62 protein-coding genes and 2 pseudogenes (1 of these 64 running past the window's edge) are annotated in these 57671 nt (G+C 29.9%); 12 read left to right on the forward strand and 52 right to left on the reverse strand.

All coding sequences use genetic code 11. The features are described 5' to 3' along the window. Nucleotides 1–223: 223 nt before the first annotated feature. Nucleotides 224–1882, reverse strand: a complete 1659-nt coding sequence (locus KPL55_RS14090; protein WP_216307375.1) for an oleate hydratase — start codon at nt 1880–1882, stop codon at nt 224–226. 333 nt (nt 1883–2215) lie between these two features. Beyond that, nucleotides 2216–3430: an ATP-dependent Clp protease ATP-binding subunit ClpX gene (gene clpX, locus KPL55_RS14095; protein ID WP_216307376.1), complete on the reverse strand. Its 1215-nt coding sequence runs from the start codon at nt 3428–3430 to the stop codon at nt 2216–2218. A gap of 265 nt (nt 3431–3695) precedes the next feature. Between clpX and KPL55_RS14100 the strand changes: the two genes are divergently transcribed. Beyond that, nucleotides 3696–4088 carry a BlaI/MecI/CopY family transcriptional regulator gene (locus KPL55_RS14100; protein ID WP_216307377.1) on the forward strand — a complete coding sequence of 131 codons (393 nt, stop codon included), beginning with the start codon at nt 3696–3698 and terminating at the stop codon, nt 4086–4088. Then, nucleotides 4072–5583, forward strand: coding sequence for a M56 family metallopeptidase (locus KPL55_RS14105; protein ID WP_216307378.1), 1512 nt, complete (start codon nt 4072–4074; stop codon nt 5581–5583). The genes KPL55_RS14100 and KPL55_RS14105 overlap by 17 nt, the downstream gene beginning before the upstream one ends. A gap of 235 nt (nt 5584–5818) precedes the next feature. Here KPL55_RS14105 and KPL55_RS14110 read toward each other — a convergent pair whose 3' ends face one another. Continuing rightward, nucleotides 5819–6085 (reverse strand): hypothetical protein, encoded by a 267-nt coding sequence (locus tag KPL55_RS14110; RefSeq protein WP_216307379.1) that lies wholly within the window; start codon nt 6083–6085, stop codon nt 5819–5821. 190 nt (nt 6086–6275) lie between these two features. Here KPL55_RS14110 and KPL55_RS14115 point away from each other — a divergent pair, with 190 nt between their 5' ends. Together KPL55_RS14115 and KPL55_RS26585 are read left to right on the forward strand one after the other, a co-directional pair. Then, a complete protein-coding gene (locus tag KPL55_RS14115; RefSeq protein ID WP_216307380.1) occupies nt 6276–7178 on the forward strand; it encodes a multicopper oxidase family protein in 903 nt (300 codons plus the stop codon). 177 nt (nt 7179–7355) lie between these two features. After that, complete coding sequence (locus KPL55_RS26585) at nt 7356–7574, forward strand: hypothetical protein (protein WP_312887296.1); 219 nt, start codon at nt 7356–7358, stop codon at nt 7572–7574. Nucleotides 7575–7689: 115 nt separating this feature from the next. Here KPL55_RS26585 and KPL55_RS14125 read toward each other — a convergent pair. Together KPL55_RS14125 and KPL55_RS14130 are read right to left on the reverse strand one after the other, a co-directional pair. Continuing rightward, a pseudogene (locus KPL55_RS14125) lies at nt 7690–8229 on the reverse strand (cupin domain-containing protein); the annotation flags it as partial. A 217-nt stretch (nt 8230–8446) separates the two neighbouring features. Then, complete coding sequence (locus tag KPL55_RS14130) at nt 8447–9802, reverse strand: MATE family efflux transporter (protein WP_216307382.1); 1356 nt, start codon at nt 9800–9802, stop codon at nt 8447–8449. 193 nt (nt 9803–9995) lie between these two features. Between KPL55_RS14130 and KPL55_RS14135 the strand changes: the two genes are divergently transcribed. Then, nucleotides 9996–10646 (forward strand): CPBP family intramembrane glutamic endopeptidase, encoded by a 651-nt coding sequence (locus KPL55_RS14135; protein WP_216307383.1) that lies wholly within the window; start codon nt 9996–9998, stop codon nt 10644–10646. Between the two features lie 79 nt (nt 10647–10725). Here KPL55_RS14135 and KPL55_RS14140 read toward each other — a convergent pair whose 3' ends face one another. The 6 genes from KPL55_RS14140 to KPL55_RS14165 form a co-directional block, all read right to left on the reverse strand. Then, on the reverse strand, nt 10726–10866 hold the full coding sequence (locus KPL55_RS14140; RefSeq protein WP_216307384.1) for a hypothetical protein: 141 nt from the start codon (nt 10864–10866) through the stop codon (nt 10726–10728). 179 nt (nt 10867–11045) lie between these two features. Next, complete coding sequence (locus KPL55_RS14145) at nt 11046–11255, reverse strand: hypothetical protein (protein ID WP_216307385.1); 210 nt, start codon at nt 11253–11255, stop codon at nt 11046–11048. A gap of 425 nt (nt 11256–11680) precedes the next feature. After that, the gene (locus tag KPL55_RS14150) at nt 11681–13633 is read right to left on the reverse strand and encodes an SEC-C metal-binding domain-containing protein (protein ID WP_216307386.1); all 1953 of its coding nucleotides are present in this window, start codon (nt 13631–13633) and stop codon (nt 11681–11683) included. A gap of 183 nt (nt 13634–13816) precedes the next feature. Beyond that, the gene (locus KPL55_RS14155; RefSeq protein ID WP_216307387.1) at nt 13817–14575 is read right to left on the reverse strand and encodes an ImmA/IrrE family metallo-endopeptidase; all 759 of its coding nucleotides are present in this window, start codon (nt 14573–14575) and stop codon (nt 13817–13819) included. After that, nucleotides 14565–14915 carry a helix-turn-helix domain-containing protein gene (locus KPL55_RS14160; RefSeq protein WP_216307388.1) on the reverse strand — a complete coding sequence of 117 codons (351 nt, stop codon included), beginning with the start codon at nt 14913–14915 and terminating at the stop codon, nt 14565–14567. The genes KPL55_RS14155 and KPL55_RS14160 overlap by 11 nt, the downstream gene beginning before the upstream one ends. Before the next feature lie 32 nt (nt 14916–14947). Then, nucleotides 14948–15136, reverse strand: a complete 189-nt coding sequence (locus KPL55_RS14165; protein WP_216307389.1) for a hypothetical protein — start codon at nt 15134–15136, stop codon at nt 14948–14950. 211 nt (nt 15137–15347) lie between these two features. Here KPL55_RS14165 and KPL55_RS14170 point away from each other — a divergent pair, with 211 nt between their 5' ends. Then, nucleotides 15348–17330, forward strand: coding sequence for an oxidoreductase (locus KPL55_RS14170; RefSeq protein WP_216307390.1), 1983 nt, complete (start codon nt 15348–15350; stop codon nt 17328–17330). A 145-nt stretch (nt 17331–17475) separates the two neighbouring features. On the opposite strand, the gene KPL55_RS14175 is transcribed toward KPL55_RS14170, so the two are convergent. From KPL55_RS14175 to KPL55_RS14195, 5 genes are all read right to left on the reverse strand, one after another. Continuing rightward, nucleotides 17476–17712 (reverse strand): DUF2922 domain-containing protein, encoded by a 237-nt coding sequence (locus tag KPL55_RS14175; protein WP_246599513.1) that lies wholly within the window; start codon nt 17710–17712, stop codon nt 17476–17478. A 58-nt stretch (nt 17713–17770) separates the two neighbouring features. Beyond that, a complete protein-coding gene (locus KPL55_RS14180) occupies nt 17771–17995 on the reverse strand; it encodes a DUF1659 domain-containing protein (RefSeq protein WP_216305758.1) in 225 nt (74 codons plus the stop codon). Between the two features lie 79 nt (nt 17996–18074). After that, nucleotides 18075–18608, reverse strand: coding sequence for a sigma-70 family RNA polymerase sigma factor (locus tag KPL55_RS14185; protein WP_216307391.1), 534 nt, complete (start codon nt 18606–18608; stop codon nt 18075–18077). A gap of 55 nt (nt 18609–18663) precedes the next feature. Continuing rightward, a complete protein-coding gene (locus KPL55_RS14190; protein ID WP_216307392.1) occupies nt 18664–19680 on the reverse strand; it encodes a DnaD domain-containing protein in 1017 nt (338 codons plus the stop codon). Between the two features lie 84 nt (nt 19681–19764). After that, a complete protein-coding gene (locus KPL55_RS14195) occupies nt 19765–20016 on the reverse strand; it encodes a hypothetical protein (protein WP_216307393.1) in 252 nt (83 codons plus the stop codon). Between the two features lie 175 nt (nt 20017–20191). Here KPL55_RS14195 and KPL55_RS14200 point away from each other — a divergent pair, with 175 nt between their 5' ends. Continuing rightward, nucleotides 20192–20848: a hypothetical protein gene (locus KPL55_RS14200; protein ID WP_216307394.1), complete on the forward strand. Its 657-nt coding sequence runs from the start codon at nt 20192–20194 to the stop codon at nt 20846–20848. Here KPL55_RS14200 and KPL55_RS14205 read toward each other — a convergent pair. From KPL55_RS14205 to KPL55_RS14240, 8 genes are all read right to left on the reverse strand, one after another. Beyond that, nucleotides 20834–22297, reverse strand: coding sequence for a hypothetical protein (locus KPL55_RS14205; RefSeq protein WP_216307395.1), 1464 nt, complete (start codon nt 22295–22297; stop codon nt 20834–20836). The genes KPL55_RS14200 and KPL55_RS14205 overlap by 15 nt on opposite strands. Nucleotides 22298–22598: 301 nt before the next feature. Continuing rightward, nucleotides 22599–22793: a hypothetical protein gene (locus KPL55_RS14210; protein ID WP_216307396.1), complete on the reverse strand. Its 195-nt coding sequence runs from the start codon at nt 22791–22793 to the stop codon at nt 22599–22601. Between the two features lie 53 nt (nt 22794–22846). Further along, nucleotides 22847–23653, reverse strand: a complete 807-nt coding sequence (locus tag KPL55_RS14215) for an AAA family ATPase (RefSeq protein ID WP_216307397.1) — start codon at nt 23651–23653, stop codon at nt 22847–22849. Between the two features lie 17 nt (nt 23654–23670). Continuing rightward, nucleotides 23671–23859, reverse strand: coding sequence for a hypothetical protein (locus KPL55_RS14220; protein WP_216307398.1), 189 nt, complete (start codon nt 23857–23859; stop codon nt 23671–23673). 192 nt (nt 23860–24051) lie between these two features. Then, a complete protein-coding gene (locus KPL55_RS26775) occupies nt 24052–24183 on the reverse strand; it encodes an NINE protein (RefSeq protein ID WP_216307399.1) in 132 nt (43 codons plus the stop codon). Next, entirely contained in the window at nt 24180–24383 is a 204-nt protein-coding gene (locus KPL55_RS14230) for a hypothetical protein (RefSeq protein ID WP_216307400.1), read from the reverse strand. Before KPL55_RS14230 ends, KPL55_RS26775 begins: the two co-directional genes overlap by 4 nt. Then, nucleotides 24377–24613: a hypothetical protein gene (locus tag KPL55_RS14235; protein ID WP_216307401.1), complete on the reverse strand. Its 237-nt coding sequence runs from the start codon at nt 24611–24613 to the stop codon at nt 24377–24379. The genes KPL55_RS14230 and KPL55_RS14235 overlap by 7 nt, the downstream gene beginning before the upstream one ends. 338 nt (nt 24614–24951) lie before the next feature. After that, the gene (locus KPL55_RS14240; RefSeq protein ID WP_216307402.1) at nt 24952–25233 is read right to left on the reverse strand and encodes a bacteriocin immunity protein; all 282 of its coding nucleotides are present in this window, start codon (nt 25231–25233) and stop codon (nt 24952–24954) included. Nucleotides 25234–25903: 670 nt separating this feature from the next. Here KPL55_RS14240 and KPL55_RS14245 point away from each other — a divergent pair. Beyond that, nucleotides 25904–26176: a hypothetical protein gene (locus KPL55_RS14245; protein ID WP_216307403.1), complete on the forward strand. Its 273-nt coding sequence runs from the start codon at nt 25904–25906 to the stop codon at nt 26174–26176. A gap of 118 nt (nt 26177–26294) precedes the next feature. After that, the gene (locus KPL55_RS14250; RefSeq protein ID WP_216307404.1) at nt 26295–27419 is read left to right on the forward strand and encodes a zinc-binding dehydrogenase; all 1125 of its coding nucleotides are present in this window, start codon (nt 26295–26297) and stop codon (nt 27417–27419) included. Nucleotides 27420–27759: 340 nt separating this feature from the next. Here KPL55_RS14250 and KPL55_RS26385 read toward each other — a convergent pair whose 3' ends face one another. From KPL55_RS26385 to KPL55_RS14275, 5 genes are all read right to left on the reverse strand, one after another. Next, the gene (locus KPL55_RS26385) at nt 27760–29130 is read right to left on the reverse strand and encodes a DnaJ domain-containing protein (RefSeq protein WP_216307405.1); all 1371 of its coding nucleotides are present in this window, start codon (nt 29128–29130) and stop codon (nt 27760–27762) included. 425 nt (nt 29131–29555) lie between these two features. Continuing rightward, entirely contained in the window at nt 29556–30344 is a 789-nt protein-coding gene (locus KPL55_RS14260; RefSeq protein WP_216307406.1) for a TspO/MBR family protein, read from the reverse strand. Between the two features lie 87 nt (nt 30345–30431). After that, nucleotides 30432–30656, reverse strand: coding sequence for a hypothetical protein (locus KPL55_RS14265; RefSeq protein ID WP_216307407.1), 225 nt, complete (start codon nt 30654–30656; stop codon nt 30432–30434). A 353-nt stretch (nt 30657–31009) separates the two neighbouring features. Continuing rightward, the gene (locus KPL55_RS14270; protein WP_216137362.1) at nt 31010–31249 is read right to left on the reverse strand and encodes a hypothetical protein; all 240 of its coding nucleotides are present in this window, start codon (nt 31247–31249) and stop codon (nt 31010–31012) included. 228 nt (nt 31250–31477) lie between these two features. After that, nucleotides 31478–31651: a hypothetical protein gene (locus KPL55_RS14275; protein ID WP_216307408.1), complete on the reverse strand. Its 174-nt coding sequence runs from the start codon at nt 31649–31651 to the stop codon at nt 31478–31480. 84 nt (nt 31652–31735) lie between these two features. On the opposite strand from KPL55_RS14275, the gene KPL55_RS14280 reads away from it, so the two are divergent. Further along, complete coding sequence (locus tag KPL55_RS14280) at nt 31736–31969, forward strand: DUF2642 domain-containing protein (protein WP_216307409.1); 234 nt, start codon at nt 31736–31738, stop codon at nt 31967–31969. A gap of 589 nt (nt 31970–32558) precedes the next feature. On the opposite strand, the gene KPL55_RS14285 is transcribed toward KPL55_RS14280, so the two are convergent. From KPL55_RS14285 to KPL55_RS14340, 13 genes are all read right to left on the reverse strand, one after another. Beyond that, nucleotides 32559–35318 carry a calcium-translocating P-type ATPase, PMCA-type gene (locus tag KPL55_RS14285; protein ID WP_216307410.1) on the reverse strand — a complete coding sequence of 920 codons (2760 nt, stop codon included), beginning with the start codon at nt 35316–35318 and terminating at the stop codon, nt 32559–32561. 414 nt (nt 35319–35732) lie between these two features. Next, the gene (locus KPL55_RS14290) at nt 35733–35999 is read right to left on the reverse strand and encodes a hypothetical protein (protein WP_216307411.1); all 267 of its coding nucleotides are present in this window, start codon (nt 35997–35999) and stop codon (nt 35733–35735) included. Nucleotides 36000–36070: 71 nt separating this feature from the next. Next, nucleotides 36071–37477, reverse strand: coding sequence for a PGN_0703 family putative restriction endonuclease (locus KPL55_RS14295; RefSeq protein WP_216307412.1), 1407 nt, complete (start codon nt 37475–37477; stop codon nt 36071–36073). 351 nt (nt 37478–37828) lie between these two features. After that, nucleotides 37829–38227 carry a hypothetical protein gene (locus KPL55_RS14300; protein ID WP_216307413.1) on the reverse strand — a complete coding sequence of 133 codons (399 nt, stop codon included), beginning with the start codon at nt 38225–38227 and terminating at the stop codon, nt 37829–37831. Between the two features lie 102 nt (nt 38228–38329). Further along, complete coding sequence (locus tag KPL55_RS14305; RefSeq protein ID WP_216307414.1) at nt 38330–38866, reverse strand: hypothetical protein; 537 nt, start codon at nt 38864–38866, stop codon at nt 38330–38332. A gap of 402 nt (nt 38867–39268) precedes the next feature. Further along, the gene (locus tag KPL55_RS14310) at nt 39269–39778 is read right to left on the reverse strand and encodes a hypothetical protein (protein WP_216307415.1); all 510 of its coding nucleotides are present in this window, start codon (nt 39776–39778) and stop codon (nt 39269–39271) included. A gap of 563 nt (nt 39779–40341) precedes the next feature. Next, nucleotides 40342–40863: an HAD hydrolase-like protein gene (locus KPL55_RS14315; RefSeq protein ID WP_216307416.1), complete on the reverse strand. Its 522-nt coding sequence runs from the start codon at nt 40861–40863 to the stop codon at nt 40342–40344. Beyond that, nucleotides 40860–41804 carry a DNA-processing protein DprA gene (locus KPL55_RS14320; RefSeq protein ID WP_216307417.1) on the reverse strand — a complete coding sequence of 315 codons (945 nt, stop codon included), beginning with the start codon at nt 41802–41804 and terminating at the stop codon, nt 40860–40862. The genes KPL55_RS14315 and KPL55_RS14320 overlap by 4 nt, the downstream gene beginning before the upstream one ends. Beyond that, the gene (locus KPL55_RS14325; RefSeq protein WP_216307418.1) at nt 41804–42421 is read right to left on the reverse strand and encodes a hypothetical protein; all 618 of its coding nucleotides are present in this window, start codon (nt 42419–42421) and stop codon (nt 41804–41806) included. The genes KPL55_RS14320 and KPL55_RS14325 overlap by 1 nt, the downstream gene beginning before the upstream one ends. A gap of 372 nt (nt 42422–42793) precedes the next feature. After that, nucleotides 42794–45925, reverse strand: coding sequence for a leucine-rich repeat domain-containing protein (locus tag KPL55_RS14330; RefSeq protein WP_216307419.1), 3132 nt, complete (start codon nt 45923–45925; stop codon nt 42794–42796). Nucleotides 45926–45981: 56 nt separating this feature from the next. After that, on the reverse strand, nt 45982–46392 hold the full coding sequence (locus tag KPL55_RS14335; RefSeq protein ID WP_216307420.1) for a hypothetical protein: 411 nt from the start codon (nt 46390–46392) through the stop codon (nt 45982–45984). Then, nucleotides 46374–46499 carry a hypothetical protein gene (locus KPL55_RS26390; protein ID WP_281418860.1) on the reverse strand — a complete coding sequence of 42 codons (126 nt, stop codon included), beginning with the start codon at nt 46497–46499 and terminating at the stop codon, nt 46374–46376. The genes KPL55_RS14335 and KPL55_RS26390 overlap by 19 nt, the downstream gene beginning before the upstream one ends. Nucleotides 46500–46831: 332 nt before the next feature. Beyond that, the gene (locus tag KPL55_RS14340; protein WP_216307421.1) at nt 46832–47077 is read right to left on the reverse strand and encodes a hypothetical protein; all 246 of its coding nucleotides are present in this window, start codon (nt 47075–47077) and stop codon (nt 46832–46834) included. A 297-nt stretch (nt 47078–47374) separates the two neighbouring features. Between KPL55_RS14340 and KPL55_RS14345 the strand changes: the two genes are divergently transcribed. Beyond that, nucleotides 47375–48352: an SHOCT domain-containing protein gene (locus KPL55_RS14345; protein WP_216307422.1), complete on the forward strand. Its 978-nt coding sequence runs from the start codon at nt 47375–47377 to the stop codon at nt 48350–48352. Nucleotides 48353–48605: 253 nt separating this feature from the next. Here KPL55_RS14345 and KPL55_RS14350 read toward each other — a convergent pair whose 3' ends face one another. From KPL55_RS14350 to KPL55_RS14390, 9 genes and pseudogenes are all read right to left on the reverse strand, one after another. Further along, nucleotides 48606–49097, reverse strand: a complete 492-nt coding sequence (locus KPL55_RS14350) for a hypothetical protein (protein WP_216307423.1) — start codon at nt 49095–49097, stop codon at nt 48606–48608. 168 nt (nt 49098–49265) lie between these two features. Further along, nucleotides 49266–49388 (reverse strand): annotated as a pseudogene (locus KPL55_RS26780) (hypothetical protein); the annotation flags it as partial. A gap of 1062 nt (nt 49389–50450) precedes the next feature. Then, on the reverse strand, nt 50451–50528 hold the full coding sequence (locus KPL55_RS26785; protein WP_216307443.1) for an ion channel: 78 nt from the start codon (nt 50526–50528) through the stop codon (nt 50451–50453). 500 nt (nt 50529–51028) lie between these two features. Then, on the reverse strand, nt 51029–51601 hold the full coding sequence (locus tag KPL55_RS14365; RefSeq protein WP_216307424.1) for a hypothetical protein: 573 nt from the start codon (nt 51599–51601) through the stop codon (nt 51029–51031). Then, complete coding sequence (locus tag KPL55_RS14370; protein WP_216307425.1) at nt 51601–52407, reverse strand: hypothetical protein; 807 nt, start codon at nt 52405–52407, stop codon at nt 51601–51603. The genes KPL55_RS14365 and KPL55_RS14370 overlap by 1 nt, the downstream gene beginning before the upstream one ends. Before the next feature lie 521 nt (nt 52408–52928). Next, nucleotides 52929–53504, reverse strand: a complete 576-nt coding sequence (locus KPL55_RS14375) for a GGDEF domain-containing protein (protein ID WP_216307426.1) — start codon at nt 53502–53504, stop codon at nt 52929–52931. 237 nt (nt 53505–53741) lie between these two features. Next, nucleotides 53742–53909, reverse strand: coding sequence for a WCX domain-containing protein (locus tag KPL55_RS14380; protein WP_312887298.1), 168 nt, complete (start codon nt 53907–53909; stop codon nt 53742–53744). Beyond that, entirely contained in the window at nt 53881–54183 is a 303-nt protein-coding gene (locus tag KPL55_RS14385; RefSeq protein WP_216307428.1) for a hypothetical protein, read from the reverse strand. The genes KPL55_RS14380 and KPL55_RS14385 overlap by 29 nt, the downstream gene beginning before the upstream one ends. Before the next feature lie 118 nt (nt 54184–54301). Then, the gene (locus KPL55_RS14390; protein WP_216307429.1) at nt 54302–54592 is read right to left on the reverse strand and encodes a hypothetical protein; all 291 of its coding nucleotides are present in this window, start codon (nt 54590–54592) and stop codon (nt 54302–54304) included. A 330-nt stretch (nt 54593–54922) separates the two neighbouring features. Between KPL55_RS14390 and KPL55_RS14395 the strand changes: the two genes are divergently transcribed. Next, nucleotides 54923–55234 (forward strand): nucleoside triphosphate pyrophosphohydrolase, encoded by a 312-nt coding sequence (locus tag KPL55_RS14395; RefSeq protein WP_216307430.1) that lies wholly within the window; start codon nt 54923–54925, stop codon nt 55232–55234. Nucleotides 55235–55278: 44 nt separating this feature from the next. Here KPL55_RS14395 and KPL55_RS14400 read toward each other — a convergent pair whose 3' ends face one another. Continuing rightward, on the reverse strand, nt 55279–57671 hold the 3' portion of the coding sequence (locus KPL55_RS14400) for a DEAD/DEAH box helicase family protein (protein ID WP_246599516.1). 103 nt of this gene lie beyond the right edge of the window; only the last 2393 of its 2496 coding nucleotides appear in the window; the start codon falls outside the window, past its right edge; the stop codon is at nt 55279–55281.

Genomic DNA, 57671 nt, shown 5'->3' on the forward strand with positions numbered 1-57671 from the left:
ATGATGTTTTCTTATTGATAAAGTGAATTTATAGTGGTAATCTGACGTAAATCAGTTACTAGTAATAGAAATAAAACGCCTTTTCAATTAGGTATAATTTGACGTTTAACAATGGAATTAGAAATATACTTGATGGTACTATGCCGCATGCTTTGAATATGTATGCAAAATAGGGACAATTTATAAGTCTTAATATTTAAGACTTATAAATTGCCCCTTAAAATTACTTTAACATCATTGACTTTAATAATCCGATTTCTTCACGTAAATTATCATCTTTTAGCATTTTCATTGCTGAGTTATATAATACACGAACATCATATTGTCCTTTATAAATAGGTGTAACTTTCTTATTTAGATTTAGAAATTTATAAACAGCCGTTTGTGCGCTTCTTACAGAATAATCCATAGTAAATACTATATCATCTTCCATTTCACAAAACTGGCCAAGTAATGCTAAGTTAGTTGAACCTTCAGGAATAACTTGTGGTCTATCGCCCTTTGCTCTAGTTAAAAATTGTGCTGTTGTAAATGGTAATATACAAGGTATACAAATAGATGTTTTAAGGATTTTCTTCATATCATCAACGAAGTTTAGGTGATATAATAGCTCAGTTAATATTTCCTCACCTGTACAATCTACCATTCTCTTCTTTATAAAATCACCTTTTTCATATGGGTACAAACCATATCCCCATAAAGTCTGTACATTTTCAGGTTGATTAAGAAAATGTGGTTGCTTATATAAAACTATTGACATAAACCATCCAGATTCTTTAAATGTCATCATAGCTCCAGTTCCTGGTTGATTCCCTGAATATTCTATTATTTTATTTACCATAGTTGGATCCTTAAGTGTAAGTACGAAAGATTCCCACATTGATTCTTCAACACGTTCATCAAAAACTTTTGGTTTACCAAGCTGTGGGCGACCTTGTGCGATTTTCTCCCAAAGATCCCATGCTCCACCTACATTTTTGTCATTAATCTTTGGGACTGTAGTCATTGAACCTTGGCTACTGCCAGCTGTTAATGAACCGATAGTAACAAAAGCAAGGTCTTCTTCCCCAATTTCTATTCTAGTTTCTTTTCCATTTTTAACACATTTAAATGCTGTAACTGTGGTCTGCGTATCTGATGGCTTAAATTCTAAATCAGTTACTCTGCAGTTAAGTTCAAAATTAACACCTTGTGATTCTAACCATTTAGTCATAGGTAACAACATCGAATCATACTGATTATATGGTGTACGACGTACTCCAGACATATCATTTAGATGTGGTAGTTCATGGATAAATCTATGAAGATATCTCTTGAACTCTATAGCACTATGCCAAGGCTCAAATGCAAAAGTTGTAGTCCAAATAAACCAAAAATTTGTTTTAAAAAATGATTCTGGGAAACAATCTGTAATAGTTTTTGTACCTAAATCATCTTCAGGTTTAATCATCATATCTGCTAAAGCCATTCTATCTTCGCGATTAAATCCTAAACATGATGACTCCAATATATTAGCTTCATTGTCTATTAATCTAGCTTTTGAATAGGTACGATTTATTTTGTTAAAAGCATTAAATTCATCAAGTATTGAAACTTTAGGATCAGTTAATGAGGGAATGCTTTCCATTACTCCAAAAGTACAAGCATATGCTTCCTCATCAAACATTCTTCCACCACGGTTTGCATAACCCTTCTGCGCATCTCCATACCCATCCATGCTGCCACCTGTTATATTTAATTCTTCATATATATGAATATTTTTTCCTGGAACATGTCCATCTCTAATTAAAAATACTGCAGCAGACAGTGATGCAAGTCCAGCACCAACCATATAGGCATTCGTTCTTTCAACATCTACTTTTTCTACACAATCAAATTTCATCTTTAATCAGCCTCTCTTTATATTAATATTTTGAGCAACTACTCTATACGTACTTGCTATGTTTATAATATAATTCTTATTTATAAAATGTTAAATATCCAATTTTGATACTTTGTCCCAAAAACTCACATTATCATAAAGATGTGCAATTTTGGGGTAAGTGAATTCCAACACTTTTTCATATCCTTTATGTGTTTTATTTTAATTCTATGGGCGTGAAAAAGGCAGTACCCGAAGTTACTGCCAACTCACCCACCATACCGCCATTTATCTAAGTATAGTAAAAAAAGATAGCAAAACCCATATTTCAAGGCTTTTGCTATCTTTTTTTATTTATTCTACTTTAAGTTCTATGTCAGTTACTATAGGCAACTCTTTATTTATCGTAGCATAAACTTTAAGGATATAATCTTTGTCTATATAGTAATCTTTAGTGTCTTCGGAAGGAGCATCAAATCTTAAATCTCTTAAAACTCTTGAAACAATACTAACAAGTCCTCTAGCACCCATCTTTTCTTCAATAGCAATATCTGCAATTGCTTCAAGGCAATCATTACTAAACTCAAGATTTTTACCCAAATAAGCAAATATCTTTTTGTACTGCTCAAATACACTCGTATCAAGCTTAAGCACCTCAATAAGATTATCTCTTGATAATGGATCTAAGTTTGATAATACTTGAAATCTACCAAGTAACTCTGGAATTAATCCAAACTCCTGCAAATCTTTTTTAATTATGTTTGATCTAAGATACTTTGTATATTCATAATCTTTTTCATAATTCTTTACAGTTGATTCTACTATATCAGATACATCAAACCCTAATGATCTAACAATTCCTGGCTTAGTAAACTGTTTTAATTTATTATTCGGACTAAATTTAAGACGATTTTCAACAATAGTTTCAATACCATCAAAAGAACCACCTGCAACAAATAAAATGTTAGTTGTATCTACCTCAATCATTTTACTTGTGGGATTTTTACGACCCCCACCTTCTGGTACTCTAACAATACTACCTTCAACCATCTTAAGTAAACCTTGCTGAACTCCTTCACCAGATACATCTCTTGTGATAGTCATTGTTTCACCCTTTTTCGCTATCTTATCTATTTCATCAATAAATATGATTCCTTTTTGTGCAAGTTCAATATTACCGTCTGCCCTCACTAAAAGTGAATAAATCATACTCTCAATATCATCACCAACATATCCAGCCTCTGTCAAACTTGTAGCATCCCCAATAACAAATGGTAGCTGAGCAATATCTGATAATATTTTGGCTAGTAAAGTTTTTCCAGTACCTGTTGGTCCAGTTAATAATATATTATGCTTTTCTAGTTCTATACCAGTTGCGATCCTTATAATATGGTTATGTAATTCTATGGATAACTCTATTTTAGCCCCTTCTTGGCCTATTATAGATTGATCTAATAATTCCTTTATCATTTTTGGTGTTATTGTTACCTTTGTTTCTTCTGGTGTTATATTTTCGTAAATTTCCTCTTCTTGCTTTGGTTTTATTTCTATATTACGTTTATTAAACATTTAATGCACCATCCTCTTAAATTTATACTGCCTTTTAAACTTGCTATTTTTTCTAAAGTTACTTTTCATTCATTACTTTAATTTTATTTTTATAGCTTACAATAACTTTAACATAAGCTAACAAGAAAAACTTAAATATATAGCTAATTTAATAAAATTATATGCTATCTTTGATAATAAAGATATAAATTACCTATTGACATGTGTAGGTTACAGTTGTAAACTTTAACCAAGGTTACAAGCGTAACTCGAGAGGGGCATATATATGAGCACATTAGTTTCGAAAATTACAGATTCCGAAGTTGAAGTTATTCGTGTATTATGGGAAGCCGGCCGAGAACTTCCTATTGCAGATATTAGAAAAACACTTGAGCAGACTAGTAAATGGGAATCCTCCACAATAAAAACATTACTTCGCAGGCTTTGTGAAAAAGGTGTAGTAATAGCTACTAAAAAAGAGGTGTTTTATTATAAGCCTTTGGTTACTGAAAAAGAATATAATGAATATACTACTCAAAGCTTAATTAACCGGTTATACTCTGGCAGTGCAAAAAAACTTGTAGCATCTCTTTTGGGAAGCAAAAAACTTGGTGATACCGACATTCAGGAGCTGCGTGATCTATTTAAGGTAGGTGATATTGATGAGTCAAATAGTTAAGCTATTACTATCGCTTTCATTGTCAGGTAGTATTCTTGCAGTGTTAATATTTGCTGTGAAACCATTTATAAAACACAAACTTTCAAAATCTTTACAATACTATATTTGGATTGTAGTACTCCTAAGATTGACACTCCCATTTTCTTTTGAAACAAGCATAATTAATAGAATCTTTTATGGTAATCAAATACCAGTGGTAGCAACTTCTCAGGAAGGAGTTCAACCAATAGTTGGGACATCTAAAAATATACCCAATTCAAATCCACTACTAAGTGTTCAAGAAAATGTAGCCAACGGTGTTTATAATGGTGATAATGATCATGGTAGATATTTTCAGGATTTATTTAACCAATATGCTATATATATTTGGCTTTTAGGTGTAATCATTGCACTTACTGTTAACTTAATGGGGTATGTTCGTTTTTTAAAATATTTAAAGGCATCAAATATATTAGCTACTAATAGAGAAAATGAAATGTTAGCTATCTTATTAAATAAACGACGTAATGTAAGGCTGGCTCGTAATCGATTTATAAACACCCCCATGCTAATTGGAATTGTAAGACCTTATATTATTATTCCAGATATTAAATTTAATGATAAGCAACTTAAAAATATACTACTTCATGAAATTATACATCTTAAACGCTTTGATATTGCAGTAAAATGGCTGACTATGATAGTCTCATCACTCCATTGGTTTAACCCACTTATGTATTTTATTAGGAAGGATATTAATAATTCTTGTGAACTAGCTTGCGATGAAGCAGTTATTAAAAATCTAAGTCCGGCAGAAAAACAAGATTATGGGGATACGTTAATATCAGTTGTAGCGCTTAATAAATATCCTAGTGGTATATTACAAGTAACTATGTGTGAGGAGAAAAAAGGCCTAAAAGAAAGATTGTTAGCAATTATGCACCATACTAAAAAATCAAAGAAAATAATAGCTTTCTCTGTGATTTTGCTTGGACTCCTTATATTTAGTGCATTATATTTAGGTGCAGGAGTTGGAACTAAAAAAAATACGCCACCTAATGTAACATACGATTTAAGTGAAATTTCAAAATATAAAACACCATATGTAGGAGATAATAGTAAGGTTTCTGTTATAGTAAATGCTCTCCCTATGCCAGATAACTACTTCAAGCAGCAGTATATCTCAATAGAAGCAGAAGATAAACCATATAAGCTTAATGTGTTTTATGAAGCAAAAAAAGGTGAATCACATATTAGTGAGTGGCCAATTGTAGGTCATAATAATGCAACTTATTCTAATATGAACAAAAATGCATTAGTTTTATTTTGTATGATTGATAATCTTGACGAAGTAACCTTTGCATTTCGTGATTCTGCTTCAGATGGAAAACTAGATGATTCAAAATATGATACCTCATTTACAATTACACGGACTTCTATTGAAAAACAATATGGTGACATTTCTAAGCTAGCAAGTAAGTTAGATTTACTTCAAGATGCATTATCGAAGCTTTAAAGATGAGGGTTAATCAGTGAAGGCTTCAATACTTGAGTCTGTCCTAACCCCTGGAGACTAAATCTGTAAATAAGAAGTAGTGCTAGCACAAAATACATTTATCCATTGATGTTTAAATAGGTTTGTTACTGTTAACATCTTCTCAAATCCTGAGGAATATCTCAAACTAAGAGGAATTTCCAATTCAAATAAGTAGGTTAAACATAAAGTCTAACCTACTTTAGAAAAAATAAACTTATACTATTGTCTCAATATTAACAAGTCTTGGTTCAGAACAAGCAGGTGTTACAGTAACATATATTTTTACTAGCCCAGTTTTAGGCTGTAATGTTACAGTTGTAGACTTAGCTATAAATATATAGTTAGCTCCATTTACAACTTGAACGGCAACTGCTATAGGTTCAAAAGTAGACCCTACAAAGCCTTTTAGAGCAGCATCAAGCACCTTTTTATCTTCCTTACTAACAGTATCTTGAACTACCCATCCACCACGAATTCCCATAGTATTTCCTCCTTAATTATTACTTTAGTGAAAATTATACATATATAAATGCATTAAATTACACTGCAAATACAATACATTATATGACTATAAATTTAATTAGTGTCAATTGGATCTTTTGTCATAAGGTGTATCAACAACGATATTATTGAATATTATAATATTGAATTAATTTTTGGGGAGGATATGTTTGGTTATAACACCTGATGTTTCAAATCTATCTTTTAAAATAAAAAACGGAATTAAGTATTTTGAATTGATAGCTGAAAAGGTAAAACAAGAAATATTGCCGGGATTATATATAAATGGATTAGGCTACAATGGTAGTATACCTGGACCTACAATACAAGTATATCCGGGAGATTATGTGAACATAAGGGTATATAATGAACTAGATGAACCAACAAGTGTACATTGGCATGGACTAGACATACCAAATTCAATGGATGGAGTTCCAGAAGTAGAGCCATCACCACAAATATTACCTGGTAGTTATTTTGATTATCATTTTAAAATTATAAATCCACCAGGAACTCATATGTACCATACTCATATGAACTCAAGTAAACAGGAAATGATGGGATTAGGTGGGGGATTCATTATTTTAGATCCATATGAAACTAATAGGGTGATCCAGAAAGATTATTTTATTATGCTTCATGAATTTCACTTAAAGGATCTCAAAATGCAAGAGGTTAAAAAAGGTACCTACGATATCGACCCCCTGTCTAATGATTTCAATTTTTTTACTATGAATGGTAAATGTTATCCATATACTACACCTTTATCAGTAATAAAAGGAGATATTATAAGAATAAGATTAGGAAATATAGCTATGGATTCTCATCCAATTCATATTCATGGGCATCAATTTTTCGTATCTGCATCAGATGGTAATACTATACCTTCTTATGTTAGATTGAAGAAAAATACAATACTAGTTGCTTCAGGTGAAACTTGGGATATCGAGTTTAAGGCAAATAATCCAGGTGCATGGCCATTTCATTGTCATATGCCACATCATATGTCCAATAATATGACTAGTAAAATAGGTGGTATGTTTACAACTATTGTGTATAATAAATATAAATAAGCAGTTAGGAACTTTAATATGTTCCCCACTGCTTATTATTACTAATTGAGTTATTTTCACTTTGAGTCTATAGGCTAGTTGTTGTTTGCAGCCTTATTATATTGCATGCGGATAAAATCTAAAAAGGATTTGTAATAATATAGATTGTGTATTTGATATAATTACTAGAGTATAAAAATGAAATGCGATAACTTAAATACTAAGCTATCACATTTCATTTTTCATGGTTTTTATAATTACCCTTTAAGTACACCAACCTTAGGAATCTTAGCTAGTATGCTTGCCACTCCATGGCAACTTTCAAACTGGGAGCTTAAATCTTTACCAGCAGTTAATCCAAAGTGCGCTGCTCCGCTCCATTTTGAATTATTGCTTACATCATATACAATTCATTAACTGCTACATAAGCAGGTTTTCCCATAGCACCATCATACTGAGCAAGTTCACTTAAGGTAAATTCCTTGGTTTGCCTATCATCTCTTTGTCCATTTCGATAGTAGTCACCGCGGTGTTCCTCAGCAGCTTGTGCATCTGATTTAGTTACATGAACTGTACCACGTGGATGCTGAGGTGGCGCATAAATAGAGTACAATTTAAGTGGTTCATAACCTGTATTAATTAGATTGTGCCATTTACCCGCAGGTATAACGAAGGCAAAGTCATCATAGACTCTTTCTTGAAAATCCAACATATCTTTTCTATCACCCATTTTAACTATTCCTTGCCCTTGTTCAATACGTATGAATTGATCAAGACCTGGATGAACTTCTAAACCTAAGTCTTCCCCAACATTGATGCTCATCAATGTAAGTTGCAAATGGCTTCCTGTCCATAAAACAGTACGATAAGTATTGTTTTGCTTAGTAGCCACCTCAATATTAACTACAAACGGTTCTGGTCCATAATCCTTTAACTGAATTAAACCATCATCATAGGCATTTGATGATGGCAAAGAGTCAAATCTTGAATTATACTCCATTTCATCAGTTGAGGTATACATTGATGTGTTACTGTAATAAGGACATGGAAAGGTGCTATAAACATTATACATATTTTTATTCCTTTTATAGTATTATAAAATTATCATATGACTTATGTTTAGAAAATGTGCTTCGATTAATAGTAGAAGGATATACCCCTATTATGCTATAGGCCTTGGATATAAGGCTGTAAAATTAACCAATCCACCAGAAAGAAAAGAAAACACCGTGCAATATATAAAATAGAAATAATACACTGATTATAGTGTTTAAAGATCTTTTGCTCTACTACTGTTGTTCAGAAATGGGATTCTTAAGTCCATACATTTTTTTATGGGTTATATAATAAGCGATTCCTAGCGGCACACAAGAACCAACCCATGCTAGAGGACTAGCCATAGCTATACCTGTAAACCCTAAGTATTTTGATAAAATAATAGCAGCAAAGGTTCGCATAATTAGTTCCATAACTCCCGCTAAAGTAGGCGCAAGAGTCTGTCCTAATCCTTGAAGACTAAATCTGTAAATAAAAAGTAGTGCTAACACAAAATACATTGATCCATTGATGTTTAAATAGGTTTGTGCTAGCGATACTACTTTTGGATGTTTATCCCCTACAAAAAGTAATATCATAAAATGACCAGCAAAAATATTAAACAGACCAACAACAATACTAAAACCTACTGATATGATACAACATTGTTTTATACCAATACGGATTCTTTCTATTTTGCCTGCACCATAGTTTTGGGCTACAAATGTGGCCATTGTAATACCAAATGACATCATAGGTTGAATAGCTAATATATCAATTTTTTGTGCTGCAGTATATGCAGCTACGGATATTTCGCCTAAATTATTCAGTGCAAATTGAATAGTAATTGCTCCAATTGCTATAATAGAATTTTGGAATGCCATCGGAAGTCCCATTCTTAAATGATCCCATATTATTTTTTTTGTTAAATTCCAATCACTCCTATGTAGTTTTAAAATAGGCATTTTTTTCATTATAAAGATAAAGCATAATATAGCTGCAATTGCTTGAGATATTGTGGTTGCCCACGCTGCACCTGCAACCCCCATGTTAAATCTTAAAATGAATACGAAATCTAAAATTATGTTTATAATACTAGCAATAGCTAAAAACATTAGTGGTGTTCGACTGTCCCCTAAGGCTCTCATAACATTAGAAAACAAGTTAAATAACATTGACACTACAATGCCACCGAAAATTATAATTATATAATTATAAGCACCTTCTATTATTTCCGGTGGTGTATGCATTATCTCAAGTATTGGTCGTGCAAATATTACACTTAAAATTGTGATAACCATTGTCATTAATAAACTTAGTATAATACTTGCCACATAACTATGACGTACCCCTTGTCGATCTCCAGCTCCAAAACATGTAGCTGTAATTATGGAAAATCCAGCAGTTAATCCTTGTGAAAATCCAAGTATAAGAAACATAATACTCCCAGTACATCCTACTGTTGCTAAAGCATTTACTCCAAGTGTACGTCCTACAATCAGAGTATCTGCTAAACTATAAAATTGTTGAAAAATATTACCTATAATTAATGGCAGTGTGAAAACTAAAATAATTTTAGCTGGACTACCCTTTGTTAAGTCTCGTATCATAAAATATGTCCTCCATTATCCAACTGATATATAAACATATTATATCATGGATATTATTGAAAGAAAACTTTGATAAATATATTGATGATGAATATGTTATAATTTCTAATTTTAAAAATTTATGTTATAATTGTTACATATTTGTAAAATATGGACAAGTAATATTATAAATACTATAAAAAGGAGTATTTGAATGAAAAATAGAAATGAATTATTGAAAACTTATATACCAATTGTAATTTTTGGATTTCTATGTTTAAGTGTAGGTTTGAATAATGTTGATGGCTTACGCTTAACTCTTCTATTTTCAATATTGTATTTATTTATTGAAAACATAATGAACAAAGGTAAACTGGAAGACATCGGTTTTATTTCAAAAAACATTTTATCTGATATAAAAAAACATTGGTGGTTAATTTTGCTTCCTGTTGTTGTGGGTATTGTATCAATTAATTTTTTTAAATTTCTTCTTCCAGAGGCCTATTCGTATGCTTCAGACACAATGCCAATGTTATCATTTGGTAAATTGCTTTTACAGGTACCTCAATTATTGATTTTAGCATTTGCTGAGGAAATAGCATTTAGAGGGTTTTTCCAGACTAAGCTTTACGATATAACAAAACCAATTTGGGCTATAATCATTACTTCATTATTTTTTGCCATAGGAAATTTTTCTGCTATCCCCATTACAAGTCTTATTTATGTCTCGTTTTTTATTTTTATAGATAATATTATTTACGGTGTTATTTATCAAAGAACTAAGAATATTTACTCATGCACTATTTCACATTTTTTAGCAAATGTCATTGAGGCATTTATTTTATACATTTACTTATTTAATTAAATATAAAGAATTACACTGTTAATAAGTTTATCAACAGTGTAATTTTTCATGTGAAAACATATGATAATATATATATTTCTTACCTAAGATTATATAACCAGTTAATATATCTTTCGATTTCTGCTTTGTTAGATTCATGTTTTTTATATCTAGCTATTCTTTCTTTAACATATTCTATAGCCATTTCATCTGTAGTCATTTCACTTATTGGTTTTTCCATTTATAAATCACTCCTATCTATCTAGATTAACGCCTGTAAACAGCCTTTAAATTCATATTTATAAATCACCTATTAGATTTCACCTATAAGATTGTTTAAAGCCCAATTTTGGGGCACATTAAAAAAAGCCGTTCTTTTGAGAAGAATAGCTATTAATTATCGTGTACTTCCTTCGCACGCTATAATATATTATATGCAACACATGTTAAAATATTGCATACTTTAAATATTAAAATATTATTGTAACAGTTTTGAAATACTCCTAGTCCAATCATTACAATAGTTTGAGAAATAGTCATTTGTGAAATATATTCAAAAGTACCATCATCACCAGTTCGTCGGCATTTCCGACACACTGATTTATCACTACAAAAATCACCTACTAACATATTGTTTGTTCACATCCACCAGGGATTTTTCAAATACCTATTGTCCAAATTAATACGCAAAAAAAAGAAGACTTAATATGTGTCCTCTCTATGCTTGTTTGAAATTTGAAACGAATTTAGACGTTCTAAATTTGTATATGCAATATGTTATTTGTCTCAACATCTCTCCTACTGTATACAAAAAAGATTATAATTATATATTTCATTATAAAACTATTATATCCCTTTATATTTGTAATTTAAAGTAAAAAATTCTATAATAATCATATGGCCGGTCTTAGCATTTTTCAAAATATTACGTATAAGATTTATCAATTATAGGCCCCCGCACTAATTAATTATATTATAGCGACTAAAAACTACCGAAATATATTTCCAGTAGTCCTAACCTTTTAAATAATGCCCTTTAAGATTTTCTGAATGTACTAAAACAGTTGAATAACCTTAGATCCACAACATTTTTTATATTTTTTACCACTTCCACAAATACAAAGATCATTTCTTCCTATCTTAGGAGTAGAATTATTGTTATGTTCTGAATTTAATTCATTAAAGGTATATCCTTTTAGTCTCCAAAGTCTAGTGTTATTTATAAAACTATTTATTTCTACTAATAATTTTTGAAGGTCCGTTTCACTTATATCTTCCAATGCATCTATGATATTTTCTATTACCTCTTCTCTTTCATTTTCTTGAATATCACTATACAAATTAATTATAGTCATTTCAATCTGTGTATCTTCTATTTTCCAATTATTCTTTAAGTATTTTTTTAATCTCATGGTTATTTTATTGTAAATTAAATAATCTACATTAGCAGCTTCAAGTAGCTCAGCCTTTTTTATAACACAGAACTCCCTATCCCTTGAAATATTCTCTCTTTCATTAATAATAGTGCTAGTATCTTCGATTGGAGCCATTATGCTATTAGCTATATCCCCTTGTAGTATATACTCACCATAATAATCTTCACCACTTGCAATTACTGCGTAAATATCAGTTTCATCTAAATCATAGTCAATATAATTATTAAGCATTTTTATATAATCGTCCATAAATAGTACGCCATAGTTATAGGTCATTCCCCAAAACAGCTTTACTAGTTCTGTATTTTTAGCTAATATTCCCCTATAGTGCTCATTATCTAAGGATTTTATAGCATTTATTGTTTCATTTGGCATGATTAAATATATACCATCTTCTCTCATAGCTGCAAATACAAATCCGCTTTCTAAATAATATTCTGGATTTGATGTGATATTATCATCCTCAAAGGACATATACCCATTCTTTTGCGCTATAATTTTTAAAAATTCATATCTTTCACTATCAATTAAATATAGTGCCTTTGTTGTTTTCTCTTCATATACCTCCAAAAGACTTTCTACCAATTGCCCTTTATTAAACTTAGATACCTTCGTAATGTTTAAAGTAGATGCTATTTTTAATAACTCAGTTTTTGTATTACATTCTAATAATTCACTTAAATCATGTGTAAACTTACCTCTTTTTAGTCTATTTAATAATTTATTTGCTTTATTTTTAATTTCTAGATCCATATCATCCTTTGTAATATCTAAAAGAGATTCAAAATCCAAATCCTCTATATCAAATTGATCATCTTTTTTAAATGGAACTATACCTTTTTGCCCTTTTGTTTTAGTTTTCTTAAACTTAAACTTATTTCCTGGTAAGTACTGTTTTTCTGTATCTCTTTCTCCTTCATATCCACAAACTCCATCTCTAGGTGAATTCGTATATTCAGGTACATTCACCATATCATCATTATCTTCTTCTATGCAATTTTCACAAAAAAACTTTTCTTCTGCATAATCGAAATACTCTGCCTTTTGATTACAATTCGAACAAAAATTTTGTATTTCTTCATTTCTAGCTAATATTTCTATTTCACTATGTTTTTCCCCTGTTAAATACTCATCAATAACTTCAAGTTTTAATGTAGTGGTAGAACCAAAATCATAATCATATCTAAATTTATCACCTACAGAAATTACCTCTTTCAATTTGAAATCCATTGTTTCGTCATTATAAAAAAATTCAGAATCGACCTCCACTGAAGAATCATAATTTACATCACCTATAATAAAACTACTTAAGTGTCCACAACATTCTAACCAAATATTTCTTAAAAAACTATCTAAATTCTTTAAAGTTGAATCTATATCTATAGCTATATATAAACAATACTCTTTTGATCCATACTGTGGAACTATAGACAAAGTATATTGACTCTTAGTTTTTTTAGAACTCGCCATAGATTCTTCTATATTTTCTTTTCTAACTTTACAACCTTTAACATGCCTTTTAACAGTTCTTTCTGATAATTCCTCATTGCAATAATAACATTTACCATTCAAAGCTTATCCTCTCCATTTCTATATCTTAAATTTAATAATATTATAATAACGAATAAAAAACTTCCAAAATATATTTCCAATAGTTTGCATAGTACGGTATTATTTTACACTATTGTTTTTACTAACTAAAGACTGAGTAAAACTACTATTAGGCAATTATCTGTTTAATCAAAAAAATATTTATCAATCATTTAATTCTACACCTTCACTTCCTTGATTATAAACTATATCTGCTCTAAAGGCATCTAACAACAACTCTTCGTACTTTCCATATGAAATTAAATCTCTTTCTTTTAATTCTTCTACCTTTTGTACATATTCACCAATTGAAAAATATTTCTTTGCTTCTTCGGATGACTTATATAATTTATCATCATATCCTAATCTCATAGCTTTTTGTGAAACTGACACTTTTAAATTATTGCTTGTATTCCAATCTAGATATCCGTCAGATGTCAACCTGTATAACATTGTTTGATGACTTAATTGATAAAACTGTTCCATATTTATAATATCTTTTATAGTCAATGCATGATTATCTATCATATTATTGTCTTCTAAATAGGCTCTTAGTGAATCATACGGTGCCAAGAGATAAGAGGCAAATTTATCTGCCTCCTTTTCACTATCTGATTTTAATTCACTAATATCCATTTCGCAAATAACATTTCTTAGTTCCTTTTCAAAAAATAGGTGGTATACCTCGTGTGCCGCTGTAAATCTTTGTCTTCCGTAAGATAAGTTTGAATTTATTGCAATTATTTTACTATTTCCCTCTCTAATACACATTCCACTTATTCTATCAGACATTGGGTAAAATATTATAGTAATATTCTTTAAATTATTAATTAATGAAAAAATATCTATCGGTGATGAAGGGTCTTCATTTAAATATTTTCTCATTTTTAAGGCATTTGAATTTAATTCAATACTACTTTTCAATAATAACCTCCTCCAGCATTAAGTTAATAAACCTGATATTAAGAGCTACTTTATTTATTGCTGATATTATTTCTAAATCCTCATTCTGTAAGGTATTCGAACGAAATGCAATTGACATTGGTGTGTACTTCTCATCTTCAATTTCAAAATATTTTAAAGTACACCCAAACAAATTACATATTTTTTCCAATATATCTACACTCAATTTCCGTTCACCTTTTTCAAATTTTGAAACATAACTTTGGTCAATATTTAAAAAGTTTGCTATCTGTACTTGGGTTAAATTACTACTTTCACGTAACTCTTTAAACCTTTTACTTGCTAAGTTAACATTTTTCATAACAATTCCCCTCTCATATTACTTTCATTATATTATAGTTTTGTCATAATTCCAATCTTATATTCATTATATATTATGACAAAATTATTAAAATGATAAATAATAGCATCGAAGGTTCTCATAATTAGTCCCATAACTCCAGCTAAAGTAGGCGTGATAGTCTGTCCTAATCCTTGAAGCCTAAATCTGTAAATAAAAAGAAGTGCTAACACAAAATACATTGATCTATTAATATTTAAATAGATTTATGCAAGCGATACTACATTATGATAACATGAGGAATAATGCGATTTGGCGACCTCTTCTCATATTATGCGACAGTAATGGATTACGTTTACATTTTTGGATTTGATTATTAAAATTTTAAGTGTTAGCATTTTAACATAACCAATTCGCCGAACTGATTATGCTAAATATGAAGGAGGTATTGTTATGAACAAGTATCAAAAACTTTTTGAACCAATAACTATAGGCAAGTTAAAATTAAAAAATAGACTTTCCATGGCTCCAATGGGTTTGATTTTTTATTCTGACCCAAATGGTGGGTTTAATGAAAATGCGCAAAACTATTATGTAGAACGTGCTAAAGGTGGTATTGGATTAATTACTACTGGTATTTGTAACGTAGATTACAATGAAGTGGAAGATTTGATAATGCCCTGTCCAACATATAGACCTGCATTATTTTGTAGTTCTGTAGCCTCTATGATTGAAAGAATCCATGCTTATGATACTAAAATAATGTTACAGCTTACAGGTGGTTTAGGTCGTTCTGCAATTCCAGGGCTTGTAAAAAAGCACATAGCCCCATCTGTTAATGAAAATCGTTTTGACCCAAGTATAATGCATCGAGAAATGACAATTGAAGAAATTCAAGTTTTGATTAATAATTTTATAAAATCTGCTGCAATTGCTAAAAAAGGCGGTTTTGATGGTGTTGAAATCCATGCAGTACATGAGGGTTACTTACTTGATCAATTTGCAATCAGTTTTTATAATAAACGTACTGATGAATACGGCGGAGATTTAAGAGCAAGATTAAAAATCGCAACCGATATTGTAAAAGGCGTGAAAAAAGTATGTGGTGAAGATTTCCCAGTATCTTTGCGTTTTAGTGTTAAATCCTTTATAAAAGCTCTTCGCCAGGGTATATTACCAGGTGAAGAAGCCCAGGAAAAAGGAAAAGATTTAGAAGAAGGTTTAGAAGCTGCAAAGATTTTAGTCGAAGCTGGGTATGATATGTTAAATGTTGATGTAGGAACTTATGATTCGTGGTACTGGAATCACCCACCAATGTACTTTGAAAAGGGAATGTATCGTGAATTTGGAAGAGCTGTTAAAAAAGCAGTTGATGTGCCTGTTATACTTGCAGGTAGATTGGATGATCCGGACATTGCACTGGATGCGCTTAATGGTTGTTGTGATATAGTATCATATGGACGACCACTTCTTGCAGATCCCTATCTTCCAGAGAAAATTCGCACAGGAAATTTTAAAGATATTCGTCATTGTCTTTCTTGTCATGATGGATGCATGGGAAGACTTGCCACAGGGTCCCCATTGTCCTGCGCAGTTAATCCTGCTTGCGGAAGAGAAAATAAATATGGTTTAGTAAGCACTGATTCTCCAAAGAAAATATTAGTAATTGGTGGTGGACTTGCAGGTATGGAATGCGCACGCGCAGCAACAATTCGTGGTCATAAAGTAACCATAGTTGAAAAATCCAGTAAACTAGGTGGAAATATTATTCCAGGTTCTGTTCCAGATTTCAAAACCGATGACAGAGAATTAATTAAATGGTACGAATACCAATTAGAAAAACTTAGTATAAATGTTATAAAGAGTACACCAGTAGATAAAGCATATGTTGAAAACTTTGATGCTGATATAATTGTAGTTGCAACAGGTTCATCTCCAATTAGTATTAATTTTGGAAGCGAAAATAATGTATATACTGCAAATGAGGTGTTACTAGATGTATCCAAAGCAGGCAATGAAATAGTTGTTGTTGGTGGAGGACTTGTAGGCTGCGAAGCTGCCTTATGGTTAGCACAGATGGGTAAAAAAGTAAGTGTTGTTGAAATGCAAAGTGAAGTTTTAGGTGGACCTCACGGAATGCCTATGATGAATTATTCAATGTTAGTTGAGCTTTTAGCATTTAACAATGTAGATGTTTATAAAAATACAAAGGTTGAAAAAGTAAATAAACATTCAGTTATTATAAATAACGCAGAAGGTCAAGCCGAAATTTCAGCTGATACAGTTATTACCGCTGTGGGTTACCGTCAAAAGAACGATTTGTATAATAGTCTTAATGATGGTGAAAAGATACTTTATAACATAGGAGATTCTAGAGAAGTTCATAATATTATGAACGCAATTTGGAGTGGTTATGAATTGGGAAGAAGTATCTAGCTACAATTTTAAAATTAATATATGAGTATAAAGACCACAGAATATAATATGTCTGTGGTCTTTTAGTATCCTAAAATAGAAACTCACCCTAAAAAAATAGAGCTAGCAGATAATTTAATATCCGCTAACCCTACTTACCTTCTTATTATGCTACATCAACTATACTAGTATCAGTAGTAACTATTTTAGCATCTTTCTTGCCAGTTAAGTTACCATTTGTTGATGCGAAAATGTTGTTTGTAATGACTAAATCCATTAGAGCGTTAACCTCAGCCTTCGTTACAGTTGGCACTCCATTCTCATCAGCTTTAATGTCATCTACTGTTAAGCTAAAATACTTACCTTCTATTGATGTTAAAAATCTTAAAACTAAATTATGCATAATACTTGTCCCCCTTTAAATTCTTTAATTTTTTAATATTTAATTCATAAGCTGCTAGCTATTCTGTAACTAGGCTGTACTGATCTTGTCTGTCAAGGCCGAATAGTGGATAAGTTTTGATGTTAGAGATAGCTTGTCCTATTGCAAAGATGTCCTCGTCTGTTGCAGTAACTTTTAAGTTACCCATTGTTTTTGTTACGAATTTGTCTTTCCCATTAACATCAATACCTACCTTCATTGTAAGTTTTAATGCACTGGCTACCTTTGTGGATACTACTGCCATGTCAATCACTCCTTTCAATTTGCGTTCACTAAGTATATATGTCGCTGCAAAAGTTTGTGCGCAAGATTTTAATATATACTTACATAAGTGCCTTTAGCTTTTTAAGTGCTTTCTTCTTAATCCTTGCAAAGTAATGGTAGCTTTTATCACTATCGCAAGCAATTTCTCCTAATGAGTGTCCTTGAATATAAAACCTTTCTAATATTGTTCGTTCATAGGGCTCTAAGGTTTCTAGCGAAACATACAACTTTTTCACTTCCTCATAAGCAATGACCTCATCCTCTAATGTAAACTCATACTTATCTGCCGCATCTAAATCTAACATATCATTATTTGGAACCTCCCTAAAATGCTTTATTTCTCTTTTTAGTAGAGCTTTATAGTTCATTCTTATGGCATTTATACAATATCCATTGAAGCTATTGCTGCCAAGCTTATACAATGCTATAGCTTTAATTACTGAAAGATTCCCATGTTGAATTAAATCAGTTATTTCGAATCCTGGAATGTGGTACCTCGAAGCCTCCTTAAATATGAGATATTTAAACTTTTCTAATAGTTTCTCTGTAGCTCCATTAATTTTATTTTTTGCATCCCCAACCAACTCTTCCATAAAATACACCTACCTTTTAATTTTTAGTATATGATATTTATAAAATGAATTACCTCTACAATTGGCCTAATAGCTGCTTTTCTAGGATATCAAAGTCATATTGTCTTTGTTCATAATCGCAGAATCCGCCCTGTTTAACATTTTTACCTGTCTTCTTGTCCTTTTTATTGATCCATTGTTTTTGATATGCTATTACCTGACTTTCAGTTTTTACATCATTATTTATCCAGTTATTAAGTACTTTGGAAATATATATAATTGTTTTGACATTATAGCTCACAGCCTCATTGATAGCCATTATTATAATTTTGCTACTTACCTGTTTTGTAAAAGCTAATATTATTTCTTGCACTATAGGAGATATAACATGTATGTTCTCTTCAAAGACTTTGATGACATTTTTTATTTCATCTTCTCCTTTAATAATTACCTGGGCTTCTTTAATAATTACCTGGGCTTCTTTAATCATTACTGCTTCTTCTTTATTCTTTAATCCTTGCTCATTATTCTTTACTTCTTGTTCTTTACTCCTTATTCTATTAGTTCCATGCTCTATGCAAGGGGCTATAGAGGGGCTACCAAGGGGGATTTCTTCAGTAATTTTATCATCTTCTAAATTTTTATCTAAATTGGTGTTTTTGCCTATACATTCCTCCACTATAAAATCCTCAAAAATTTTCTTAACATCTAATTGAGCTGCCTTGCATATATCAAACAACACTTTAATAAATTCTTTGCTTTTTACCCGTTTCAACTCTTTCTGAACTCCTAGCACTGAATTTATGTTATTGGGTGAATTATACTTTATCCAATTTAGTATCATAATTTCTTTAGTATCCTTGTTGTATAGAATCTTACCGAAGTCGCAAAATCTTTTAATTAGCTCCTCTACATAATCTTTACTATACCCCAGCTCTGTGGCAATGTACTTTGGCGAGATTTCATAGATGCCGCTCTGAGTGGATTTTGTATTAGATATAATATATAAGTAAAAGTACCTTTCATCCGGTTGAAGGTCAATCACAAAGCTGTCACTCCAAAATTCTGTAAAGATCTGTCTGTATTTTGCCATTATTTATTCCTCCTATAATTATATTTTTAAATGCATCAGCAATCTAATCTTTTATCCTCAGCATCAAATTTTACTTTTATAAATTTACTGTGTTTTCATTTTACTATTAACTGTAGTTAACGGTTTTGGTAAAAAAATATACTCTCTGTAATCTAACTGATTATCCGTACACCACTTCATAATCCCATTAAAAAATTTAATCCCTGGAGTGTTATTATTAACCAATACTCGATATACATGTGCTACGTCTACTCCTATAGCCTTAGAAAGCCTTGTGTAACTACTATTAAACCTTTCATTCATTAAAGTCTGCAGCGCATATTTATTTAAACCCATCTAATCCCCCCCTTAATTATTACATTATTTGTAATTAATTCATTGTCTGCAATTAATATATCATAACTATTCCTGCTCTGCAATACTTTTTTTACCATAATTATATTTATTTTCTATAATGCATTGACTATAAACAATACAAAATGATATAATACTTATTAAAAGAGGTGATTATTTGGCTGACTACAGTAATTTTGATCTAGTTACATTTGCTATATTATTAGAAAAAGCTAAAGGTGATCGTTCAATTACTCAATATGCAAATTCAGTTGATGTAAGTGCTGCCCATATCTCTAGATTACTTCGAAAGCTAGTAAATTGCCCACCATCTCCAGACACAATAAGCAAATTTTCTAGTGATGCTTCAAATGGTGTTACATATAGTGAATTAATGATGGCTGCAGGTCATATAGATGATAAAACAGAAGAAACTTCTATAGAAAATAAACGAGCACTAACCAAAGAAAATGAGAAGAAATTTTTTCAAGTTATTTTATCTGACCTATATACCCGCGATTTTGAGTGGAATTTAAATAAAACAATAAATGGACCTGTTGATTTAATGATTGAGATAAGTAACTGGGAATATTCCAAATGGTACATTCAAATTAAACCATTTGTTACTTCTAGAACAATTTATAGTATTTATGGAGAAATAGCTTGTATTGAACTTACCTCAGATTCTAAAGTATCTATCGCCGTTGGAAGTAATGACGAGTTTGATTTTCTAATAAATACCCCTCCTAAATCTTTAAGAGCAAATCTTTATGTGATGCTGTTAAATTTAAATAGTGGAAAAATAATTAAAGAGGAAGAGCTATGCCAGTATTAACCGGTCATAGCTTTTTCTTATACTCATATCGCGTATTACTCTAGTTTTTCTATCTAAAATACTTGAAATGCAGGTATACGGATTTTCAACAATTATTATATCATCTATATCATTTGCCGATATTTCTTGATTATTTTTATTTTTACATACTATTTTATGAATTTCCGCATCATACTCCCCTTGTTTATCTTTAGTTATTTTTGATAAATATGCATTATCAAAGGTCTCAAATATCTTTCTCTCAATAGTATCTTTATCGAATTTACAAGTTCCGCCTGCAATAACCTCTTGAGCTTCTTCTAATTTACCAATTATATCATTACGAGTTGTTGCAACTTGCTGCTTTAAACTTTCAATAAAAGCCTCATAATCATTTCGTGTATATTCCTCGTAGGAGCTCGTCTTATCAATCTTTGTTATTACTACTATACATTTTTGATCTGATTTAATAATATCCTTTAGTTCAACAACAAACTTACCATCAACTAATTCTCCACCTGTAGCAGCCGCTATAATTAGTATCTTACAATCTACCTTAAGATTAGCACTAGTGCCTTCTTCTATTTTTTTATTTCCTTGTAGGTTTCTAAACACAACTCCTTCTTTTAACTTTTTAGGTAGCCTCTGTTTAGTTTTATCATCAAATTTTAACATCAATATTGCATGTTCAAAAAGTAACCTATATGATACTATTTCATGAAATTCTTCTAATTGTTCTTTGTATTTATTAAAGATTTTTGTAGGTACTATAGTTTTTTCTAAAATATTTTCCTCATCTAACGAAATTTCATGGCGATACCCATAAAAATTATCTATATTTAATTTTGAATATATTATATTATCAAGAAGTTTTATAAGATTTTCATTTGTTATGTTGTTTATTATATAATTTCGAATATCATCCTCTTTTGTAAAATTCAGCTGCAATTCTTTTGCTATCTCCTGAAATTTTTGAATTAATATAACATTCCTAAACAAATTATACACACCTTGAAACAATTCAATATTAGTCTTAGCACCCATGTCATTATTTTTCATTACGCCTGCACTATTTGCCCCATGAGTAATACATTTTTTAATATCAAATTTATATTCTGGGTTTATGTTTAAAGCAACTAAAATTAAATCGCTAATTATATCACTTTTAGTTCTCGCCTTTAAAAAAAGCCTACTCTTTGTATCCTCAAGAATGATTATATCTGTCTGTATTATATTACTATTTCCTGACGTAGAAATAGTCTTACTTAACATCTTCTTCCCTTCCTCATCTACAAATTGTAGGCAAAAAGTAGTTTTACCAGCTCCACTAGCCCCTACTAAATCGATAATAATAGGTTTCGCAGTTTTGATTACTTGTTTATAGAAAGTTATACTCTCAGTTACACTGTCTACTTCTTTATTAACTCTTTTCAAATCATTAATGCTCTCTTCTACTTTTTCATATATCATAATAAACCCCCATATTTGCATATTTTGATTGTATATAATAGCCCATCTTTATTCATAATATTTACTATTATGTAATTATATTCTGCAAAACTTTCATATTCCCTTTAATGTGAAATAAAATACACAATTTGTTCTTATTTTGCACCTTTATGTGTTTTAGTTTGGTGAAATATTGGACGTGAAAAAAAGGCAGTAGCCAAAGCTACTGCCAAATGTCCCAATAAATATAATTTCCTGGAGTATTCCTCTTAAATTATTCAAATGCAATTTCCCCGTTACATAACCAATTGCAGGTACACGCTTATTCCATGTATAACCTAATTAAACTTGGAAAGCTATGACCATCGTCTAAAAAATATTGTAGATAAGATGCAAATTCGTCATAATTTTCTCTATACACTTCCAATATTTGTATTAAATTCTTTCTCGCATCTGTTAGAATATAATTATTAAGATTTAAAAGTGCAATAGTATATGTCGCTCTTATATTTCTCATATCCTGTGCATCCTTATATGTTGGAATAATTTCTCCACTAGCTAAATTATATGTTAGATACTCTTTAGGGTTTTATTTGCTGAAATATCATCATTTCTAATATTTTCTAATTTCATTGTCGTCTTTAATATATTTTCCATGGTATGCCCATATGTCTCATCTATTTTATCATCGTCAAATAAAGATACTCCATTTTTGTCTTTAATTAATATTCTGAGCTGCTCTGCTTTAATATCCCCCACTATATGAGGTGAATGAGTTGCAATTATTAATTGATTATTAATACCTATGTTTTCATAAACCTTTATTATTTTTTGCTGCCACTCTGGATGTAGTGATATTTCAGGTTCATCTATTAATATTATTGAATTATTAGCGTCTAAAAATTTCAAAGATAATGCTCTTAAAAATAATTGTTTTTCTCCTGAGGACAGTCCATTTATATCAAACTCTTTGCCCAAGCTATTTTTAAAAACAGGTTTTGTGTCTTCATCCTCTGACAATCCTATAAGTTTAACATCTAAATCCATAATAAAAAATATACTGTTTATTTCATCGCATACTTTATCAATTACTTCACCAATAATTTTATTTCTATTTTTAAATATCTCCTTATTTATCTTTGTAGCTATGAATGAAGGAACATTTTCCGTTATGCTTTGATCTACTATATTTAAAAAACTAGGTAAAAACTTAAATGTATTATCTACCTTTTTAAGCTTATCAAAATTAATTTCTGCGGGCATATATATCACTTTAGGATCATCCTTATTACTATTAACACCTATAATATCAGGATCTAATATTCCAACCTCTCTATCATCAAGCTGAACAGTTGTATGGAAATTTCCAGGCTGCAACTCAATTTCAAGCGAATTTATTGGATTATACCCCTTATAATCAACTTCAAAAGATTCAAATAAACTTTTAACAAGGTAGTCTTTCCAGTCCCGTTATTACCAATAACAACTACAGTATTTAAAGGAATTCCTTTGCTATCACAAAAATCTACTTCTAAATTATTTAGTATTTCATGATTATTAAATATAATTTTTTTTAACTTCATTTTTTCACCTCATTAAAATTATTTAGAATCTATATTCATTATTTCCATATTTACTGCTCAATTACCGAGATAAATTTATATACTTAATATTATTATACCCCAAATACGTATTCCATCAAAGTAATACGTAAAAGCTTCTCAAAATGTGATAATTTTATTTTATACTTACCCATCTAATGATATATTTATTGTCTAAGATAAATTCAAAAAATGATGAGAACAATAATATCTCATCACTTTTATAATTCCCATTAAAGATTTACCTTCATAAAATTTATGACCACCAATCCAACCTAAAAATAAGCATAAAAGTAAAACCATCATATTTTAATTTTGCATTCTAAAATTGCCTTTTTAATGCCTTTATAATCTGTTACTATAGGATTCAACTTTATTAAGGGATTAATACCTATGCTCTTTTGTGCGCCCATTTCTTCATTGAGTTGCTCTGTTGGTACTATATAAAACTCCCATTGGTCTACATTTAAAGGATCTACTGTAGTCTTATCTTTATGTTTTAACAAACAAAATACGTATACATCGGCTTGTCTTTTAGCCTCGCAATCATATTTATTACTTTCACTATCCAATCTCTTTGTAGGACTAATATCGAATGATATTTTAGAATGCTGTGTTTGCCTCCACGATTGCAAATAAGCAGCTGACCGCTAACTACTTTTCTTTCTCTAAATGCTAAAAGAATAATAGCTATAAGTCCTATAATAATGACTGTAGTAGACGAAATATTACTCATATATGTACTCCTCTCTATAATATTATTGTGTGTGTTACCTTTTTAGGTTAAAATACTTTTACATAAAATATAACATTCAATGTAATACCTTGTATAAACAAGAAATGCCGCGAAAGTCTCCCTTCACGACATTTGTTATGTGCCTATATCTAGCCTATACCATCATTTATGCTTATTTAATATGCAATAAGGCTATATTTAACTGCATAAAAGGTGTCTAATTGAGAATATCTACCCCATTTATGCATGATTTATCCCTTTATTTTTAGTCACTTTTCTTAAAAAAAGATAGTTTATATAATAAACTATTATTAACATAATCGACCTTTATAAATTGCTTAAAACCAATTAATAAAAGAAGGTAAACCTCTATATTTACATGAAACATTAGATATATTATTATATAAATTTAAAACTGATTTAGGAGCTTTAAACCTATTTGTGGCTAGGTATAATGTTATAGCATTACTTAGTTTTGTGCAAATAAGGCTATACTCTTCGTCATGTTCAAGTTTTATTTTAAATGGAATAAGAACATTAGTTAAATCTTGATTATTTTTAACTTCAGAATCATTCAAAACATCTTTTAATTCATTTAATAAAGGATAATTTTCATTCATTTATACAACACCTCCTTAATAGGCCCATGAAGAACATAGCTTCAACCAGAAGTAACATCTTATATTAAAACGTTGATAAATACTTCATTATAAACCTTTTGTGCTTCGTTAATTGCTAAAATTAAATATATAGCAATGGTTTCTCTGTTTTCATAACCTTAATCTGATCTGATCTTATTATCTAAATTATTTTATAGAGTTTATATTAAAAATTATTACAAGTCGGTCTCAAAAAGTTCCTATAATGTAAAGAGTAGGAACTTTCTCTGAGATTAGCTTACCATATACATCTAAAATACTCAATAAAATGCTTTAAATACACCTAAGTTCTAGTTCCAAAATTATATCAAGATATTTTATTATTGGAGGAACATTTTAAAGAATTAGATAGTATATTCTGCCATCACTTAAACAAATATTTATGTTTTAACTTTTTTCTGATTCAATTTTAATGTTTTAGTAATATTATCAATCTCTGTATATTATTTAAAATATAAATAAAAAGGTATAATGTGGTATAATGTGGTATTAAAGAATAATATAGGAACTATAAAAGTGTTGCATATTATAATATTATAGAAAACATGTTATAATTTTATAATATTGTGTATATTCTAAAATATAATTCATTAAACATTGTATTTTATTAGGAAGTAAGGAGGACATTAAAATGTCAAAAACTTTTTGTATGAGTTGTAAAAAAGAAGTTAGTGAGGATTTAAACAAATGCGAATGTGGAGGCGAATTTTTTGTATATGGGGACAAATTTCATTTTGGAGTAAATGGGATAACTTGCAATTGTGGAAACGATAAGTTCTCTTTAAATTTGCATATGGATTATAAAGAAAAAGCAGTAAGCAATTTCAACTGTACTAAATGCAGTAATCTTGTTGTAACCGAAAGCTATAGAGACAAAGACGATTTAATGTACGTACTTGAGTGATGAATAATAGTTGAATATATTATACAATTTAGTGAAAACTAATACAGTGGGTGTAATCGGTTGATCGTCAACACTCGCGGTGAAATTAACATAGAATAAATAGAGAGGAGATGGTATATTGAAAGCTGTACAGGTAATAGGATATGGGGATATAGATAAGCTGAAAGTTGTTGAGATAGCAATACCAGAACCAAAAGACGATGAAGTGCTTATAAAAGTCAAAGCCTGCGGAATTAATAATACAGAGATTTGGATGCGTGAGGGAGCCTATGGTGAAGACTCAAAGTCCGGATGGAGAGAAGAAGGGGTAGAATTTCCAAGAATACCTGGTTCAGATATAACAGGGGTTGTTGTAAAGGTTGGGAAACATGTAGATGAATTTATGATTGGCAAAGATATTGTGGTCTTTCCTTTTACATCTACCGGTCCTGAAGGATTTGAACATATTTCAGAAGATATGTCCTTTATTGGTTCGGAATATGATGGTGGGTATGCAGAATATGTGGTTTGGCCACCTAACCTATGTTTTGATATGCCCCTCACTAAATATATAGAAAGTGCGGTCTTTTCTGTTAGTGGGCTGACTGCATGGCATATGGTAGAACAAATAAAGCCACATTCTGAGGAGACTATACTGGTAACAGGAGCAAATGGTGGTGTAGGCTCAATGAACGTACAAATTGCTTCGAAAATCTATGGAGCTAAAGTCATTGCAATAGTAGGGGATTTGGGTTTGACAAAACAGATGAAAGAATTAGGAGCAACGCATGTCTTATCTTATAAATCGGAAACCTTAGTCCAAGAAATCATTGGAATAAATGGTGGACCGATTGACTCTGTATTAGATGTAGTAGGCGATTCCTTGTTTAAAACAGTGATTAAAGTATTGAAAAAAGGTGGTAAATTATGCATTGCCGGATCCATAGGTGGACAAAAAACTGTACTGGACTTAAGAGATATATATCTAAAACATATTACGATTTTTGGTTCTGTATTAGGGACCCAAAAAGAGTTTAAACAAATGCTGGATGCTATATCTGAGGGTAAAATTCAACCAGTCATTGACCGTACCTTCCCGCTAAAAGATGCTGGACTGGCACAAACCTATTTTAAGACAACAGGTAAATTAGGTAAAATTGTATTGATTCCGGAAGACTTCTGTATAAGCACCTGGATTCACATTAAATTTACATTAGTTACATTTGTTGTAACAACAACAGTTCCATTTTCATCAGTTCTCTAAACTGGTATTTCCTTAGCCTTTAATCTGGTCATAATATCTCAAATTTTTAAACATTAATTTAATACTATATTAAACAATATTGTATATAAATGAATACACAAAAATACAAGTTTAAAATAATCTTATCCATCTTTCCCTCCTCTATTTTTTACAAATAAAAATGCCAGTAAAAGTAAATTTCTCTACCTCAACTGACTGGTATGCACGTAATTTAACAGGTATACCTTTATTACAATTTTTAGCATTTTATCAATCTATAGAGTTTTATTTTCCAATTTATTAATTCACTTTTAATGCTTTAGTAATATTATCAAGCTCCTTTAATTATGCTGCAAAACTATCATTGTTTCCCACAGCATTTCTTATATTTCTTACCACTTCCACAAGGACAAAGATCATTTCTACCAATTTTAGATTCCTCTCGTACTGTAGGTTCCTGTGGCTCATATTCTTTAAGTCTACCTTCGTTTTCTTCATTATCCTCTTCATCAAAAAATCTCTCTACTATGTGTTTATAATTACCCGACTGTTTTTTATACTCCACTTGCATCTTTTTTCTTTCAATGTTATTAGTTAACTTACTAAAAAACTCTGCCTTTAAAGCGTACAAATCTGGATAATCCTTTTCTAGCTTTTTAATAGAATCTTTGTCGTTATCATAATTATCTAATACGCTACTCTCCTGATAATGATTCATTGCTTCTTTTTCTTCTTCATCATGCATCCCTAATTCATTATTTGGAAGTACATTGAATGCAATAAGAGCAACGGTCTCATGGTTTATTTTTCTATCTTCTTTCATATTACGAAAATTATCAATATATCTCATATAGTTTGCAATTTCACTTTTAATCTGTAATACCTCTTTATCTTCAGGTATTATCTCTGCTGCCTTCTCTATTATCTTTTTAGCATCTTCCATTCTTTCCATTTGCATTAAATAAGATGCTAGGTCAGATAGTGTAGATGTTATATTCTCTTTTATTTCATCATCATTTATTGCAAGCTCAACCAACTTATCTATAGGTTTATGTATTGAGGAAAACATTTCAAAGTTCATATCGATCGTTATTAGCTCTAGATATATTATTGTGTTGCCTTTTATATCAGTGACTACCTCTAATGCCTTTTCTAAAACATTTCTAGCATTCATATATTCATTATTTTCTACATACGCTTCACTTAAGCCAAGCCACAAGGAAATATTGTCACTATCAAGTTCTATTGCCTTATTGTAGGCTAAAATAGCCTTTTTATGCCAACCTCTGTTTAAATAAGCATTAGCTAAATAACCTGCAAATGCTGAGTTTTCCGGTTCCTGCGAAGTTAACTCTTCATATACTATAAGTCCTTTACCACTGTTACTATTTTTTAAATAGACTTCTGCTAGCAATACTTTTACTATTAGAGATTTTGAATCTTCTTTCTGCATCTTTTGAAGAATTTTAATTGCATTGTTTAATTTTTCTTCTTCCATATAGGTTCTTGCTAATCTATAATTTTCACTCACATCAGAATCTAATTTATTTATTGAATCATACTGTTTTCTAGTTTTTTCATTACTTAAAATTTCGTAAGCTTTTCTAATATTCATAAATTCTACTTCAAATCTATCCGGTGGATATTTTCTTACGCTCTTAAAGTAAGCCCTTTTTATATCTTCTTTTGAAGCTTGTGAGGGTAGTTCTAATATTTCATAATAATCTTTCATTTATATCACCTTTTCTCTATATTCTTTAGTATATTTTAAATGTTTTTCTAATTAAATAGTTAAAAGACTTTTTTATACCTTACCAAGTATACCATAATTATATAACTTTCATAAACTTCATTTATATTTACATTTATTACTTAAATGATTGTAAACCAAATTTAAAATATAGGCTTACATTTCACAGGATAAATTTTATACTAAATTAAAATTTCTTTTTAAAATTATGCTTACATCACCCCGTTTTAATATTATAGATGCAAAAATAAAAAAGGTTCAAAATACAACCTTTTTTATCATTTATCAAAACCCTATTAAATTATTTAATTGCAGATGGATTTTTTACTTTCATGCTTTTCACTTCACCACAATCTTTACAAAACTCAACGATAAGAAATTAAGATGGGCTCACTTGCTATTTCAAATTAAACATTTTTTTCTGAAACAACGGAAATAATATGATATTGATTTTTGTAAAATTGAATTGCCGATACTCCAACTAAGAGAACTATTCCAATTAATGAAACGCTCTGTAGCAATATAGTGTTACCATTTGTAGTTAATTGAGCATTATAGATTCCGAAATAAGCCCATGCAATAGGAATTGGAAATATAGCATTTTTAGTGTTTAATACTACCAACGCTGTCAAAACTACTGCAACAAGAAGAATAGCTACACTCCAAATTTCAGCCGCAATACCAAATCTACCCCATTCAATCTTTACGAGCCAAGCAGATATATTTACAACAGTTGCTATAAAAAGCCATCCTGAATACAAACCAAAAGTAAGAGGGAGCAACCAACGTTTTTGAGACTGAATTTTTCCAATTCGTTTTGTAACCAAAACCATGATAATTAAAAAAGCAAAAATAAAAATTGTAGACAAACCAATTAGATTATAAGAAAAACTTACAATCCACACAATATTTAGAGCACATGACAACCAAAAGAGAAAACTGATTTCATTAATTGCACGCTCATAATACGAATTGTTATTTTTTATAATCATTACAACTATAGAAATAATCAAAAGCGTATATATAACACTCCAAATGCTAAAGGTAGAAGGTGATGGTGTGATTAAGGTTGGATACATATCTGATACTTCTTTTTGTGAGAGATTATTAATTAAGCCAAAAGCCCCTGCCCCATTTACGATTAATGTAATCAATAATAAAATTGCGTTGATCCAAGATTTTGTTTTTATATTCATTTTCAACCCCCAAGTTTTTTAAATTTATTTAAAATGATAATGCTTAAATTCCATGTCAAATTAAAATATTAGCTTTGGTAAGTGCAGTTACCCTAGTGATATAATAAAAACCCCGAAACCTATAAAAAATAAGCTTGTTACCCTCACTATAATCTTGCCGCTTTTCCCCCCCCAAAAACCAACCTCTGTCTGTGGTATTATAGGAGCACTTGTATCGAACAACATAAATAGTCCCATCATAAGAACACCAACGTCTGTCCATATAAAGCTTATTATCGATAGTAATATTAAAATGCTTCCAACTATTTCCATGACTCTATCTCTCCTTTTTAATATCCAATTAAATTTACATAACAGTTTCCTCTGTAAAGATTAGTATTAATTTTCACCTTAGATACATAAAATGCCGCTTGATCATTAATAAACTTTAAGTCTTCTAAATTTCTTATAATAAGTCTAATTTCATGTTTATATTTTTTTCTCTTGTCCGCTTGTTTTCTTTATATATTTTAGTTACAATTAATCTGGTTACAAATTTATTTTTAGTTGTGTTTCCTATATAGATTTCTGAAAGTTTCGCCTTCTGCTAAAAGCTTTTATAGCTTGTAAATATCTTATATCTTTGCAGACGTAAAATAAGAACCATCACTCCTGACGATTCCCTCTTATTTTACTGCTTTTAATTTTGATATATCATTCCAGTTCTTCGATGTTATCATTTCTACTGCTGTAATATCTTCTCTAATCCCTTTAACTTCACCTTCAACTCTTGCAACTGTATGGTTGATTTTATCTATTTCTGCTTTGTGAATTTCACTCGCATGTTCTAAAGCTCTTAATATTTGTGTATGTTCATCGAGCTTATTATTCATAATTTTTAGTAAATCTAAAATTTCATTGTCCATTTTTTCACCACCTAAATATATTTATATAATATCATTAATTTAAATTTATTTCAACATAAATCATCTTTAATAAAGATGCAATTAAAGACATAAAACCACATAAATCAGATACCTTTTCCTTAATATGCTCCTTTAAACCTTGTTCATCTAATACCTATGGAATCTCGATGATTAACATTTTTTTACTCTTATCTTTAAATTTTATACTCGATTTGCTATCAATAGTGGTTAACTCATACCCTCATCTATTAATATTGCATCATATATTTCATTAATATTATCTTTTTTATCTTCCAATAGTTTTTTACATGCGTATATCAATCCTTCACTAGGTCCTAATGATTTTCCTCCATTTGATTTTGTAACAGTCTTTACATTTAAAGGTGAGAATCCATTGCTCATAAATCAGATCTAAAAATGTAACCTTCTCTATACATAGTAAATATTATAGTAGTATTATAATTTAAATTATTTGGAGGTTAAAAAATGAATAATTCGCAAAATGAACATCCTATTAACTACACCACAATAATAGATCCTTATATTGTAGAAACTTTAAAGACAATCATAGGACGATCAGTACTCATTGAAACAGTTAGAGGAAGCCTACAAGGTATGCTCGTAGAGGTAAAGCCTGATCATATCGTTGTTAAGACTTATGGTACAGAAACAGTATTTTATATTCGCCTTCAACAAATTATTTATGTAATGCCTATTTAGAAGAGCTTAGAACGTAATAAGGTAGTTTAAACCAATTTTTAATTGCATTATCTTAGAATTATATTTACATTTTCTTTCTTAAAAACCGAAATGAGGACTATTTCTGCATATCTAAATAGAAAATTGCATTGATGTGTACTGTACTAATTCAGTTTCTTTATCTTCATAAAAGAAAGGACGAAGGAGTGGTGTTTTCTAGGAAGTAAATGGATGGAATTAAGTGGAATCTATTTACTGGTTTCCAAAATTGAGAATACTCAAAATAATTATAATGAAGTAACATTTTCATACTACTATTAGCAAGCTTTTTTGTTAATGCTCATAATATTCTCCTGCTTCAATATACACTATACAACGATTTAGTAATTTCCTTATGAATTGTCATATTAGTCGTAAACTAGCAAAATTATCATCAAATAAATATGCCACTTACTTGAAAACTGGTGAATATCCTATAACCATATAGAAAAATACCCTCACATCATATTTATGACAGGAGGGTATTTTATTTAATTCTCTTTTTTGCTTAAAGCTTTTTTAAGGACTTTGATTTCATCTTTATGTATTTGCTTATTTTTGCTATCTTTTCTCATGATTCTGACACAATTTGTTTGTTCTTTTTCACAAAAAGTCTCATAACTAATTTCACTACTTCATTTACTACTATTATAAGTGAAGCTAATCCAATTATCTTCAGCCACATAAAAGCGCTTAAAGGCACTGCATTAAAGAATCCTGAGAATACTTCTGTCACAAATATTTGAGCTACTGCTGTAACTGCTAATATTTTTAAAAATATGGTATTCTTTAAAATGTTAGGTAATATACTGTTTGTGCCAAATTCTCTACAGTTAAATGCATTGAATAATGAACTAAAAGCAAATACCGCGAATAACACTGTTTGCATTTCATTTGACCCAGTAACGCCATCTTTCGGGAATCCAGCTCCTAATATATCAAACTTCATCTGAATCATGATAATACCTGTTATATATAAAGCATTGGCAATCATACTTGTCATCATTTGTTTAGTTATAATACTAGCATTTCTATTAGTAGGTTTTCTCGCAAGGACTGCATCTCTTACTGGTTCAAGTCCAAGTGATAGTGCTGGTGGCCCGTCCATTATAATATTTACCCACAACAATTGTATTGTAGTAAACGGCATTTGGAAGTCAAATAATACAGATAAAATAGCTGTTAAAAAAGCAATTATATTTACTGTTATCTGAAATTGAATAAATCTCTGGAAGTTCTCATAAATACCTCTTCCCCACTTAATACCCTTTACAATAGTTCCAAAACTATCATCTGTTAATATTATATCTGCAGCATTCTTACTAACCTCTGTGCCCGCTATACCCATAGCTATACCTACATCAGCCTTTGTAAGTGCTGGAGCATCATTTATTCCATCTCCAGTTACAGCAACTACCTCACCATTATCTTGAAGAGCTTCAACTATTCTCATTTTTGTATCAGGTTTTGAACGTGCTACTATTGATATAGTAGTTATTTCCTCTCTAAGTTCCTCATCTGATAACGTATCTATATAAGTTGCTTCTACTGCTCTATTATTACCAGTTAGTAATCCTAGCTCTTTTCCTATAGCAATAGCTGTAATTATATTATCACCTGTAAGCATTTTTGTAGAAACTCCTGCTTTTTTAGCAGTTTCCACAGCTTCTTTAACATCAAGTCTTAGAGGATCTCTTATTCCTACAAACCCTGTAAATACTAAATTATTCTCAAGCGTTCCTTGCTCTGACGCCATAGCTACCTCTTCACTTATATTTCTATATGCAAATCCAAGTACCCTCATAGAATTTTTTTGAAGTTTTCCAATTTCATTCAGTATCTCATCACGCCTTGACTGGTTTAGTTCTACTTCCTCAGAATTAACGTGTTCGAATTTACAAAGTTCTAGAATTATTTCTGGTGCTCCCTTTGTTAATACCGTAGCACCTTCCTCCTCTTCTATAACAGTACTCATCCTCTTTCGCTTTGAGCTAAAAGGAATTTGATGAGCTATTTTTGCACTTTGTCTTTCTTGTACATAATCACAGGCATCATTGTATAAAAGAAGAGCACATTCAGTTGCACTTCCTAGATACTTAACTTCATTTTCATCTCTTTCAATGTCTGCTGTTGAATTTACAAGGCAGTTATCTGTGAAATAGTTATTACTATTACTTAATTCTTCGCGTCCCTTAAACTTACCATTTAAATAAACTTTTTCCACTGTCATTCTATTTTGAGTAAGTGTACCAGTTTTATCTGAACATATTACACTTACTGAACCTATTGTTTCGCAAGCTTCTTTTTTAGTAACAAGTGCATTTATTTTAGCCATTTTTTGCATAGTTATTGCAAGTGTCATATTTATCATTGTTGGAAGTCCTTCAGGAACAGCTGCAACAATAAGAGCTACACATACTACAAAAGCAGTCTTTATTGGTCCAACTGATTCTAAAAAGGCAAGTACGCCGGTGGTGTCTGGTGATATCTCCTTGGCCACAACCAACTTAACAATCATAACTATAAATAATATGGCAGCAATAGCGCTTGAAAATTTAGAAATATTAGTACCTAAATCTCCAAGTTTTGCTTGAAGCGGTGTCTGTAAATCTCCGTCTTCAAGATTTCTAGCTATTTCTCCCATCTGGGAGCTATCACCTGTAGACGTAACTACAAACGTAGCTCTACCATAAGCAATAAGCGTTCCTCCAAAAACCATATTCTTTTGTTTTGCAGGAATTGGGTCTTGTACAATAACTTTATTTTTAGCTTGTATGTTCTCCATTTCTATTACAAGTTCGCAGTCTTTATTTACATCCTCTGATTCCCCTGTAAGCATGTCCTCTCTAACAGCTAGATCTAAACTAGTTACAAGTCTGCCATCTGCTGGAACCATATCTCCAGTCTCTATTGAAACTATGTCACCGGGAACTAACTCATTTTTATTGACTTGAATAATTTTCCCATTACGTAATACCTTTACCTCTATATTCTCTGTCATTTTTGATAAGGCATCCGCAGCCTTTTGTGATTTTCCTTCTGTGAAAATTCCTATCCCAATTCCTACAGCTACTGCGCACACTATCCCAATAGCATCATGGAACTCACCTACTAATGCACTAATTGCAGCAGCTGCTAAAAGTATTATCATCATAGGTTCGGTTATTGCTTCCCTAATACTATCCCATATGGATCCTTTTTCTTGTTTTGTAAATTCGTTTGGACCATATTTTGCTAGTCTTTTCTCAATCTCAGAACTCGACAGTCCAGTGCTACTATCAACATTAAGGTCACTTAAAACCTCTGAGCTCTGCTTATTAAAATATTTCATGTTATCCACTCCTTTATTTTTATAAAACTTAACACCTTAATTAAAATTTCAATATAATTATTCCTCCTTTACACCAAAAAAAATAAAAGACTTTTAACACAACGATCCACTTGTAGATCATTGCGTTAAAAGTCTCACTTGACTGGAATTAGCCACGATAAAGCCAGACCTTAAGGTCGGGTATGTTGACTTTATCACCTATAAATAGGTAGTTACTCCCTTTTAACATTCATAATTGTTATTTAATTAATAATCTTATGGTATCATAAAATTTATGACTATGCAATACGAGATTATAATTTTGTATTTTCAGTTAATAGAGGAATAGCAGTTTTTAACCAAAATTGTGGGTCAATCATACCACTTGACATCCCTCCATTACTATATTGTTTATATAACATCGCCTCTCTCCACCTATCTGATTTTTTTCACTTTTTCATAAAGCTTTATCACCTTTTCAATTCTGCTTTTCACATACAAGTACTTAGCTGCCCCCTGCATTATCTCAAATTCATAATTTTGTCCCAATTCCCAATACATCATATCTAAATAAGCTTCGCTGTTTATACTACCTTCAATTTCCTCTGTATATCCAACTATAAAACCAGGACTTATATTAATTATTTCTTTAACAACCTGTTTATTATCTGATAACCAATTACTGAAACTCTTATCTTCCATACACCGTCTCCTCCATATAATTAATATTTTCTCTATTTCTAAAAACTATTCTACATCTAAGAAAATTAATATTAAAAATACTTATAACTGAACTCCTTATTGTAATAATTTATTACTTCTCCAGAATTCAATCTATAATTTAATTCTTTAATGAGGTCCTCCCATGTAAATAAAATAAAATGAGCTCCCCACCCTCTAGCTATAATATTTTTTCTTGCAGACAATGCCGTTTTTCTAATACCTTGATTTTCCTTTGGATATATGAATATAACATAACTATCTTCAGAAACGTGTGCTATATTTCTCATTATTTGATAATTATCCAAAAATATATCTTCAGTTTTATAACTTTTTTCTATTGCAGGATTATCCTTAATTAATGGCATATATATATCATTAAATTTATTTTTATGCTCCTCATCATGCTTAGCTTTTCCGAATTCATTTTCCGAATATTTTATTTCAAAATATACTTTAATTCCTGATGTTAACTTAATGTAAAAGTCAAAATTAGTTTTCCTCTTTGCATTTGTTTCTAATTCAGATCCCTTTTCAAAACATATATCTTTAGAATTATAATTAATTTCTCCTTTAATATTTATGACACTCAATATCGATTCCAATAAATTTTCTTTGATTAATGGATAGAAAAAATTGATACACATCGCCTGTGATGAGTTCAAATGATGAAAATATTTATGGAAATTTATATTACTATAATCTGATTGAAAAAAATCAGACCTATACTTTTCAATAATATTTAATTCTCTTTTATCCACAGGTAAAATATGTTCATACAAAAGTTCTTTACCTTGGTAATTAAATATTCCATCTTCTAAAATTTTAAGCTTATTTCTTTTATAGGCCCCTAAATGTCCCTTAATTTTGGTTTGATAATCCCGTAAATCCAGAATTGCAGCTTCATCATTCCAATATGAACTTATAGATGCAAATCTTTTTATAGGAAAATTATTATCAGCTATAAATACATATGCAGACCCATAGGGTAATTTTTCTTTTGGTAGGTTTTCTACATCATCATAATAACATCCAAGGCTTCCCATATACATAAAAGCTCTTAGAACTTCTATATCAGTATCTTCTGCTAAATTATCAACAAGTATCATTTGATTAGCACCAGAAACATAATAAGGTTTCTTTCTATAAGAATAAGGCATACCATTTTCGTAAAATATTTCACATTCGCCCTTAATATTATCAACTGTTAAATTCTTAGTATCTAAACTACTAACTTCAATTTTTGTTCTTTCACAATATTCTTTCAATTCTTTAATGATTTTAGCTTTATTCATGTTAACTTTTAATATTAGTATTCTTTTTCTACCGAATAAAGAATCCATAAACACATTCAGGTCATTAGAAAATAATGTGTTGATGTCTTGGTCACCTATCAAAGTTTTAGTACTATCCATATCACCAAACATTTTAGCTAACTCACTCATCAATTCACTATCCATTAAAGTCATCTCCCTTATTATCTATTTCTATCTAAGACTACAATTCATGCGCACTCATAATTCTAAATAATAATTCTCTTTACATATTTTAATTTTAATACCTTATTACATTATTCAACAATCAACTAATAATCCCTTTATTTCTTGTAAATCCCTTAAAAGTAAATAACTAGTCAAAGAGTACTGTAACATCACCCACTAGCTATTTATTAAAACACCTTATGCTTAAGTTAAGCGAGCCACATACCATATTGATAGATTTCATTAAGTTTTCATAAAAATATTTCCAAAAATCAAAAAACTACCGAAATATATCTTTCAGCAGTTTCCCATCTAACTTTAACTTAATTTTTATTCTATAGAATCAATATAAATAATAGCCTCTTCACTTAATTCTATTTGAAAAGAAAATCCTTTAACTCCATTAGCTTTGAGTTTTTTACTATTAATCAAATCGATTTTACTCAAATAATTATTTTCAGGGACTAATCTTACACACTTGGACCTCCTCTTTATGTTTATTTCTTCGCCTACATTAAATTCACTGTCATTGATAGATTGATCATAACTTAAAATAGCTCTTACTCTACATTTTAGCAATATAGCACTGTATGGAGCACCTATATAAATATATACAGCATCTCCTTCTAACACATTTAAATTAGTTCCATAATCTACAAATCCATTTTTCAGAAAACTCCCTAATATATCGTACTTAAATAAATTACATGGAAACAACCACTTTTTCATTCTATACCTCCTAAATTAAATTCAAAATTAATACCAATATATAAATAAATAAAAGATCCCTCGATAATACTAATATGATTAGTCAAAGCTTTTTCTGTTGCACTATATTATCTCTAGTTCATTCCATAAATCAATATATATTGAATACTTTTGATCTATACTATTCTTTAATATCTCAAAATCAGTATCGCCCCAATTTCTATATGCCTTACTGTGCTCAATATACCGTTTTGCAAATGGAACCAAATCGTTGCACATTGAAAATTTCTTATTTATTTTTAAGCTATTATCTCTCCACTCAAATGTAATGCTCTCTTGAGTACAAAGCATTTCTATCATCAGCCTATCCATCATATTGTTATAATTTAGCCAACAGTCATATATTAATTCTTTATCATCACTAAACATAAACATATTAAGGAATCCTAGGGCTTCGTCCGTTTCTATTATACTATTTCTTATACTAATAGAAGGATTAGGGGCAATCTTTTTTATATGGTACTCATCTTCCTTTATTACAAACACTACCTCTCCATACGGTTTACCGGGTAAAACAACTATGGTAGGTCTCATTGTTCCATTGGGCATAAAAGCCAAATCCTTCAATAATTGATTTATTAACATTTGTTTTGTACCCATTAATTCCCTCCTTTCAACTAATTATAGCTAAATTTATCATTTAGACCAAGTAATAACTTCTCGCAATATACTTGGGACTGTTATTAATTAGTAACATCTCTACTCCTCCAAATGCTATCCATTTAGCTGGTCATGTTATAAATGCTAGTGTGGAGGTTAATGAGGTATGTACTACAAAAGGCAAAGCGATTCCCAATACAATCGTAAATATTGCATGTATAATAGTACTTAAGATGATTAAATTGTATACATGAACAGATTAAATTTTCTTCTGCATTCTTTTCCTACTAATAGGTACCCATGAATTCAATATACCAATAATACTTATTATTAACTCATCTAATACAATGTTATGGAATCTTTAGAGTTCTAATGCTTATAAAAAAAACCTTTTGTATAATATTAAGCGTCTATATTGTCCCAAAATTCTTCTGGCAAAGAATCGTAGGCATCATAACATTCTTTTCTGTAGTCAGCCTCTTTTTGTCTTTCTATGATAACACTAGCCTTTAAATCACTTAATATACTTTCAAATTTTATTGGTTCAATATTAAAGCTGATACATATCCCCTCAAAATATAATAAATATGAACAAGAATCTGGATTATTATTATATATAAATTTAACATCAACTTCAGGTGATTTAAAAATAGGAGGTTTGACTTCTTTTAAAATATTAAATACAATATCGATATAAACACCTGGATAACCTTCTTGAATTTGAAAATGAAGTGTATCCAAACTATAAATACAGTTAATTACCTCTATATTAAAAGTAAAATAAGGATTCTTATTTAAATCTTTCCCTATATCTTGTCTAATATATATTTGCCCTTTTTTTTCTAATACCTTCTTTGTAATTATATTAAGCTCGTATACTGTAATTTTTCTTTCAATTGATTCTAATACCATTATTATTCCTCCATAAATTTTTATTTGTATTTCAGTTATTATTAAATTGAAGCTGTATCCAAAAGTTAATACATCAAATTCTTAAATCATTTAAATAATAGCATATTATGCGTAAAAAACTTGTCTAACTATGTATAATTAGACACATTTTATTAATTTACCTGCTGTGCATCTATCTAAAATTATTCAATTAGGCTTCCCTCAATTATTCCATCACCATTTGCATCGTCTTCATCATTTTTTCTTCCATCATTTTCCAACCAGTTCAATACTTACAGTTTCAGGTGAATAGATGCCAGAAAATCAGGTACCATTAAGCGTTTAGTAACCGAAACGAACAATCTCTGTTTTCTAATCTTATATGGCTAGACCTACCGCAAAATAAGCACCAGTAGCCCTACTCCTGCTACTGATGCTCACTCTAAATTTTGGTTAATTAGTTTACTATTCTTCCCAAGTCACAGTTACCCTAGTGGGATGCGAAGCAACCCACTTATTAGTAAAATATTATAATTAATTATCGCACCTCTTATTTTTTTCTTGTACTCTTGATATTCACTGAATCATACAGATATAACATTCAGTTTTAATTGTTGCAAATCTTGAATTACACTCCGATTATCTTCGAAAAAAACTAAGTTTTCTAAATCACATTCAAGAAATTCGGTGATTTTTTCTATATCCTGTATCACATCAACCTTATTACTAAATAGGATTTTTCTAAATGCCTTACAAATTTTGTAGTATTCTAAAATTGCTAATGCTCTAGGCTCATCTGAGCTTGTCCATAACATACAAATTTCAACATCTTGAGCTTTCAATACCTGTAGTAACGATATATTTGGTATTGTACTCTTCAAATTATTCATAAAGTATCCTTGCTTTAATTCTATTATTTCATTTTTCTGTGCATTATTCAGGTCCGGAAATTTGTTAAAAACAACATCTCGTGTAATCCTTTTACAATTATTAATTGGTGCGAACCCCTGCAGATTTAACGCATAATTGTAAGAAACATTATTTAATGAATCTGTATATATCAGAGTATTGTCTAAATCAAATACATATCTCTTAATACTTATCATAGTAGTGTCATTTGTTCGCCAATATTAGAATACGCTTTTGAAGACAAATTTGGATTATCAATCAATTTAATATGATCGATTGAACTTGAAATCAAAATTTTAACTTTATCTATCCCTTTGCTATTGACTAAATCCTTATTTAGGCCAAACCGCTTATCGTTCTCATCCATCTTACTATTATACATTGCATATCTTTCAATTTCATACTTCCTTGCGGCCTCCATTGCATGACGCGAACCACTATCTCCTTCTCCTTTTCTATAGCTAGCTATCAAAATAATTGCCTTCGAAAACATCGCTTGCAATCGGTCTCTTTCAATAAATCGATTAATTGCCTCGTATTTTGAAGCAGCCTCCTTATAATATTCAGAAATCAATAGTCCGCCTTTTTTAACTACCACTTCAGCAAAATCACGATTTTCAGCAGGATATATTTTGCCTAATTGTGATGGCAAAATTGCAATCGTCTTACCGTTTGTTTCTAAACAAGTTTTATGCGCAATTGTATCACAGCCTATTGCCAATCCACTTACTATTACAAGTTCGTTTTTAACAAGTCTTTCAACTACATCTGCTTCTCTTTTAATAATATCCTCATCTGGGTCGAGAAGACCAATTACTGCTATATTCTTATTTAAATCACTAAGTAATGACAAATTGCCCCTGTAAAATAATAAATACGGTTTGTCTCCATTATTTTTAACTTTTCCGTTGATAACTGGGAAATCATCATCATAAGAACAAATAATTCCTTCTTCCCTATCTGACGAATCAAGTTCACCAGATATTTTTTCTGATGTCTTAATAACTCTGTCATCATTCAAGACTTCTTTATCAAACTTCTCTCTATCTGCAAAATTGCCCCAAAACTGAGCGTTTGTTTTTATTATCCCGCACTCTTTTGCAGCTAGTACCTTTAATGCAATATCTGAATACTTCATTAGCTCCTCCTAGCGTACCCAATTGAATAAAATATTATTTTTTTCGCACCATTATCAAGTAATGCTTGGATACAATCTTGATCGATATTAACATTTCTTGTATATATATCATCAATAAGTATAATGTTTTGATTCCTTATTCTATTTGTGTCTATATCACAGGTGGCAACCGTTATTCCTGGACATGGTTCATCTCCATCATTAGGAATATTAACTGCATTACGCAAGTGGGTTGTAAGAGTGTTTACTACTCTTATAATGCAATCAGTTCCATCAATAACTCCTCGAATATCATTAGCCGCAATTTTTATTGCGTCTCTTAGCATTAGCTGAGAATTAGAATATGTTCCCAGCGCCTTCGCTCTAGGCACACAAACACACATACAATTTGACAAGCTTTCTATTTTAATAATATCTGGAATATCTTCCATCAAAATTTCTATAACTTTGTCCCTTGCTATAATTAAATTTCTATGTGGTTCTGTGTTAAAAGTATTTTTCAGAGTATTTAGAAAACCAGGATTATCTGGTTGTCCATACCCAGTATAAAATTGATGATAATATCCAGTAATATCTTTTTTTAAACAGATATTGTTTTCAATAATAAATCTATCCATTACGAACCCCCCCACTTGTTTATATTTGTATTTGTATTTTCTAAATTCGAAATGAAACTTTCCTATAAAAATCAACTGGATGTCACGAAAAATTCAATATTCACTTGAATATTTTACCACATTTCTCATCATTCTTCAATCATTTTCGATAAATTATTGTTTTTATTTTGCTTATAAGGATAATTAAACCTTGTAAATTATCCACAGGGCACAGAATAAATTTTTATAAGTAATAATAACTTTTTCTGAAGATCGCTCCAGATTTCTTATAGTAATTGTCTCTTCACACAAATCTATTTATCACCAATAACACTTTTAAAGTTCCCTCCCCTTTTTATATAGTTAGAAATCGTCATAGTTCTAAACTTACTCTTAAGTTGAAGTAGTATCAACCTCCTCTAAATTTAATTTATCTAGTGGTTTAAAATTTTTAATTTTATTACCACCACAATGAAATACTTTTAGTTTCTTTAGTTTTCCTACCGCCCTTATGCTCGTTATTAAGTTATTACTAATATATAGCTTTTCTAGCTCAAAGTGATTATGAAGCACCGAAATATCTTTCACAAGATTACCGTCTATAAGGAGTTCCTTTAAATTTATCAATTGTTCAAGTTCATTTATATTTGTAATTTTACAGTCACAAAATCCTAATTTTTTCATATTTTGAAGTTGATCTATTCCACTTATATCTTTTATGTCATTTTCAAATATATATAACTGTTCTAATTGTTTAAGATTATATATAGGTGTTATATCTTCAATATTATTTTTAAGTATTACTATTTGCCTTAAATTAACTAAATCTTTAAGTGGTGATACATCTTTTAAGTTGTTTTTTTGTATAAATATTGAATTAAGATTTTTTAATGCCTGTACACCTTCTAAACTCGTTATTCCCTTTTGTTCTATCTGCAAACTAGTTAATCCTAACACATCCCATGTATATATAGGTTGATTACAATTCCCAATTCCTTTTCTCACAACCTTTTCAACTTCAAAGTCTTCAAATTTTATTAAATTTTCTTCTAATCTGTTCTTTTCATTACATCTTCCAGCCTTTTGCATTTCTCCCGCCATTAAATAATAATTTGCCGCTTTATCATAATCCTCTAATTTATGTTCATAAACTTCCGCTGCTTTTTCTAATTCCCCAGCCCTCTCATATCTAATTGCTGCTTCATTATATTTTTTTATAGAAACACAAGAAACTGCACTTTTGCTCCAATCATTTATGCTATCAAAATACTTAGTTTCATAAAAATGATATATATTCATATCTTTTCTTCCATAGATTTTAGAACCGTATAACCTTGCTGCCGTTCTATAAAGACCAGCATTATCATAACACCTTGCAGCCTCATCTATCCTCTCTATATCTACATATATCTGCGCTGCATTTTCTAGATTTCCACTTTCTATTTCTATTAAAGCATTACATTCTTTCTTAATCAATGTGCCTTCATTAATAAGTTTCTCATCTACTATTCTTTCAAAACATTGAATTGCTTGTCTATAAAGTTTCTTACTTAAAAGCTTTTTACCTTGATTAAACCACTCTATATCATCACACTTGCTATTTGCATATAATTTTATTTCACCTATTTCTTTAACTATCTTCAATTTATTATTTATATCATCTTGCTTCCATAATTGCGGGATTTTTTTACCCTCATAAATAATACAATTTTTCATAGCTCTTGTTATTGCAACATATAATAAAGTTGTTTCATATCTTATGAATTTCTTATAAATATTATTAATTGAAATTCCACTGTTTTCTCTTCTTAGAATTTTCTCCCAACTTTTATCAGCCTCTAATTTATCACAAACTAACTCCCACAAAACAACCATCTGAAATTCAAGGCCTTTTGACTCTTCTATTGTAAATATCAAAGGACTATTTTTATATTTACTTTCAAAATATTCTTTTAGCTCCTGCTGCTTTAGTATACTCTTCACTAAAATAGCTTGGGTAGGTCCCATAGTATATAAGCTTTCCATCAAACTTTTTTCTTCAATATCGCTACAAATCAAAGGCATATCACCATCGAATACGCCTTGTTTAGATTTAACCGAATATTTTAATTCATTTAAGTCCTCTTGGAGGGAGTTTATACTATTAGCCAACCTAACTATATTTCCTACACTTCTAAAATTCTGTTCTAGTTTGTAGAGTTTGGGTTTTGAATTATGTAATTGATTATAAAATGTATTTTTAACATTTTCCCATCTAAAACCACTATGATTAACTATTTGATGGTCATCGCCAACTAATATAAGCCTTTCTTCTTTATATTGAGCTAACGAAAATAACATTATCAAATGTAAAGCTGTGAGGTCTTGAACTTCATCACACGCAACCATATAATATGGCTTTGTATTTATATCTACACTTAAATATTTATTTATCATATCTAATTCATCGACCATATAATTATCTTTCAAATAATTTTCATACCATAAAAATATGTTATATGCTTCCTTCCTACAGTTATAAAAGTTTGGAGCTTCCTCAGAAGAAATCGCAACATATTCATTTAAAGTAATTTTTACTTTATACCTATTACCGCTACCTTTCCATACTGCTCTAATTTCCTCCCAAACCATATGCGGAGTAAATTTTTTTTGCAAGTTATTGCCTCTAGCGTATTTTATGTATTCAAATATAAATCTATCTTGAGTCATTATAGCCTGTATTTCATCTTCCTTATTCTTAGCAAGAAAATTTTCGAAAGTAGTAAACTTTGTATTTTTCAAATAATTTTCTTCATCATCCAAGCCTCTCACTAACCTCACAAATAATTCCTTAGCATCCCTGCAAAGCTGCTCACTATAAGTTATATATATCTTTTGTTCGGTTGGCTTAGATATAAATTTATAGATTAGCACTGTAGTTTTACCACTACCAGCAGTTCCTGCAATGAGCATTGGTAATGGTTTAATCATAAGTTCATACTGTTCCTGTGAAAGCTTCAACTGAAAATCTATTATTTCATCTTTGGTTAACTCTTTTTTATTAATAACTCTTATTAAATCTTCCTCATTCATTAAATAAAACTTGGAATTATTTAAATACGTATAAATCTCATACTGATTAGAGTAGTATTTTGATTCATGTTCAATAATTTTTTCAATATTTTCATCTGTACATTGTTCAACCTCATATAATTCTTGAGTATAATCATTTCCTAAAATACTTTTTGCAACACGTATTACCTTATCATGCTCTAATCCTAAGTGATAGATATAGATTAATGCTTTATTAGAACTACTATTCTCAGCCTTTGGCATTATAGAAAATAACATACGCCTTGCTTTATCAATTCTAGCTTCATATATACATTTCTTCTTATTAATAGCATGTAGTTTTTTTACTCTTGTTCCTCCACCCCATAACCCCTTCATTAATAAATCCATTCTTTCATGTAGCTTATATACTTCCTCATTTGATTTTCTTCGCATCTCATCTCTTGCATCTTCTGAAAGACATATTTCAAACATTTTTTCCTCCTACCACGAATAGTATTTTGCTTAATTACTAGAGTATAAACTACATATCACTGTTTAAATATGTATACTCCGGTCATACCATTTGACACGTTTTCTTTTGCTTCTGACACCATATTTGTACACTTGTCCATATTTTCTTTGCTTAGTCCCTCTACCATTTTCAAATTGTATTTTTGTAATAATTCTACATTTTCTTTGCTTAAATTTCGGGAATAAACTCCTGAAGTAGCTCCAAATGAACCTATTGTTGTTTTATATAACCCACTATTGATCCATTCCATTATTTTATTAGACATCACTATATCATCATGTAATATATCGTATTGTTTTACATATTGCCCATTTATCTCTATTAAATCATAATCTATTTTTAGCCTCTCTAATATTCTTAATATAAAATCTACTTCTTGAAATCTACAGTACGAAGGGTCATTATATCCTATTGAATTAAATTGCAAATTTTTAGTATCTTTTCCCCATTTTTTACTATTGCTACACTATATTCCTTCGTACATTTTGTCAATGTTTCACCTGCAAATAATATGCTAATATTTAATAATTTCATATACCATTACCTCTATTCATATTTTATATATTTATTAATTATTCTTTATAATTAACTCTAAGTATTAACTCTAAGTTTTTATATACTTGCGCTTTAATAGATTGTCTGTTGATTTTCTTGTTATTTAATCATTAATTAATTGTTTTAATATCAGTAAATTAATTACAAATCGTATTTTACTGTATAGAACCGTTATAAAGAAAAACTAATATTTATGCATTAAATAATCCATAAATACCAGTTACCGGTCAGTTGCTTTAAGACATTTGGAGGTTAAATGAACAAGCTATCTCTACTTTTCATGATCCCCTATTTACAATTTGGGAATGAAATTAAATATTAAATAATATAATAACCCCTGTAATACCACAAAAAATAGATAAAGCCTTATGGTCCCAAACAAATTCTATGATCCTTTTCGCTTTAGTAATATTCAAAAATATATTACCCCACATAATAAATTCATCTACGTATGGGATAGGATCCGGCAAAAATATATTTATAATAGCTAGGACGATTTTTGTTTTTAATGGAGCTGCTAGGAAAAATAATAGAACTATTATTGCAATTATAATCATAATTTACTCTCTTTCACTATATATAATTTAAGCTAAAAACAAAGTAATTTTAAACATATAATAATATATACTTTTACAATTATTAATATATAGCATTAGTTGTATATTATAGTATTATAATTATACATAAAAATATATAATATTACCATATATTTCACAAATTTATTCATTCTACTATTTTTATTAATTTATTTCTTTTATTTACAAATATAAATAGTCAATTTCAAAAACATAGATTGTATTTTACCCCAATTAATGCCATAATAACATATAAAATGCATATAGGGGGATACAGAAATGACTAATAATATTCAGGACTCAAGCAATTCATTTGAAGTTGCATTATCAACTGCCTTAAAACTACCAGGTGTCAAAGTTAATCGGAGAGAATTTCTATTAAAGACATTTGATAGCTATTCAAATAATGTTGCAATTGACATTATAGATATATTAGAAAAAGGACCGGTTGAAGTAGGCGTAAGTATCAAGACATTAAACAAAATGGCATCAGATTTAATTCAAAAACGAACACTTCAAAGCACAGGTGTATCTTTCGCAGCAGGTCTACCTGGAGGCTTTGCTATGGCAGCTACTATACCAGCTGACACTCTACAATTTTTCGGAGTAACATTGAGAGTGGCTCAAGAATTAGCTTATATCTATGGCTATAAAGATATGTGGGATAATGAAGATTTAGATATTGAAAAGGTTAAAGGAGAACTAACTTTATTTTTAGGTGTTATGTTTGGAGTGGGAGGATCAGCATCTGCAGTTAAGGTACTTTCATCAAGTATTTCAAAACAGCTTTTGAAAAAGTTACCTCAAAAGGCACTAACTAAAACAATTTATTATCCAATCATCAAGAAAACTGCAGCTCTTATTGGAGTAAAGATAACCAAGCAGACTTTTGCTAAAGGTGTTTCAAAAGTCATTCCAGTATTAGGTGGCATAATATCCGGTGGTCTTACATATGCATCTATGAAACCTATGGGAAATCGCTTAAGAGATACCCTAGCAGAATCTATTGATTATACTGAAGAAGAGGCTAAGCGCGATATAGAAAGCATGTTTAATTCGGTAAATGTACCTTTTACAGAAGTAGCTTCTGACACTGAAGATAAATCTACACAGAATAATGATAATTCTAACAACACAACTCCTTCATTTAGTGTTGCTGATGAGTTACTTAAATTTAAGAATTTATTAGATATTGGTGTTATTACGCAAGAAGAATTTGATTTAAAAAAGAAACAACTGTTATATGGAGATAACTAAACGTATAAGATTTAATACATAAAGATACATATTAACTAATTTAACAAGTTTTCTTGTAAAGATGTGATTTTTGTTGAGACTTCACATTTAACCCTAGTTATCTGTACTTTGCATCAAATAGAAGGAGATACAGAACAGTTGAATAACTATGCTCTGAAAGCTGTCTTAGATTACAAGGTTAGTTATACTTAAAAAGGAAAATCTATGCCAATATTAAATTAGCATAGATCTTCCTTTATCTTGATAAAACTATTTAAGATGGTATTTGGCCTCTAAATAAATAACTTTCTAACTGTTTCATATTATCATCTATAGATTTTACATGCTCGTCAATGAGCTGTTGAAGGGAAACAGTAGATATTCGTCCTAAATATATGTGGCTGTTATGATTAATAATATGGCAAACCTCCATAAAATCACTATCTAAACTAGGATGAATAGATGCCGCTGCTCCTACATACAATTGCGCTTTCTCATATTTTTTCATTGCAAATAAGGCTTGTGCTGTGTTAAGTAAACAACCTGCATATTGTTTTAACAATTGTAACCAATATACGTTAATTGGTTGGGGTATATGGTCCCAGTTGGTTTTCGTAAACTCACCAAACAAGGTCAAGACATTTTCAAATATTATAAGTGCTTTCTCATATTCTTTTTTATTATAATATTTTATTGTAGTTTCTTGCAATATACGTTGTACCTTATAACAGTCTAAAAAATTATCCGTATCTATAATATCCCCCAAATCATATAACTCAAAATTATTATTTTGTGGGGCATTAACCTCACTTTTATCTTTGAATCTTTAATCTCTGTATTAAAATTTTCATAAGTTTTAATTTAGGCGGCGCTTTTATTATTTTTTAATACTATGGCATCTCTGCAGGCATGCACAGTTTTTATAATCTCTTCGTTACGTTCCTATGCCACCATAACTATTCTGATACTCAATAGATGCATCTACCTTATACTTTGCGTCAAATACAAACTCATAAGCTCTATCACTACCACTTTTATCTATTAATAATATATTGTCAGGTTTTTGCGTGTTTTAATAGAGTTATAACTAATCTTATTAGAGGTAGTACCTCTATAATTACTTTCATATGAGTATTTCTATAGCAACCCACTTGTTGTAGTTTTACTTCTCATAAATTTTCCAACCCTCTAATTACTTTTGTACGGCTTAGATTACTAAGCATTATCTCTTGGTTTAGTCCCTGGAAAATAACAAGAATGATTTGATTTCTATTATATTTTCAGTAAACATATATGACCTTGTACGGTAGTTTTGCAGTAGAATTCTTAATTTAATCACGAAAACTTTTTAACTATAGTAATTTTGTAACTAGATATGAAATCTGTAATTAGCTTAGTTCATTGATATATAACGATTTATCTTTAATTTAATTAAAGCATTACAAATTTATCATAGGAGTATATATACTTTATTATAGTTTTAAATTTAATTCTCACTTATACAAGGATATTTTTATACTTCTATTAATAGACTTTTGTTTTTTTGTAATATATATTATATTTATCTTCTAAGGTATATATCTTTTGGTTTGTGAGAATTACAAACTGGGTAATAAAATGTAAATTCCTCTCCACTTTCATTTGTACATACCCTTAAAATTGATATAATATATTTTCTTAGTATCTCATCCTTAATAATCACGTTCTAATTTTACTTTATTATTAAAAATGCTCATAAAAGACTTATTAGCTTGTCTTAACAGATAAGTTAATAAGTCTTATTACAGAATCATATTTTTCTCTAACAGAGTATAGTACTTCTATAAAGTTATATTCTATGAATTACTATGCTATTTAATATCCATTCATATGTTTTGAGACTGAAAATCAAACTCTTTGAATATATTTCCTGCAGTTTCAGTCGACGGCCTTTTAGCCTTCTCTAATTTTTCTAATGGGTTTTCATCATTTCACTTTTCTATATAACTTTATCTATCATAAATAAATTAAATGTACTATTTCCACTTAGATTCCAAGTATATTCCTTTTTTCAGGTGGCTGCCCAGACCACATAGGAGGCAACTGGAAGTTAGGTCAATGCTAAGAATACCCAATAATCCTATGCTGCAATAATTCTTTCAATTTGAGTTTGCGGAGAAATATCTCCATATCCTACAGTTGATATGGTAGTGGTCATTTATGTTTGCTAATTCTTTTCTACATATTTCTTTGATTCCACCTTTTAAGATTGTTTTCCCATCATCCCATTTTCAAATTACTTAATTAAATCAGTTTCATAAAATTTATCAACAAAGAAAAACCTATGATTAACTTCTATGTTGTAACCAAATTCTATATAGGCTTCCTTAATTAATAGGATTAGACTATTGTTTTGTTCATCTGTTGGTTTTCCGATTTAAATTGAATGAACCTTTAATACATTATAAAATGTATAGATATTTGAAATAAAACTATATGATCATTGACAGACTGAACGAAAACTATCAATATTTGTACATTTGTGGATATTATAATGAGATAAGATTTTGAAAAATACAAAAATAAGCCATAATTAATATAACCCCCAATTTTGATATTAAAAGAATAACAACCAAAGTAATGGGTTATATCTGATTTCATAAAAAAACACCAATGCTAAGAGGCTTTCTGACTAACTTGAGTATTTTCTCATATGAGCTATTTTTTTACATATGTAATAATAAATGAATCTTCTTTTTCATTGAATTTTACGAGTAAATTAGAAATTAGTTCTTTATTTCGCTTTTTATCTTCTTGTTGTAACTCATTAATAAGCCTATTTTCAATTATAATCTTTTGCTCGTTAATAACTTTTCCTTCTTCAGCAGGTGTGAAATTATTCCAAGTACCTTCTTTACCTTCCCAGTCACCTTTTCTGTTGATTTCATGTTCTAGAACAGAAGGCTCTGATAAGACAATTGAGAATATATTTGATTCCTTCTTAACTGATTTAATTTTGCAGCCAACTTTAATTTTCCCCATAAACTTTGCGTATTTTATTGATGGATTTAAACCAACGACCCATGTTTTTCTTCTAGTAATATAATCTTCATAATCATATTCAACGCTACAAACATATATAGAATCCTCAATCATTTTTAAAATATTAACATTGGTTTTTTGTGTTTGTTCTAATGCATCACTTTTAACACTTTTAAATAATGAATCTATTTTATATCCAAATACACAAATAGCTAAAACTAAAACTACTATTAAAATTTTTCGCTTCATTATTTTCTCTCCCCCTCTAATGTAATAGATGAGATTTTTAATCCTAATGCTTCTATAATAGGCTTTAATTTTACTTCCAAATTATCAAAAGCCATTTTTTCATATTCTATTTTATTTTTATCAAGTTCCTTATTTATAAAGATTTTTGCTATGTCTTCAATTTCACCAATTTTAAAGTCATATCCTGGAGTAACAATGCTATTGCTTGAAGTAAGAATTTCAACTCCAGGATAATCTTCTGGTGCCATATCTTTAATATACTTGGTGTCAGTATATAAATTTGTCTTGATTTCAGGTTTTTTAATCTCAATGTTAACAGTACCATTACTATTTTGTATAACTTTATAATTATTTAAATCAAAAAAGACGTTTACATCGTATCGGATAATAAGCTCTGCATCTCGTGTATCATCTTTATAATGATAGAAATCTGCCTTGTTTATTTTCAATACACGCAATTCATTTATTGGTTTATATTGTCCAAGGGCATATACTGAAGTCTGGTTCTGTGGTAAGGCGTTGACAAGTATATTTGCTGCATTTTCTTTATATTTATAGGCATAAAAGCATATACTTCCAGTTATTGCACACACAATCATAAGAACAATTAAAATATTGTTTAGTATTTTTGATTCAATTTTTCTACCAATTTTACCTTTACGTTCTCTTTTCGGAAAAAACATTGTAGCCTTAAAAGAAGAAGTTGCAGTCGCAGCTACCTCCTCCCTTGCCAAACATACCTCGCATTCTACATTTTTGTTTTTAGGTATACCACACTTATTACATATTTCCCCCATTTTATCCATTACATTATCTCCTTTATATCTAAACTCAACGTTTTCCTATGTTATTATAATCATCAGTAATTCCAGACCTTTTATTAATTTCTATTTATTTACTATACTCCTGCTTAATTGTAACTCTTCAATTACACTACATGTATTATAATTTCCAAACACATTTTCAATTAGAGCATATATCACATAGCTTATTTGTACACAAATGTAAAAATAATTACTGTAGGTGTATTGTAGAAGAAGGAACGACTGAGTTTGCTACCAATTAATTTTTCTATATGGATATAATGTAAACACTTTTAAGTTTTATGAATTTCAATTCGTCTTCCAGACCCCATCGGAGGTGGTTGGAAGTTAACTTTTTGCTAATATATTTTATATTATACATAAAAGTACAGCATTTTACCATATTTTTAATAATATTATTTTTTATCCCTTAAATGTAATTTATAATTAGCATAACCTTTATTTGTAGACATAAATCAGCAGTAATTTCATAAGTATTGAGTGTACTTACAACATAATTCAAGTTATTTCTTCCCTCTCTTACTAACATACATCCCCTCATCTGCTAACCTTATTAAATCACTAGCTGACATTTTATTATTGGAGTTGTATTCAGAAAAACCACAGCTGAGACCTATACAATAATTACTAAAATTATTCCCCTTCAATTCATCAACCTTCCTACATATTCTTGAACAAATTGTCTTTGCCTCCTCTATTGTAGTGTTTGGAAAGATAATTACAAATTCGTCACCACCTATTCTAAATACAGTGTCGACTTTTCTTATATTCAATCTGAGAATATTGCCAATATTCTTTAGTAACTCGTCCCCCTGATTATGACCAAAAGAATCGTTTATTTTTTTGAAATCATCAATATCGGCGAAACATATTATAAAATTTTCCCTTTGCCTAGCTGCTTCATATAGTGTTGTCTCTAAAATATTAAGCCCAGCTCTTCTGTTTAATACTCCAGTGACGTTATCCATACATGCCTGATAGTTCAGCTCAATTTTCATTAATTTAAGTTCCTGTATAAGCTTATCTTTTTCCTCTATTATTTCTATAAGTCTTTCCTTCCCAACTTCCTTGTAGTTCATAATCTTTCGCTCCCCCACATTGATCTCTAAAGAATTAACAATACACTTCTATCTAATAATATAATTGTACAACTCAGCAGCTATTAAAAATTTCCTTCCCCAAATATTTTATTTAAATAAGATACTCTCATAAAAAATATGCAAAAATAAACTCCACATCAACAGATGCAGAGCTTTGTTCTTTTATTTAGATTTTCATGGATTGATGATGGGTTTTATTGTTTAATGAAAATTTATTTATGTACCATAAACCTTATTCATATCTCTTATACTGTCTATAATTTCTTCCCTAAACTTTACTGGTTCTATAATTTCTGCATCAGCACCAAAGCCCATAATCCATAGTTTTATGCCATATGTACCATTACAAATAAACTCATCTCTTGCCTTGTAAATTGTATGAATTTATAATCTCTTGATTAAATTCATATATTGGCCAGTAGTTCGAAACCTCAAATCCTGTATCGTCTTCTTCATCTTCAAAAACAATAACTTTGTACAATCCACTACCCAGGGTAGCTCTAACTTCGAATTTACCAATATTAACTGACATTTTCTCTACTAGAATAGAATTTGTTTCTAATAGGATTACATCAACATAATAATTAGCCTTTCCAATAATATTTAGTTCTCCAACTATATTTTCAGAATCGAAGTCATATTTTAGAATATGACTCACTACAACACTTCTAGTAATTATTCTTGCAAATTCCGTTCTATGTTTTGGTAAATCAATAAAAACGCTTCTTGCAACTTTTTCTCTCCCAAACCATGATTTAAAACGAGTTGTGTCACATTCAAACGTATCCTGCAGTATAATCCTTTTTATTTCTTCTAACTAATACTAATTTTTCACTATTCTTAGTTTGCTGGACACTTTCATATTTTAATTGCATAAGTAATAAATCAAGATTTATATCCTCCAAAGGAGGATTCTCTTCCTGTCGTATACGAGCATGAAGGTTATCTAAAAAATCTATATCTTTCTGTGTTATATCAATACTACTTAATTCTTTCATTTTATTTCTAACTTCATCAAACTGCAACTCTCTCGACATATCTGCAAAATTACCTTCATAAGCCATCAACTAAAACCCACCTCATCTTTTTAAATATAAGCTATCAAAAAATTAATTAATCAATGTATCTGTCCATTTACTTTTTTAAACTCAAGATTAAGTATATAATTAATTCCATATATTAAAATTCGACTTCAATCTAATCAAAAAAATGACCAATACAATCTTATACATTATAAATTCTACTAAAAACAATTTAATCCTGCTATTATTGGTAAATAGATAAAAAATATACCCCAAAGCAAAACCATCATGGCCATGCTGAAATAACAATTATAAATTTATTAATTCCACCTATGTTATAATAAACCCATTCTATCACCCCAAGGAGGCACCCCTATGAAAATCTACAACAAACTAGTCCGTGACAAAATCCCTGAAATTATTGGTGCTACTGGTAAACGCTTTGATGTGCACTTTGCTAAAAAAGAAGAGCTACTCCCCTTACTTGAAACTAAATTAAATGAAGAGGTATCTGAGTATCTAGAAGATAAAAACTTAGAAGAACTTGCTGACGTTATGGAAGTTTTAATTGGACTTGCAAGTTCTCTTGGATACTCTGAGGAAGATTTATTCAACAAGAGAAACCAAAAGAAAGAAGAGCGAGGCGGCTTTAAAAAAGGCATAGTACTTGAACAAGTTTATGAATAGCTAAAACCCTCCATAGTTTTCTATGAAGGGTTCTGTTTTCATATTTATTTTTCTAATTTCTCCAGTCTTTCTTTATAAAATCGTCTAGTCCTATAATCAATAATATCTTTAAAGTGGGCTATAAACACAGGGTTTTTAATGAATTCAACTAACTCATCATTTAAACAAAAATATGATTTACCTCTATAAAAGAAATCTTCTGCTGAATTTAGAAATGCTTTTATTGGATTTTCTGAAATTCTTACATAATCCTTTTTATTAAAGTCCTTATATTTTTTAGTTGAATCATGTCTCAAAAGGTCCACTGCATTAGAGGGTTTAGCATAAAAGTTTTTAAAACTTAGAAAAATCATTTCTTCATCTATTTTTAATTTTATATTCCCACTATTATAAAAAGCTAAGAGTAATGGCATTTTATAAGTCTTGGTCATTGAGGTTTTTTCAATATTATTTAAGAATTCATGAGCCTTTGTGTTTAAAAATAGTTTCTCTTCATCTGAAATCTCATTTATCTTATTTAGAAATCCTAAATAATCATTAAAAATATTTAGTTTTCCTCTAGATCTAATTACATTGTATAGGTCATCATCCAAATAAGTATACATTTCAAGCCTACTTGGTCTAGCTTTTAAGTCTTCTTTTATTCTATTAAATTCATCCACCAGTAAATCAAATATCTTCTTTTGCTGCTGCATCATCTTCTTGAATATATCAATAACTCCAAGATCAAAATCCACTATACAATCATCTGGATATTCTTCCTCTGTAGGTAATTTACCTTTTTTAGACTTCTCCTGTGTATCCTTAAAATTGCCACTTAAAAAATATGGAATCAAGTTAGCCTTTTTATAGTTCCCTATAAAGTCTAGAATATTAACATACTTCTTGTCCTTATACTTTCTTAACCCTCTTCCAAGTTGTTGAAGAAAAATAGTTGGAGATTCTGTGGGTCTTAAAAATAAAATCATATCTATTTCAGGAATATCTAATCCCTCATTAAACATATCCACAGAAAATATAATGTTTAGTTCTCCCTCTTTTAACTTATCTACCGCTTCACGTCTATCCATAGAGAACTCTGACTGCTCCCCACTTACTACTGTGCAAGCCTTTATTCCATTTTCATTGAAATATTTGCTCATATACTCTGCATGTCGTTTGCTGGCACAGAACCCTAAAGCTCTTTTACTATTATATTTTTTATAATGTTTTAGAATTAAATCAGCACGTTTATTAATCATTAATGCTTTTTCTAATTCTTCCTCATCATATCTACCATTTCTAAATGATATCTCTTCATAATTTGTATCGTCAAAAAATCCATAAAATCTAAATGGAACAAGCCACCCTTTATCTATGGCACCTTTAAGTCTTACTTCATAAACAACATTATAATCACAAAGAGCAAATACATCTTTGTTGTCCATTCGCTCTGGAGTTGCAGTAAGTCCTAAAAGAAACTTTGGAGTAAAATATTCTAATATGTTTCCATAATTACCTGCAGCTGCATGATGAAATTCATCTATTATAATATAATCAAACTCATCCTTTTTAAAATATTCCTCACACAGATACTTTTTTTGTCCCAGAGTTTGAACCGTAGCAAATACTACATCGCAATTAGTTTCTTTATTTTTGCCACTAAAAAATCCAATCTTAATGTTAGGCTTAATATTTCTAAATGATGTTTCTGCTTGATTTAATATTTCTTCTCTATGGGCTACAAATAAAATCTTATTAAATTCCAACGAATCAAAAGCTGCTAAATAAGTTTTACCTATACCTGTTGCTGCAACCACTAATCCTTTATCTAAGCCCTCTTCTCTACATTTCTTCAGCTCGTATAGGGCTTCAATCTGTGCTCCTCTAGGCTCATACATTGGGATAACCTTACCAAACTCTTCTTTGCCATCTTCTGGTGTTTCGAAAGCATTAAATATTTTAGGTCTTTTCCACACTGATGAATAACGCCTCATCTCATCATCATCAATAATTATAGAATGATTCAAAAATAAGTCTTCGAAGACATTTTTAAAATGTGTAAAATCCTCTAAGTTTTTATTCTTATTTAATCTATAATTCCATTCAATGCCACTAGTTAATGCTGAATTAGACATATTAGAAGATCCTATAAAAACATCTCCATCTCCTTCATACTCAAATATGTATGACTTAGGATGAAATGATTTATTAGCAATATTATAAAACCTTAAATCTACTTTATCTCCTAGAGCATCCTTTACTAAATATAAAGCTTGAGGTTGAGTGATATTAAGATAGTTTCCTGTTAAAATTCTTATTCTTACGCCACTTACCGCAACCTGTATTAAATCATTAATAAGCAGTTTTACTCCTGACTCCATTAGAAACCCTACTATAATATCTATTGTCTTTGCCCTTTTTAATGATGCTTTTAATTTGGGAAGTAAATAATCCT

The sequence above is a fragment of the Clostridium lacusfryxellense genome, assembly GCF_018861735.1.
GTDB lineage: Bacteria > Bacillota > Clostridia > Clostridiales > Clostridiaceae > Clostridium_AD > Clostridium_AD lacusfryxellense.

Coding starts and splice junctions, on each gene's coding strand:
- KPL55_RS14090 (WP_216307375.1), bottom strand. CDS start 1,882: ATGAAATTTGATTGTGTAGAAAAAGTAGATGTTGAAAGAACGAATGCC.
- clpX (WP_216307376.1), bottom strand. CDS start 3,430: ATGTTTAATAAACGTAATATAGAAATAAAACCAAAGCAAGAAGAGGAA.
- KPL55_RS14100 (WP_216307377.1), top strand. CDS start 3,696: ATGAGCACATTAGTTTCGAAAATTACAGATTCCGAAGTTGAAGTTATT.
- KPL55_RS14105 (WP_216307378.1), top strand. CDS start 4,072: ATGAGTCAAATAGTTAAGCTATTACTATCGCTTTCATTGTCAGGTAGT.
- KPL55_RS14110 (WP_216307379.1), bottom strand. CDS start 6,085: ATGGGAATTCGTGGTGGATGGGTAGTTCAAGATACTGTTAGTAAGGAA.
- KPL55_RS26585 (WP_312887296.1), top strand. CDS start 7,356: ATGAAATGCGATAACTTAAATACTAAGCTATCACATTTCATTTTTCAT.
- KPL55_RS14130 (WP_216307382.1), bottom strand. CDS start 9,802: ATGATACGAGACTTAACAAAGGGTAGTCCAGCTAAAATTATTTTAGTT.
- KPL55_RS14135 (WP_216307383.1), top strand. CDS start 9,996: ATGAAAAATAGAAATGAATTATTGAAAACTTATATACCAATTGTAATT.
- KPL55_RS14140 (WP_216307384.1), bottom strand. CDS start 10,866: ATGGAAAAACCAATAAGTGAAATGACTACAGATGAAATGGCTATAGAA.
- KPL55_RS14145 (WP_216307385.1), bottom strand. CDS start 11,255: ATGTTAGTAGGTGATTTTTGTAGTGATAAATCAGTGTGTCGGAAATGC.
- KPL55_RS14160 (WP_216307388.1), bottom strand. CDS start 14,915: ATGAAAAATGTTAACTTAGCAAGTAAAAGGTTTAAAGAGTTACGTGAA.
- KPL55_RS14165 (WP_216307389.1), bottom strand. CDS start 15,136: ATGTATTTTGTGTTAGCACTTCTTTTTATTTACAGATTTAGGCTTCAA.
- KPL55_RS14170 (WP_216307390.1), top strand. CDS start 15,348: ATGAACAAGTATCAAAAACTTTTTGAACCAATAACTATAGGCAAGTTA.
- KPL55_RS14175 (WP_246599513.1), bottom strand. CDS start 17,712: ATGCATAATTTAGTTTTAAGATTTTTAACATCAATAGAAGGTAAGTAT.
- KPL55_RS14180 (WP_216305758.1), bottom strand. CDS start 17,995: ATGGCAGTAGTATCCACAAAGGTAGCCAGTGCATTAAAACTTACAATG.
- KPL55_RS14185 (WP_216307391.1), bottom strand. CDS start 18,608: ATGGAAGAGTTGGTTGGGGATGCAAAAAATAAAATTAATGGAGCTACA.
- KPL55_RS14190 (WP_216307392.1), bottom strand. CDS start 19,680: ATGGCAAAATACAGACAGATCTTTACAGAATTTTGGAGTGACAGCTTT.
- KPL55_RS14195 (WP_216307393.1), bottom strand. CDS start 20,016: ATGGGTTTAAATAAATATGCGCTGCAGACTTTAATGAATGAAAGGTTT.
- KPL55_RS14205 (WP_216307395.1), bottom strand. CDS start 22,297: ATGATATATGAAAAAGTAGAAGAGAGCATTAATGATTTGAAAAGAGTT.
- KPL55_RS14210 (WP_216307396.1), bottom strand. CDS start 22,793: ATGAGAAATATAAGAGCGACATATACTATTGCACTTTTAAATCTTAAT.
- KPL55_RS14220 (WP_216307398.1), bottom strand. CDS start 23,859: ATGAAGTTAAAAAAAATTATATTTAATAATCATGAAATACTAAATAAT.
- KPL55_RS26775 (WP_216307399.1), bottom strand. CDS start 24,183: ATGATGGTTTTACTTTTATGCTTATTTTTAGGTTGGATTGGTGGTCAT.
- KPL55_RS14235 (WP_216307401.1), bottom strand. CDS start 24,613: ATGAGTAATATTTCGTCTACTACAGTCATTATTATAGGACTTATAGCT.
- KPL55_RS14240 (WP_216307402.1), bottom strand. CDS start 25,233: ATGAATGAAAATTATCCTTTATTAAATGAATTAAAAGATGTTTTGAAT.
- KPL55_RS14245 (WP_216307403.1), top strand. CDS start 25,904: ATGTCAAAAACTTTTTGTATGAGTTGTAAAAAAGAAGTTAGTGAGGAT.
- KPL55_RS26385 (WP_216307405.1), bottom strand. CDS start 29,130: ATGAAAGATTATTATGAAATATTAGAACTACCCTCACAAGCTTCAAAA.
- KPL55_RS14260 (WP_216307406.1), bottom strand. CDS start 30,344: ATGAATATAAAAACAAAATCTTGGATCAACGCAATTTTATTATTGATT.
- KPL55_RS14265 (WP_216307407.1), bottom strand. CDS start 30,656: ATGGAAATAGTTGGAAGCATTTTAATATTACTATCGATAATAAGCTTT.
- KPL55_RS14270 (WP_216137362.1), bottom strand. CDS start 31,249: ATGGACAATGAAATTTTAGATTTACTAAAAATTATGAATAATAAGCTC.
- KPL55_RS14275 (WP_216307408.1), bottom strand. CDS start 31,651: ATGAGCAATGGATTCTCACCTTTAAATGTAAAGACTGTTACAAAATCA.
- KPL55_RS14280 (WP_216307409.1), top strand. CDS start 31,736: ATGAATAATTCGCAAAATGAACATCCTATTAACTACACCACAATAATA.
- KPL55_RS14285 (WP_216307410.1), bottom strand. CDS start 35,318: ATGAAATATTTTAATAAGCAGAGCTCAGAGGTTTTAAGTGACCTTAAT.
- KPL55_RS14290 (WP_216307411.1), bottom strand. CDS start 35,999: ATGGAAGATAAGAGTTTCAGTAATTGGTTATCAGATAATAAACAGGTT.
- KPL55_RS14295 (WP_216307412.1), bottom strand. CDS start 37,477: ATGGATAGTGAATTGATGAGTGAGTTAGCTAAAATGTTTGGTGATATG.
- KPL55_RS14300 (WP_216307413.1), bottom strand. CDS start 38,227: ATGAAAAAGTGGTTGTTTCCATGTAATTTATTTAAGTACGATATATTA.
- KPL55_RS14305 (WP_216307414.1), bottom strand. CDS start 38,866: ATGGGTACAAAACAAATGTTAATAAATCAATTATTGAAGGATTTGGCT.
- KPL55_RS14310 (WP_216307415.1), bottom strand. CDS start 39,778: ATGGTATTAGAATCAATTGAAAGAAAAATTACAGTATACGAGCTTAAT.
- KPL55_RS14315 (WP_216307416.1), bottom strand. CDS start 40,863: ATGATAAGTATTAAGAGATATGTATTTGATTTAGACAATACTCTGATA.
- KPL55_RS14320 (WP_216307417.1), bottom strand. CDS start 41,804: ATGAAGTATTCAGATATTGCATTAAAGGTACTAGCTGCAAAAGAGTGC.
- KPL55_RS14325 (WP_216307418.1), bottom strand. CDS start 42,421: ATGGATAGATTTATTATTGAAAACAATATCTGTTTAAAAAAAGATATT.
- KPL55_RS14330 (WP_216307419.1), bottom strand. CDS start 45,925: ATGTTTGAAATATGTCTTTCAGAAGATGCAAGAGATGAGATGCGAAGA.
- KPL55_RS26390 (WP_281418860.1), bottom strand. CDS start 46,499: ATGAAATTATTAAATATTAGCATATTATTTGCAGGTGAAACATTGACA.
- KPL55_RS14340 (WP_216307421.1), bottom strand. CDS start 47,077: ATGATTATAATTGCAATAATAGTTCTATTATTTTTCCTAGCAGCTCCA.
- KPL55_RS14345 (WP_216307422.1), top strand. CDS start 47,375: ATGACTAATAATATTCAGGACTCAAGCAATTCATTTGAAGTTGCATTA.
- KPL55_RS26785 (WP_216307443.1), bottom strand. CDS start 50,528: ATGACCACTACCATATCAACTGTAGGATATGGAGATATTTCTCCGCAA.
- KPL55_RS14365 (WP_216307424.1), bottom strand. CDS start 51,601: ATGAAGCGAAAAATTTTAATAGTAGTTTTAGTTTTAGCTATTTGTGTA.
- KPL55_RS14370 (WP_216307425.1), bottom strand. CDS start 52,407: ATGGATAAAATGGGGGAAATATGTAATAAGTGTGGTATACCTAAAAAC.
- KPL55_RS14375 (WP_216307426.1), bottom strand. CDS start 53,504: ATGAACTACAAGGAAGTTGGGAAGGAAAGACTTATAGAAATAATAGAG.
- KPL55_RS14395 (WP_216307430.1), top strand. CDS start 54,923: ATGAAAATCTACAACAAACTAGTCCGTGACAAAATCCCTGAAATTATT.